Annotated in this window: 57 protein-coding genes and 1 pseudogene (2 of these 58 running past the window's edge); 24 read left to right on the plus strand and 34 right to left on the minus strand. The window is 60.3% G+C overall.

The features are described 5' to 3' along the window. The 10 genes from lpdA to mdh form a co-directional block, all read right to left on the minus strand. On the minus strand, nt 1-42 hold the 5' end (the start) of the coding sequence (gene lpdA / locus ACR3EN_RS07390; RefSeq protein WP_480823549.1) for a dihydrolipoyl dehydrogenase. Its footprint begins 1,347 nt before the window's first position; the window shows 42 of its 1,389 coding nt (coding positions 1-42); the start codon lies at nt 40-42; its stop codon lies beyond the left edge, outside the window. 58 nt (nt 43-100) lie between these two features. Further along, on the minus strand, nt 101-493 hold the full coding sequence (locus ACR3EN_RS07395; protein ID WP_480823551.1) for an MAPEG family protein: 393 nt from the start codon (nt 491-493) through the stop codon (nt 101-103). A 126-nt stretch (nt 494-619) separates the two neighbouring features. After that, a complete protein-coding gene (locus ACR3EN_RS07400; protein ID WP_480823553.1) occupies nt 620-889 on the minus strand; it encodes a hypothetical protein in 270 nt (89 codons plus the stop codon). Between the two features lie 2 nt (nt 890-891). After that, nucleotides 892-2,406, minus strand: coding sequence for a 2-oxoglutarate dehydrogenase complex dihydrolipoyllysine-residue succinyltransferase (gene odhB, locus ACR3EN_RS07405; protein WP_480870789.1), 1,515 nt, complete (start codon nt 2,404-2,406; stop codon nt 892-894). A gap of 3 nt (nt 2,407-2,409) precedes the next feature. Then, entirely contained in the window at nt 2,410-5,367 is a 2,958-nt protein-coding gene (locus ACR3EN_RS07410; protein ID WP_480823557.1) for a 2-oxoglutarate dehydrogenase E1 component, read from the minus strand. Further along, nucleotides 5,364-5,903: a DUF805 domain-containing protein gene (locus ACR3EN_RS07415; protein WP_480823686.1), complete on the minus strand. Its 540-nt coding sequence runs from the start codon at nt 5,901-5,903 to the stop codon at nt 5,364-5,366. The genes ACR3EN_RS07410 and ACR3EN_RS07415 overlap by 4 nt, the downstream gene beginning before the upstream one ends. A gap of 2 nt (nt 5,904-5,905) precedes the next feature. Next, nucleotides 5,906-6,610, minus strand: a complete 705-nt coding sequence (locus tag ACR3EN_RS07420; protein ID WP_480823559.1) for a hypothetical protein — start codon at nt 6,608-6,610, stop codon at nt 5,906-5,908. Beyond that, complete coding sequence (gene sucD / locus ACR3EN_RS07425) at nt 6,603-7,484, minus strand: succinate--CoA ligase subunit alpha (RefSeq protein WP_480823561.1); 882 nt, start codon at nt 7,482-7,484, stop codon at nt 6,603-6,605. Before sucD ends, ACR3EN_RS07420 begins: the two co-directional genes overlap by 8 nt. 82 nt (nt 7,485-7,566) lie before the next feature. Continuing rightward, a complete protein-coding gene (gene sucC / locus ACR3EN_RS07430; protein WP_480823563.1) occupies nt 7,567-8,760 on the minus strand; it encodes an ADP-forming succinate--CoA ligase subunit beta in 1,194 nt (397 codons plus the stop codon). A gap of 562 nt (nt 8,761-9,322) precedes the next feature. After that, nucleotides 9,323-10,285, minus strand: a complete 963-nt coding sequence (gene mdh / locus ACR3EN_RS07435) for a malate dehydrogenase (RefSeq protein ID WP_480823565.1) — start codon at nt 10,283-10,285, stop codon at nt 9,323-9,325. Nucleotides 10,286-10,445: 160 nt separating this feature from the next. Here mdh and ACR3EN_RS07440 point away from each other — a divergent pair, with 160 nt between their 5' ends. Continuing rightward, a complete protein-coding gene (locus ACR3EN_RS07440) occupies nt 10,446-11,201 on the plus strand; it encodes a sulfite exporter TauE/SafE family protein (protein ID WP_480823567.1) in 756 nt (251 codons plus the stop codon). Here the strand turns inward: ACR3EN_RS07440 and ACR3EN_RS07445 are convergent. Continuing rightward, the gene (locus ACR3EN_RS07445) at nt 11,198-11,497 is read right to left on the minus strand and encodes a hypothetical protein (protein WP_480823569.1); all 300 of its coding nucleotides are present in this window, start codon (nt 11,495-11,497) and stop codon (nt 11,198-11,200) included. The two genes, ACR3EN_RS07440 and ACR3EN_RS07445, sit on opposite strands and share 4 nt — an antisense overlap. A 177-nt stretch (nt 11,498-11,674) precedes the next feature. Between ACR3EN_RS07445 and ACR3EN_RS07450 the strand changes: the two genes are divergently transcribed. The 11 genes from ACR3EN_RS07450 (at nt 11,675) to ACR3EN_RS07500 (ending at nt 20,854) form a co-directional block, all read left to right on the plus strand. Beyond that, nucleotides 11,675-12,532 (plus strand): HpcH/HpaI aldolase/citrate lyase family protein, encoded by an 858-nt coding sequence (locus tag ACR3EN_RS07450; protein WP_480823571.1) that lies wholly within the window; start codon nt 11,675-11,677, stop codon nt 12,530-12,532. Between the two features lie 6 nt (nt 12,533-12,538). Then, nucleotides 12,539-13,093, plus strand: coding sequence for an NnrU family protein (locus ACR3EN_RS07455; RefSeq protein ID WP_480823573.1), 555 nt, complete (start codon nt 12,539-12,541; stop codon nt 13,091-13,093). 12 nt (nt 13,094-13,105) lie between these two features. Beyond that, entirely contained in the window at nt 13,106-13,312 is a 207-nt protein-coding gene (locus ACR3EN_RS07460; protein WP_480823575.1) for a DUF1737 domain-containing protein, read from the plus strand. Beyond that, nucleotides 13,312-14,340, plus strand: a complete 1,029-nt coding sequence (locus tag ACR3EN_RS07465; RefSeq protein WP_480823577.1) for a MaoC family dehydratase — start codon at nt 13,312-13,314, stop codon at nt 14,338-14,340. Before ACR3EN_RS07460 ends, ACR3EN_RS07465 begins: the two co-directional genes overlap by 1 nt. A 60-nt stretch (nt 14,341-14,400) precedes the next feature. Further along, nucleotides 14,401-15,069 carry a DUF1194 domain-containing protein gene (locus tag ACR3EN_RS07470; RefSeq protein WP_480823688.1) on the plus strand — a complete coding sequence of 223 codons (669 nt, stop codon included), beginning with the start codon at nt 14,401-14,403 and terminating at the stop codon, nt 15,067-15,069. Nucleotides 15,070-15,273: 204 nt separating this feature from the next. Continuing rightward, nucleotides 15,274-15,660, plus strand: coding sequence for a succinate dehydrogenase, cytochrome b556 subunit (gene sdhC, locus ACR3EN_RS07475; RefSeq protein WP_480823581.1), 387 nt, complete (start codon nt 15,274-15,276; stop codon nt 15,658-15,660). A gap of 12 nt (nt 15,661-15,672) precedes the next feature. Then, the gene (gene sdhD, locus ACR3EN_RS07480) at nt 15,673-16,044 is read left to right on the plus strand and encodes a succinate dehydrogenase, hydrophobic membrane anchor protein (protein ID WP_480823583.1); all 372 of its coding nucleotides are present in this window, start codon (nt 15,673-15,675) and stop codon (nt 16,042-16,044) included. An 18-nt stretch (nt 16,045-16,062) separates the two neighbouring features. Continuing rightward, entirely contained in the window at nt 16,063-17,868 is a 1,806-nt protein-coding gene (gene sdhA / locus ACR3EN_RS07485; RefSeq protein WP_480823585.1) for a succinate dehydrogenase flavoprotein subunit, read from the plus strand. 12 nt (nt 17,869-17,880) lie between these two features. Further along, on the plus strand, nt 17,881-18,660 hold the full coding sequence (locus ACR3EN_RS07490; RefSeq protein ID WP_480470895.1) for a succinate dehydrogenase iron-sulfur subunit: 780 nt from the start codon (nt 17,881-17,883) through the stop codon (nt 18,658-18,660). 488 nt (nt 18,661-19,148) lie between these two features. After that, complete coding sequence (locus ACR3EN_RS07495; protein WP_480823587.1) at nt 19,149-19,289, plus strand: hypothetical protein; 141 nt, start codon at nt 19,149-19,151, stop codon at nt 19,287-19,289. 701 nt (nt 19,290-19,990) lie between these two features. Then, the gene (locus ACR3EN_RS07500; protein WP_480823589.1) at nt 19,991-20,854 is read left to right on the plus strand and encodes an urea carboxylase-associated family protein; all 864 of its coding nucleotides are present in this window, start codon (nt 19,991-19,993) and stop codon (nt 20,852-20,854) included. 12 nt (nt 20,855-20,866) lie between these two features. Here the strand turns inward: ACR3EN_RS07500 and deoD are convergent, their stop codons facing one another. The 3 genes from deoD to ACR3EN_RS07515 form a co-directional block, all read right to left on the minus strand. Continuing rightward, complete coding sequence (gene deoD / locus ACR3EN_RS07505) at nt 20,867-21,577, minus strand: purine-nucleoside phosphorylase (RefSeq protein WP_480823591.1); 711 nt, start codon at nt 21,575-21,577, stop codon at nt 20,867-20,869. 18 nt (nt 21,578-21,595) lie between these two features. Then, nucleotides 21,596-21,913: an H-NS histone family protein gene (locus ACR3EN_RS07510; protein ID WP_480823593.1), complete on the minus strand. Its 318-nt coding sequence runs from the start codon at nt 21,911-21,913 to the stop codon at nt 21,596-21,598. Nucleotides 21,914-22,008: 95 nt separating this feature from the next. Further along, nucleotides 22,009-23,976, minus strand: a complete 1,968-nt coding sequence (locus ACR3EN_RS07515; protein ID WP_480823595.1) for a methylmalonyl-CoA mutase family protein — start codon at nt 23,974-23,976, stop codon at nt 22,009-22,011. A gap of 146 nt (nt 23,977-24,122) precedes the next feature. Here ACR3EN_RS07515 and ACR3EN_RS07520 point away from each other — a divergent pair, with 146 nt between their 5' ends. From ACR3EN_RS07520 to ACR3EN_RS07550, 7 genes are all read left to right on the plus strand, one after another. Then, entirely contained in the window at nt 24,123-25,499 is a 1,377-nt protein-coding gene (locus tag ACR3EN_RS07520) for a 1-acyl-sn-glycerol-3-phosphate acyltransferase (protein WP_480823597.1), read from the plus strand. Nucleotides 25,500-25,611: 112 nt separating this feature from the next. Then, complete coding sequence (ccrA, locus tag ACR3EN_RS07525) at nt 25,612-26,898, plus strand: crotonyl-CoA carboxylase/reductase (RefSeq protein WP_480823599.1); 1,287 nt, start codon at nt 25,612-25,614, stop codon at nt 26,896-26,898. 210 nt (nt 26,899-27,108) lie between these two features. Continuing rightward, on the plus strand, nt 27,109-27,327 hold the full coding sequence (locus ACR3EN_RS07530) for a hypothetical protein (protein WP_480860229.1): 219 nt from the start codon (nt 27,109-27,111) through the stop codon (nt 27,325-27,327). After that, nucleotides 27,266-27,985 (plus strand): helix-turn-helix transcriptional regulator, encoded by a 720-nt coding sequence (locus ACR3EN_RS07535; protein ID WP_480823601.1) that lies wholly within the window; start codon nt 27,266-27,268, stop codon nt 27,983-27,985. Before ACR3EN_RS07530 ends, ACR3EN_RS07535 begins: the two co-directional genes overlap by 62 nt. An 81-nt stretch (nt 27,986-28,066) precedes the next feature. Then, the gene (locus tag ACR3EN_RS07540) at nt 28,067-28,705 is read left to right on the plus strand and encodes an acyl-homoserine-lactone synthase (RefSeq protein WP_480823603.1); all 639 of its coding nucleotides are present in this window, start codon (nt 28,067-28,069) and stop codon (nt 28,703-28,705) included. Between the two features lie 50 nt (nt 28,706-28,755). After that, on the plus strand, nt 28,756-30,288 hold the full coding sequence (locus tag ACR3EN_RS07545) for an ATP-dependent DNA helicase (protein WP_480823605.1): 1,533 nt from the start codon (nt 28,756-28,758) through the stop codon (nt 30,286-30,288). Then, nucleotides 30,285-31,013 (plus strand): SDR family oxidoreductase, encoded by a 729-nt coding sequence (locus ACR3EN_RS07550; RefSeq protein ID WP_480823607.1) that lies wholly within the window; start codon nt 30,285-30,287, stop codon nt 31,011-31,013. The genes ACR3EN_RS07545 and ACR3EN_RS07550 overlap by 4 nt, the downstream gene beginning before the upstream one ends. A 3-nt stretch (nt 31,014-31,016) precedes the next feature. On the opposite strand, the gene ACR3EN_RS07555 is transcribed toward ACR3EN_RS07550, so the two are convergent. The 13 genes from ACR3EN_RS07555 to ACR3EN_RS07615 form a co-directional block, all read right to left on the minus strand. Continuing rightward, nucleotides 31,017-31,781, minus strand: a complete 765-nt coding sequence (locus ACR3EN_RS07555; RefSeq protein WP_480823609.1) for a TIGR02186 family protein — start codon at nt 31,779-31,781, stop codon at nt 31,017-31,019. A 1-nt stretch (nt 31,782) separates the two neighbouring features. Then, nucleotides 31,783-32,703: a sulfite exporter TauE/SafE family protein gene (locus ACR3EN_RS07560; RefSeq protein ID WP_480823611.1), complete on the minus strand. Its 921-nt coding sequence runs from the start codon at nt 32,701-32,703 to the stop codon at nt 31,783-31,785. Between the two features lie 227 nt (nt 32,704-32,930). Then, a complete protein-coding gene (locus tag ACR3EN_RS07565; protein ID WP_480732959.1) occupies nt 32,931-33,941 on the minus strand; it encodes an ABC transporter permease in 1,011 nt (336 codons plus the stop codon). After that, nucleotides 33,941-35,035 carry an ABC transporter permease gene (locus ACR3EN_RS07570; protein ID WP_480732960.1) on the minus strand — a complete coding sequence of 365 codons (1,095 nt, stop codon included), beginning with the start codon at nt 35,033-35,035 and terminating at the stop codon, nt 33,941-33,943. Before ACR3EN_RS07570 ends, ACR3EN_RS07565 begins: the two co-directional genes overlap by 1 nt. Nucleotide 35,036: 1 nt before the next feature. Then, nucleotides 35,037-36,566 (minus strand): ABC transporter ATP-binding protein, encoded by a 1,530-nt coding sequence (locus ACR3EN_RS07575; RefSeq protein ID WP_480531991.1) that lies wholly within the window; start codon nt 36,564-36,566, stop codon nt 35,037-35,039. 81 nt (nt 36,567-36,647) lie between these two features. Then, nucleotides 36,648-37,646: a BMP family lipoprotein gene (locus ACR3EN_RS07580; protein ID WP_480823614.1), complete on the minus strand. Its 999-nt coding sequence runs from the start codon at nt 37,644-37,646 to the stop codon at nt 36,648-36,650. A 148-nt stretch (nt 37,647-37,794) separates the two neighbouring features. Then, a complete protein-coding gene (locus ACR3EN_RS07585; RefSeq protein WP_480823616.1) occupies nt 37,795-38,214 on the minus strand; it encodes a GNAT family N-acetyltransferase in 420 nt (139 codons plus the stop codon). Continuing rightward, a complete protein-coding gene (gene tsaB, locus ACR3EN_RS07590) occupies nt 38,211-38,798 on the minus strand; it encodes a tRNA (adenosine(37)-N6)-threonylcarbamoyltransferase complex dimerization subunit type 1 TsaB (RefSeq protein ID WP_480823618.1) in 588 nt (195 codons plus the stop codon). Before tsaB ends, ACR3EN_RS07585 begins: the two co-directional genes overlap by 4 nt. After that, nucleotides 38,788-39,351 carry a NifU family protein gene (locus ACR3EN_RS07595; protein WP_480531999.1) on the minus strand — a complete coding sequence of 188 codons (564 nt, stop codon included), beginning with the start codon at nt 39,349-39,351 and terminating at the stop codon, nt 38,788-38,790. The genes tsaB and ACR3EN_RS07595 overlap by 11 nt, the downstream gene beginning before the upstream one ends. Before the next feature lie 69 nt (nt 39,352-39,420). Next, entirely contained in the window at nt 39,421-40,014 is a 594-nt protein-coding gene (locus ACR3EN_RS07600) for a DsbA family protein (RefSeq protein ID WP_480823620.1), read from the minus strand. Between the two features lie 9 nt (nt 40,015-40,023). Then, nucleotides 40,024-40,479: a universal stress protein gene (locus tag ACR3EN_RS07605; protein WP_480823622.1), complete on the minus strand. Its 456-nt coding sequence runs from the start codon at nt 40,477-40,479 to the stop codon at nt 40,024-40,026. Nucleotides 40,480-40,532: 53 nt separating this feature from the next. Then, nucleotides 40,533-41,390, minus strand: a complete 858-nt coding sequence (locus ACR3EN_RS07610; protein ID WP_480823624.1) for a branched-chain amino acid aminotransferase — start codon at nt 41,388-41,390, stop codon at nt 40,533-40,535. A gap of 58 nt (nt 41,391-41,448) precedes the next feature. Then, a complete protein-coding gene (locus tag ACR3EN_RS07615) occupies nt 41,449-41,910 on the minus strand; it encodes an Lrp/AsnC family transcriptional regulator (RefSeq protein ID WP_480823626.1) in 462 nt (153 codons plus the stop codon). Between the two features lie 129 nt (nt 41,911-42,039). Between ACR3EN_RS07615 and ACR3EN_RS07620 the strand changes: the two genes are divergently transcribed. Beyond that, nucleotides 42,040-43,089: a Glu/Leu/Phe/Val family dehydrogenase gene (locus ACR3EN_RS07620; protein WP_480823628.1), complete on the plus strand. Its 1,050-nt coding sequence runs from the start codon at nt 42,040-42,042 to the stop codon at nt 43,087-43,089. Between the two features lie 51 nt (nt 43,090-43,140). Here ACR3EN_RS07620 and trpS read toward each other — a convergent pair whose 3' ends face one another. Beyond that, on the minus strand, nt 43,141-44,169 hold the full coding sequence (trpS, locus tag ACR3EN_RS07625; protein ID WP_480823630.1) for a tryptophan--tRNA ligase: 1,029 nt from the start codon (nt 44,167-44,169) through the stop codon (nt 43,141-43,143). Nucleotides 44,170-44,450: 281 nt separating this feature from the next. On the opposite strand from trpS, the pseudogene ACR3EN_RS07630 reads away from it, so the two are divergent. After that, nucleotides 44,451-44,837 (plus strand): annotated as a pseudogene (locus ACR3EN_RS07630) (rhomboid family intramembrane serine protease); the annotation flags it as partial. Here the strand turns inward: ACR3EN_RS07630 and murJ are convergent. From murJ to ACR3EN_RS07645, 3 genes are read right to left on the minus strand one after another with little or no spacing between them, the layout of a single operon-like run. Beyond that, on the minus strand, nt 44,773-46,488 hold the full coding sequence (murJ, locus tag ACR3EN_RS07635; protein WP_480918409.1) for a murein biosynthesis integral membrane protein MurJ: 1,716 nt from the start codon (nt 46,486-46,488) through the stop codon (nt 44,773-44,775). The pseudogene ACR3EN_RS07630 and the gene murJ overlap by 65 nt on opposite strands. After that, complete coding sequence (locus ACR3EN_RS07640) at nt 46,485-49,244, minus strand: [protein-PII] uridylyltransferase (RefSeq protein WP_480823636.1); 2,760 nt, start codon at nt 49,242-49,244, stop codon at nt 46,485-46,487. The genes murJ and ACR3EN_RS07640 overlap by 4 nt, the downstream gene beginning before the upstream one ends. 19 nt (nt 49,245-49,263) lie before the next feature. Continuing rightward, nucleotides 49,264-50,436 carry a penicillin-binding protein activator gene (locus tag ACR3EN_RS07645; RefSeq protein WP_480823638.1) on the minus strand — a complete coding sequence of 391 codons (1,173 nt, stop codon included), beginning with the start codon at nt 50,434-50,436 and terminating at the stop codon, nt 49,264-49,266. Between the two features lie 87 nt (nt 50,437-50,523). Here ACR3EN_RS07645 and rsmI point away from each other — a divergent pair, with 87 nt between their 5' ends. From rsmI to gshB, 3 genes are all read left to right on the plus strand, one after another. Then, the gene (gene rsmI / locus ACR3EN_RS07650) at nt 50,524-51,381 is read left to right on the plus strand and encodes a 16S rRNA (cytidine(1402)-2'-O)-methyltransferase (RefSeq protein ID WP_480823640.1); all 858 of its coding nucleotides are present in this window, start codon (nt 50,524-50,526) and stop codon (nt 51,379-51,381) included. Nucleotide 51,382: 1 nt separating this feature from the next. Then, nucleotides 51,383-51,754 carry a YraN family protein gene (locus ACR3EN_RS07655; RefSeq protein WP_480732976.1) on the plus strand — a complete coding sequence of 124 codons (372 nt, stop codon included), beginning with the start codon at nt 51,383-51,385 and terminating at the stop codon, nt 51,752-51,754. Nucleotides 51,755-51,815: 61 nt separating this feature from the next. Continuing rightward, complete coding sequence (gene gshB / locus ACR3EN_RS07660; RefSeq protein WP_480823643.1) at nt 51,816-52,748, plus strand: glutathione synthase; 933 nt, start codon at nt 51,816-51,818, stop codon at nt 52,746-52,748. Here gshB and ACR3EN_RS07665 read toward each other — a convergent pair. The 3 genes in view from ACR3EN_RS07665 to ACR3EN_RS07675 are tightly spaced (at most 58 nt apart) and all read right to left on the minus strand, a layout consistent with a single transcriptional unit that may run on beyond the window. Next, on the minus strand, nt 52,745-54,259 hold the full coding sequence (locus tag ACR3EN_RS07665; protein WP_480823644.1) for a YifB family Mg chelatase-like AAA ATPase: 1,515 nt from the start codon (nt 54,257-54,259) through the stop codon (nt 52,745-52,747). The two genes, gshB and ACR3EN_RS07665, sit on opposite strands and share 4 nt — an antisense overlap. 48 nt (nt 54,260-54,307) lie before the next feature. Beyond that, a complete protein-coding gene (locus ACR3EN_RS07670) occupies nt 54,308-55,192 on the minus strand; it encodes a glutathione S-transferase N-terminal domain-containing protein (protein ID WP_480823646.1) in 885 nt (294 codons plus the stop codon). A gap of 58 nt (nt 55,193-55,250) precedes the next feature. Next, a protein-coding gene (locus ACR3EN_RS07675) for a histidine phosphatase family protein (RefSeq protein WP_480823648.1) crosses the window boundary here: on the minus strand, nt 55,251-55,444 show its end. Its footprint extends 385 nt past the window's final position; the window shows 194 of its 579 coding nt (coding positions 386-579); the start codon falls outside the window, past its right edge; the stop codon is at nt 55,251-55,253.

Raw genomic sequence — 55,444 nt, forward strand, 5'->3', positions numbered from 1 at the left:
GCCGGGGCCGGCTCCGATTACGATGACGTCATAGCTGGACATTGGGGCACTCCTTGATGTGTCTCGACCGCGCCCGGATCAGGGGCGCGGCAGTCAGGCCTTACAGGGCCATAAGGTATAGATAAACGGTTGCAAGAAATCCTGCCAGCCAGACAAGCGTGCGCAGGAACGGGACCGGGATGGCCAAAGCGTAGACCGGGACAAAGACGAGGCGCGCGATCAGGAAAATCTGCGCCGCCAGCAGCGTCCCGGACGTGAAGCCATCCTTGACGGCAAGGATCAGCACCGCAGGCGCAAACAGCGCCATCGCCACGACCGAGTTCGACAGCGTGCGCTCGACCCGTCCGGCAACCCCGGTCAGCGGCGGCATGTCATCCCGCGCGCCACCCAGCGTCATCAGCCCGACCTGTGACATGGCGGTCAGGACGTTCAGCAGGATGATCACCACGACCAGCAGGCCATAAAGCGCAAGAATGGAAAGTTCCGAAGACATGTTCACATTTCCTTTTTCAATGAGTGTCCGGGTTCGGGACTAACATCTCCAAGGCTGATGGGCAGGCGGGGCTCACGCGTAAGTGCAACGGCGTGTGCAGGAGAGAGCCCCTGCACACGCAGGATGTCAGACCGGTTCTAGCAGCTTAACCTGAATATGGGCCACGCCGCCACGTTCGTGATGCATGGACAGTTCTTCCGAGTCGAAGAACCTGCGCGCCCTTTCAAGGTCCGCCACCTCGAACATCGCAACCGCATGGTCGCGCTGGTCGGGGTCTTTCCAGACATGCAGGTCGCGGATGCCCGCAGCCTTGCGCATGGGCTTGTCCTCGCGGAACACTTTCAGCCAGGCGCTGAAATCGGCCACATCGGCCTGCCAGAGTACATGTGTTGCCATGATCACAGATCCATCAGCAGACGGCGCGGGTCTTCCAGCGCCTCTTTCACGCGCACAAGGAAGGTGACCGCGCCTTTGCCGTCTACGATCCGGTGGTCATAGGACAGGGCCAGATACATCATCGGACGGATCTTGATCTCACCATTGATGACCATCGGGCGGTCCTGGATCTTGTGCATGCCCAGAATACCCGATTGCGGCGGGTTCAGAATGGGCGAAGACATCAGCGAGCCGTATACACCGCCGTTCGAGATGGTGAAGGTGCCGCCCTGCATCTCGGCCATCGACAGCTTGCCGTCGCGGGCGCGCTTGCCCTTTTCGGCGATGGCTTTCTCGATCGCAGCGAAAGACATAGAATCCGCGTCGCGAATGACCGGAACCACCAGACCCTGAGGCGTACCGGCAGCCACGCCCATATGGACGAAGTTCTTGTAGACGATGTCGGTGCCGTCGATCTCAGCATTCACCTCTGGCACTTCTTTCAGCGCGTGACAGCAGGCCTTGGTGAAGAAGGACATGAATCCCAGACGCACGCCGTGCTTCTTCTCAAACTGGTCCTTGTACTGGCTGCGCAGGGCCATCACCTCGGTCATGTCCACCTCGTTATAGGTGGTCAGGATCGCGGCGGTGTTCTGGGCATCCTTCAGGCGCTTGGCGATGGTCTGGCGCAGACGGGTCATGCGCACACGTTCTTCGCGGGCGGCATCATCGGCGGCGACAGGCGCGCGCGGCGCTTGGGCAGCGGGGGCGGGCACAGCCGCCGCAGGCGCTGGGGCCGACGCCGTTGCAACGGCCTTTGCCACGTCCTCTTTCATGATGCGGCCATCGCGGCCCGTTCCGGTGACCTGATCTGCCGACAGACCGGCCTCGGCCATGGCTTTCTCGGCCGATGGAGCATTGGCGACGTCCTTGCCACCAACCGAGTCACCCCCATTCGCCGGGGCAGCCGCCGCCGGAGCCGCAGCAGCACCCGCCGCCGCGCCCGAGATCACCGCCAGCTTGGCGCTTGCATCTACGGTCGCGCCCTCGGGCGCTACGATTTCGGCCAGAACACCTGCAGCCGGGGCCGGAACCTCGACCGATACCTTGTCGGTCTCCAGCTCACACAGCATCTCGTCCTGTGCCACGGCATCGCCGACCTGCTTGAACCATGTCGAGACGGTCGCCTCGGTCACGGATTCACCCAGCGTGGGCACCATCACATCGACGCTGCCACCCGACGCTGCGGGGGCCGCAGCAGCAGAGGCCGGGGCCGCCGCCGGGGCAGGGGCCGCGCCTTCACCCGCCGCAATCGTGGCCAGCAGGGCGTCGACACCAACGGTCTCACCTTCGGCGGCTACGATCTCCCCCATCACACCCGCGGCGGGCGAGGGCACTTCGACCGTGACCTTGTCGGTCTCAAGCTCACACAGCATTTCATCCACGGCCACGGCGTCACCGGGGTTCTTGAACCATGTCGCAACCGTGGCTTCGGTGACAGATTCGCCAAGCGTGGGAACACGAACTTCAATCGTCATCGTTTACTTTCCTTTGAGGCTCAGCGCTTCGTTCACCAGCGCTTCTTGTTGGAATTTGTGTTGGCTGGCCAGACCCGTCGCGGGCGAGGCCGAGGTGGCGCGGCCAGCATAAACCGGACGCGTATGTTTGGCTTTGATCCGGGTGAGCACCCATTCGATATTGGGCTCGATAAAGGTCCAGGCGCCTTGGTTCTTGGGTTCTTCCTGACACCAGACCATCTCGGCCCCTTTAAAGCGCTCAAGCTCGTTGATCAGCGAGTGCGCGGGGAAGGGATAGTATTGCTCGATCCGCATCAGATAGATGTCGTCGATGCCACGCGCATCGCGTTCTTCCAGAAGGTCGAAATACACCTTGCCGGAACACATGACGACGCGCTTGATCTTGTCATCGGACACCAGCTTTGTATCCGAATTTCCTTTCTGCGCATCATCCCACAGTACCCGGTGGAAGCTGGAACCTGTGGTGAAATCATCTGCCGTGCTGACCGCCAGCTTGTGCCGCAGCAGTGACTTTGGCGTCACCAGGATCAGCGGCTTGCGGAAGGTCCGGTGCAGCTGTCTGCGCAGGATGTGGAAATAGTTCGCAGGCGTCGTGCAGTTGGCCACGATCCAGTTGTCCTGACCGCACATCTGCAAGAAGCGTTCAAGCCGGGCGGACGAGTGTTCCGGGCCTTGCCCCTCAAACCCGTGCGGCAGCAGGGTGACCAGACCGGACATACGGAGCCATTTGCTTTCGCCCGAGCTGATGAACTGGTCGAACATGATCTGCGCACCATTGGCGAAATCGCCGAACTGCGCTTCCCAAAGAACCAGCGCGTTGGGTTCGGCCAGCGAATAGCCATACTCGAAACCCAGAACCGCATATTCGGACAGCATCGAGTCGATCACTTCGTATTGTGACTGCCCTTTGCGGATGTTGTTGAGGGGATAATACCGTTCTTCGGTTTCCTGGTGGACAAAGCCTGAATGGCGTTGGCTGAATGTGCCGCGGGTGGCATCCTGACCGGCCAGACGCACGGGGTACCCTTCTGTCAGCAACGAGCCGAAGGCCATCGCCTCACCCGTCGCCCAGTCAAAGCCTTTGCCGGTTTCGAACATCTGTTTCTTGTGGTCCAGCAGACGGCCCACGGTCTTATGCAAAGCAAATCCGTCCGGAGCCTGTGTCAGCGCGCTTCCGATTTCGGCCAGAGTGTCTGGGGTGATCGCCGTATCGCCCCGAACATATTCGTCCTTGTTCTTGTCCAGATGCGACCAGCGTCCATCCAGCCAGTCGGCCTTGTTGGGTTTAAAGTCCTTCCCGGCCTCGAATTCGTTGTTCAGATGCGCCTGGAACGCGGCTTTCATATCCTCGATCTCGCCCTCGGGGATCAGCCCATCCTTGACCAGACGTTCGGTGTACAGCGACAGCGTTGTCTTATGCGTCTTGATCTTCTTGTACATGATCGGGTTGGTGAACATGGGCTCATCGCCCTCGTTGTGCCCGAACCGGCGGTAGCAGAAGATATCCAGAACCACGTCCTTGTGGAACTTCTGGCGGAACTCGGTCGCCACCTTGGCGGCATGCACCACCGCCTCGGGGTCGTCGCCATTGACGTGGAAAATCGGGGCTTCAACCATCAGCGCAATATCCGTTGGATACGGGCTGGAGCGGCTGAAATGCGGCGCTGTAGTAAAGCCGATCTGGTTGTTCACCACGATATGCATCGTACCGCCGGTCTTGTGTCCGCGCAGGCCGGACAGGCCAAAGCCTTCGGCCACCACGCCCTGACCGGCAAAGGCTGCATCGCCATGCAGCAGGATCGCCATGACCTTGGTGCGGTCAGTGTCCTTCAGCTGATCCTGCTTGGCGCGCACCTTGCCCAACACCACTGGGTTCACCGCCTCGAGGTGGCTGGGGTTGGCGGTTAGCGAGAGGTGGACGCTGTTGCCGTCAAACTCGCGGTCGCTGGAGGCACCGAGGTGGTATTTGACGTCGCCCGAACCATCCACGTCCTCGGGCTTGAAGCTACCGCCCTGGAATTCGTTGAAGATGGCGCGATAGGGCTTGCCCATCACGTTGGCCAGAATGTTCAGACGTCCCCGGTGTGGCATCCCGATGACGATATCGCTCAGACCCAGCGCGCCACCGCGCTTGATGATCTGCTCCATCGCCGGGATCAGTGCCTCACCGCCGTCCAGACCGAACCGCTTGGTGCCCATGTATTTGACATGCAGGAACTTCTCAAAGCCCTCGGCCTCGACCATCTTGTTCAGGATCGCCTTGCGGCCTTCCTTGGTGAACTGGATTTCCTTGCCAAAACCCTCGATCCGTTCCTTCAGCCACGCGGCCTCTTCGGGGTTCGAGATATGCATGTATTGCAGCGCAAAAGTGCCACAGTATGTCCGCTTCACGATCTCGACGATCTGCCGCATGCTGGCCATCTGCAGGCCCAGCACGTTGTCGATAAAGATCGGACGATCCATGTCGGCATCGGTGAAGCCATAGGTCTTTGGGTCCAGCTCAGGGTGCGTGCTGGCCGCGCGCATACCCAGCGGGTCCAGATCGGCGGCCAGATGGCCCCGGATGCGATAGGCCCGGATCAGCATCAGGGCCCGCAGGCTGTCCAGCACCGCGCGTTTGATCTGGTCATCGCTGACCGCAACTCCCTTGGCGGCGGCCTTGTCCTTGATCTTCTTACCTGCGGCCTTGGCATCAATCTCGGCCCATTCGCCGGTCAGCGCCCCGGTCAGATCATCACTGGGCATCGGAGGCCAGTCGGTGCGCGCCCAAGACGGCCCTTCGGCCTCGCGCTGCACATCCGGCGTGGCATCACCCATGGCCTTGAAGAACTCGACCCAGGCGGCATCCACCGCGCCGGGGTTCCGGGTATACTGGGCATAGAGCTGCTCTAGATACTCGGCGTTATGCCCCTGCATGAAGCTTGAGGCATGAAACTGGTCGTTGGGCGAATGTTCGGTCATGGGGTTACCTCATATGGGTTGGGACCGTATTGGTTGGTGCCCGGCTGGCTGGGGCGGGACAGCCACCACAGCACCAGGAGGGGTGACACTGTGAGAACGATCAGTGTCGGAATGACTATAAGCAGGGTTGCGCGGGTGAACAGAATGTCCAAAGCCCCGCCATGGAACTGACTGGCAAGGCCAATTCCAAAGAGCAAAACGGCCAGGGCACCCAGGATCAGTAAGATCGGCAGCAGCGCATAAAATCCGCTGCGTCCGGTGTCGTGCATCCTCCGGAACGAAACGGCCAGATGCGGGAAGAGCACGATCAGCGTCACCAGGCTCTGCACCGGTCCCGAGGACATGGCAGTGACAGATCTGGACGTTTCAGTCTCGCTGACCGCAACCTGAGTAAAAAACTGCCAGTCGATGAGGCCGGCGATAGAGCCCCAGATCACGATGAAGAGGAAAAAGAACCAGTATTCAGGCCGCGAGGCACGTCCCGAGAAGTTGAAGAACTTGGTGAAACAGGTGCGGATGGCGTCGGAGAAGGTCATGTTCATTCGTTGACCTCCGGCGCGACCATTTGCTCGGACGTTCGCCTGATTTGGGTCCAGTAGACGGGCGCGTTAGGGCCAAATACCTCAAAGGCATCCGGCAATAGTTCCACGTAAAGTAACCCGTCGGTGCGTCTTGGCTCACCTTCTCTAAATTTGACATTGTATGCTCTAGAAGCGGGCGTCACTTTGGTTCCATAAGCTTCTTCCGCAACTGCCGCCGATATGAACTCTGATGTGATCTGGCTGTTTTTCATCAGATGGTAGCACAAATCAAAATAGAAGCGGTTGGTTTCTGTGCCTTTGATGGCAGTGGTGCCTGCGATTACGATCTCGCCATTGTTCGGGTTCACCAGAATCTCAGGACGGCTCTGGTATGCATCAAAGTACAGCTCTTTAATATCGCCATTGTACGAGTTGAGAACTGCGAGACGGTTCTCCGCCCGTTCCAAGCCGTTCTCCCAGAAATAAGTGTTAAGAACACCTATCCACTGTTCGGACATCATCGCCAATCTTTGCGACGCATCATCTGCGTCGATCCAACCGTTTTGACGCAGCCGGGAAACGACTTCCCGGCTGTCAATTTGAGTTTCGCGGCAAGACGATTCGGGCCAGTTTTTCTCATCTGCGACCAGCACGTTTGCCGACAAGCAAAGCGCAGTAGCAATCAAACTACCCTGTAGCCTGCGAGCGATCATCTTAGCCAATCGCTTCCAGCACAGCCTCACCCAGCTGCGCCGGGCTTTCGGCGACAACGATACCGGCGCTGCGCATGGCTTCGATCTTGTCCTCGGCACCGCCTTTACCACCGGCAACAATCGCGCCCGCGTGGCCCATGCGGCGGCCCGGAGGCGCCGTGCGGCCTGCGATGAAACCAGCGGTGGGTTTCGAGCGGCCCTTCTTGGCCTCATCCGCCAAGAATTGCGCGGCTTCTTCCTCGGCCGAGCCGCCGATCTCACCGATCATGATGATCGAGTGGGTCTCGTCATCGGCCAGGAACCATTCCAGCACGTCGATATGCTCGGTGCCTTTGATCGGGTCGCCGCCGATGCCCACGCAGGTGGACTGGCCCAGACCCACATCGGTGGTCTGCTTGACGGCCTCATAGGTCAGGGTGCCCGAACGGGACACAACGCCGACCGAGCCGCGCTTGTGAATGTGACCCGGCATGATGCCGATCTTACAGGCGTCGGGCGTAATCACACCGGGGCAGTTCGGCCCGATCAGGCGCGACTTGCTGCCTTCCAGCGCACGCTTGACCTTCATCATGTCCAGAACCGGGATGCCTTCGGTGATGCAGACGATCACTTCCATCTCGGCATCAATCGCTTCAAGGATCGAGTCCGCCGCAAAGGGCGGCGGCACATAGATCACGCTGGCATTGGCTTCGGTCACATGCTTGGCTTCGTGGACCGAGTTGAACACGGGCAGGTCAAGATGCGTCATCCCGCCTTTGCCGGGGGTCACGCCGCCGACCATGTTGGTGCCATAGGCGATGGCCTGTTCGCTGTGGAATGTGCCCTGTGAGCCGGTAAAACCCTGACAGATCACTTTGGTGTTTTCGTCGATGAGGACTGCCATCTGGCGTTCTCCTTTGTAGGGCGGGGTTCAGCCCGCCGAAATCTTGGGAAAGGTGGGCCGAAGCCCACCCAACGGGATGGCATCAGCCCTTGACGGCCTTCACGATCTTCTCGGCACCGTCTTTCAGGTTGTCCGCCGCAATCACGTCCAGGCCCGAGGTGTTGATGATCTCTTTGCCTTTCTCGACATTGGTGCCTTCCAGACGCACGACCAGCGGAACCTGTAGTCCGACCTCTTTAACAGCCGCCACAACGCCCTCGGCGATGACGTCACAGCGCATGATGCCGCCGAAGATGTTGACCAGAATGCCTTTGACCTGCGGGTCCGAGGTGATGATCTTGAACGCCTCGGTCACTTTTTCCTTGGTCGCACCGCCGCCCACGTCGAGGAAGTTGGCCGGCTCGGCCCCATAGAGCTTGATGATGTCCATCGTGGCCATCGCCAGACCGGCACCGTTGACCATGCACCCGATCTCACCATCCAGCGCGATGTAGTTCAGGTCGTATTTGGACGCTTCCAGTTCCTTGGGGTCTTCCTCGGTCGTGTCGCGCAGCTCGGCAATATCCGGGTGGCGGTAAACCGCGTTGCCGTCAAAGCCGACCTTGGCGTCCAGCACTTTCAGGTCGCCCTTGTCCGAGACGATCAGCGGGTTGATCTCCAGCATCTCCATGTCCTTCTCGACGAAGGCGTTATAGAGCTGGTTCATCAGTTTGACGCATTGTTTGACCTGCGCGCCTTCCAGACCCAGTGAAAAGGCAATGCGGCGGCCGTGATAAGCCTGATAGCCGGTCGCCGGGTCAACCGAGAAGGACAGGATTTTCTCGGGCGTCGCTGCAGCCACCTCTTCGATATCCATGCCGCCTTCGGTCGAGCAGACAAATGAAATGCGGCTGGTCTGGCGATCCACCAGCAGAGCCAGGTAAAGCTCGCGCTCAATGCCCGAACCGGCCTCGATATAGATGCGATTCACCTGCTTGCCTGCCGGGCCGGTCTGATGCGTGACCAGTGTGCGGCCCAGCATCTTCTTGGCTTCTTCGGCGGCCTCTTCCACCGACTTGGTCAGACGGACACCGCCTTTTTCCCCGGCATCCACCTCTTTGAACGAGCCCTTGCCGCGTCCCCCCGCGTGGATCTGCGCCTTGACGACCCACAGGGGGCCATCCAGTTCACCGGCTGCGGTTTTGGCTTCCTCGGCGCGCAGAACCGCGCGACCGTCGGAGACCGGAGCGCCATAGCTGCGCAAAAGAGCTTTGGCCTGATATTCGTGAATATTCATCGAAATTGTCCCGTCTGACTACGATTACCCCGTTATAGGGGTGTCTAAGGGCCAAGTTTAAAGAGTTTTTTGACGTGTCACGGGAAATTGCAGAAGATTTTCAGTATTTGTGATCACGGTTTTTTGGGGTGTGATCACAAAAAAATACACAGGCGTGTATTGCGCTAGTTTTTCAGAAAGTATCGATTCTGCAAAAAACATAGATAGAATGAAATCCCTCCTGCCAAGAAAAGTGGCGCGGTTCGCATCACGGCTGCGAGCAACGGGTCCATCACGGTTGGATTTCCTCCATCGACTCCGAGCGCGATGAAAAATATCGGGATCAGCCCGACCCCACGCACGATGCATTGAGCCGAGTAGGCCTTAAGAACTGTTGTGATAATGCCCTGAGGTTTGTCATATCAAAAAAGTAAGAGTGCGGACAAAGCCAAGACATAGAAAGTGGGCCTCAGTGTTATCAAGAAGATGGTGGTGAACACTATAACTTCTCTTTCTATGGTCAAGAAAAGAGAAATGCGCGCCCGAAGACGCGCATTCACCCTTTGGTCTGGAATTCCAGACCTTATGCCAGCGAGCTATCGATGCCCTTGCAGGCTTCGATCAGACCTTTCACAGCATTCACTGAGTTGTCGAAGCCGGCCTGCTCTTCTTCGTTGAGCTTGATGTTGACGATGCGCTCGATGCCGCCAGCGCCGATGACGGTGGGAACACCCACATACATGCCTTCAACACCCAGTTCGCCATCGCAATAAGCGGCACAGGGCAGAACGCGTTTCTGGTCTTTCAGATAGGCCTCGGCCATTTCGATCGCCGAGGTGGCAGGCGCGTAGAAGGCCGAGCCGGTTTTCAGCAGGCCAACGATCTCGGCACCGCCATCACGGGTGCGCTGCACGATGGCGTCCAGTTTCTCTTGCGTGGTCCAGCCCATCTCGACCAGATCGGGCAGGGGGATGCCGGCGACGGTGGAATAACGTACTGACGGGACCATCGTGTCGCCGTGGCCGCCCAGAACGAACGCGGTGACATCGCGCATCGAGACGTTGAACTCTTCCGACAGGAAGTGGGCGAAACGGCCTGAATCCAGAACGCCCGCCATGCCACAGACTTTGTTGTGCGGCAGGCCCGAGAATTCGCGCAGGGCCCAGACCATCGCGTCCAGCGGGTTGGTGATGCAGATGACGAACGCGTCGGGCGCGTTGGCGGCGATGCCTTCGCCGACCGATTTCATGACCTTCAGGTTGATGCCCAGCAGGTCGTCACGGCTCATGCCCGGTTTGCGCGGGACACCGGCGGTCACGATGCAGACATCGGCACCTGCGATGTCTTCATAGGACTGCGTGCCTTTCAACTTGGCGTCGAACCCTTCCGAGGGGCCGGATTCTGCGATGTCCAGCGCCTTGCCTTCGGGCGTACCTTCGGCGATGTCGAACAGAACGACATCCCCAAGTTCTTTCATTGCTGCGAGGTGGGCGAGCGTGCCGCCGATCTGACCTGCGCCGATCAGCGCGATCTTGGGTCTGGCCATTTGGATTATCTCCGGTCGGTTTTGAAATCGCGGTTTTGCTAGTCGCAAAAACGACGCTGCGCAAGCCTCCTGCGGCGCGGCATGCCACCGCATACCGTTTGCACAGCCTGTACCGATTGCGCTAAACCGCTGCGAGACACGCCTATTCGCGGATCACCCTATGTTCGAAATGAATCTGATGTTTTTTGCGGTGGCGATCCCGGCGGTGATCTTTGCCGGTATATCGAAGGGCGGTTTCGGCTCGGGCGTGGCCTTCGCGTCATCCTCGATTCTGGCGTTGATCCTGACGCCAGGGCAGGCTTTGGCGCTGATGCTGCCGATCCTGATGGTGATCGATGTTGCCACGCTGAAACCCTATTGGAAACGCTGGAGCTGGCCGGATTCCCGCCTGCTGATCCTGGGCGGGGTGCCGGGGGTTGCGCTGGGCGCTTGGTTTTATCGTGTCACGGATGACGACCTGCTGCGGCTGCTGATCGGAGGAATCTCGGTCGGCTTCGTTGTGTGGCATGTGGGCCAGTCCAGGGGCTGGATCCGTGGCTTTGCAAACCGCCTGCCGCCCCCGGCTGGTTTGTTCGCGGGGCTGGTTGCGGGGTTCACCAGCTTTGTCAGTCACGCGGGCGGGCCGCCCGCCGCCGTCTATCTGTTGTCCCAGCGCCTGTCCAAGACGGAGTTTCAGGCCTCGACCGTGCTGGTCTTCTGGGTGATCAACGCGGTGAAGTTCGTGCCCTTCGCCTATCTGGGCCTGTTCACATGGCACACCGCGCTGGCTGATCTTATGCTGACCCCCTTCGCCATTCTTGGCGCATGGCTGGGCGTCCGGGCGCATTTCATGCTGTCCGAACGCCTGTTCTTTGGTATCGCTTATGTGTTGCTGACATTGACCGGCACGAAACTGATCTGGGACGCCCTGACCTAAGCGTTGGGCGGTAGGGCCTCGGTCAGCGCCTCAAAGGACCGCCCTGAGGCGATCAGGCAGGTCAGCCCATCGGGCAGGGTCACGGTGATCGTCCAGCTTCCGCTCTGGTCCGACGCAAACACCTCCATCACTGCACCTTGACGGGCGATGCCGATGCTGCGGCGGGTCTCGCCATAGGTTTCGATCAATCGCTTTATCACGTCGCTTCGCGGCGCGCAGTTCTGTGCACTGACCTGCTGCGCAGCCAGTACCATGATCCCCAGACCGATTGTCATCTTCAGCAGTATTTTCTGCATCTCACACCCCATTCGTTTTCATCGCAAAAACAGGGTGCAACCGACAAAGCGATATCGCGTTAAGGCAACGCACGTTGCGTCACGGCACTGAAATGCTGCGCTGCGGCGATTTTGCGCTTGAACTTTCCGTCAAAAAATGTCCCATTCCGCGCAACATTATTTCTTTGGGAGAAGCCAATGGACCCGCGCCAGCGTCCTTATCGTTCCGTTCTCTATATCCCCGGCTCACGGGACCGCGCGCTGGACAAAGCCCGCAGCTTGCCGGTGGATGCGATCATCTTTGACCTTGAAGATGCGGTGGCCGCGGACGAAAAAGACAACGCACGCGAAACGCTCAGGGCTGCGCTGGCTGCAGGCGGCTATGGGGCGCGGGTCAAGATCGTGCGCATCAACGGGTTGGACACAGAATGGGGCCGGGCCGATGCCGAAGCCGTGCGCGACATGGACGCCGATGTGGTGCTGCTGCCCAAGGTGAGCGCGGCCGCCGATGTGGATGCGCTGGCGGCGATCACGGGCGATCTTCCGATCTGGGCGATGATGGAAACCCCACGCGGCATGCTGAACGCAGCCGAAATCGCGGCGCATCCACTGATGGCAGGCTTTGTCATGGGTACGAATGATCTGGCGAAAGAACTTCAAACCCGTTTCCGCCCCGACCGCTTGCCGATGATGACCTCGCTGGGCCTGTGCCTGCTGGCGGCCAAGGCCGAAGGGCTGATTATTGTCGATGGTGTTTATAATGCCTTCAAGGACACCGACGGGCTGGCCGCCGAATGCGCACAGGGCCGCGATATGGGCTTTGACGGCAAGACGCTGATCCACCCCGCACAGGTCGATGTCGCCAATGCAGCCTTCGCGCCATCAGAGGTTGAGATCGACCTGGCCCGCCGCCAGATCGCCGCTTTCGAGGAAACCGAAGCGCGTGGGCAAGGCGTGGCTGTTGTCGATGGCAAAATTGTTGAGAACCTTCACGTTGTAACTGCCCGCGAAACTCTGGCAAAAGCAGAGGCGATAACAGCATTGCAAGCGGGGTAAGCCAGCATGGGCTTTGTTCTTCTGATCCTTGGTGTGGCGCTTTGGTGGGCCGCACATCTGTTCAAACGTGTGATGCCCGAACGGCGCGCGGCCATGGGCAACGCGGGCAAGGGCGCGGTTGCGCTGGCGCTGGTCGCGGCGATCTTGCTGATGATCTTCGGCTATCGCATGACCGATTTCGTCTATGTCTGGGCACCGCCGACCTTCCTGATCCACCTCAACAATCTCTTGATTCTGTTCGCCTTCTTCCTCATGAGCCCTGCTGGCCAGAAGGGGCGCGTGCTGCACAAGCTGCGTCACCCGATGCTGGGCGGCTTCAAACTCTGGGCCTTTGCGCATCTGCTGGTGAATGGTGATCTGGCGTCGATCATCCTGTTCGGTGGCTTGCTGGCCTGGGCCGTGGTCGAGGTCATCGTGATCAACAAATCCGAACCTGACTGGACTCCGGGCGAACCCGGCACCTATGGCAAGGATGCGATGTTCTTTGTGGGCTCGATCGTGCTGTTGGGTGTTGTGGGCTATATTCACGGGCTGGTCGGCCCATCCCCGTTTGGCGGGTAAGGGGCGGATAACATGGCGAAACTTTATCGTTTGCTGACCGAGGAAGACACCTCGGCCTTCTGTCACAAGGTCTCGGACGCGCTGGCAAAGGGGTGGGATCTGTACGGTGACCCCTCATACGCCTTTGACGCGGCCAACAACGTCATGCGTTGCGCGCAGGCTGTGACCAAAGAGGTTCAGGCCGACTACACAGCAGACATGAAACTGGGACAACAATAATGGCAAAAACCAATCCGGGTAACTTCTTCGAGGATTATTCCATCGGGCAGGTGCTGCACCACGCAGTCCCGCGCACTGTGACGGATGGCGAGCGCGCTTTGTACCACGCGCTCTATCCCGCCCGACATGCGCTCTATTCCTCGGACGAGTTCGCCCGGAATTGTGGCCTGCCGCAAAGCCCGATCGATGATCTGGCGGCGTTCCATGTGGTCTTTGGCAAAACCGTCCCCGACATCTCGCTGAACGCGGTCGCCAATCTGGGCTATGCCGAGGGGCGCTGGCTGCAGCCGGTCTATCCCGGCGACACCTTGCGGTCGGAATCCGAGGTGATCGGGTTGAAACAGAACTCCAACGGGAAAACCGGCGTGGTCTGGGTGCGCACGCGCGGGCTGAACCAGCGCGATGAGGCGGTCATTGAGTATGTGCGCTGGGTCATGGTGCGCAAATCGAATTTGGATGCACCTGCGCCTGATACGGTTGTACCCGCATTAAAACAGGCGCTGGATGTTGGTGATCTGGTAGTGCCCGCGGGGCTCGATCTTTCGAACTACGATTTTGTGCAATCCGGCGAGGCGCATCGCTGGGGCGACTATGAGGTCGGAGAACAGATCGACCACGTTGATGGCGTCACTGTTGAAGAGGCCGAGCACATGCTGGCCACGCGCCTGTGGCAGAATACGGCCAAAGTGCATTTCGACCTGACGTTCCGCCCCGAGGGTCGGCTGATTTATGGCGGCCACGTGATCTCGATGGCGCGGGCGCTGTCGTTCAACGGGCTGGACAACGCGCAGATGATCGTGGGACTGAATGGCGGCGCGCACGCCAACCCCTGTTTCGCGGGTGACACGATCAAGGCATGGTCCGAGGTCTTGGGCAAGGCAGAAACAGGCGTACCGGGCGTCGGGGCTGTGCGCCTGCGGTTGGTAGCGACCAAAGGCGGAGAACCGTTTGCCCTGCGCAACGAGGATGGCAAATATCTGCCCGGCGTGTTGCTGGATCTGGACTATTGGGCGCTGATGCCGATGTAACCCCGCTGACATTCAATTGATCGCGGTCCGCGAAATCCGTGATACGCTGGTCGCATGATGATGGTGCGCGCGTTTGTGGCCAGTCTCTGTCTGGCCTCGCAGGCTTATGCCTGTGATTTGGCTTTGGCTTTGGCGGTTGACGTTTCCGGCTCGGTCGATTCCGAGGAATATCGTATCCAGATGGATGGCCTGGCCGCCGGCCTGCGCGATCCCATTGTATCCGAGGCGCTGGTACGTGGGCAGGCTCAGCTGATGCTGGTGCAGTGGACCGGCAGTTCGCGCCAGCGGGTCACTATCCCATGGACCCGGATCGACAGCTTCGCAACCTTGGACAGCTTCGCCGAACAGGTGGCTAACGATCCGCGCGTGTGGCGCAATTTCTCGACTGCGATCGGCGAGGCGCTTGAAATGACAATCTCGCATTTTGACAGTGTTGCGGACTGTGCCCGTCACCTGATCGATCTGTCCGGCGACGGGATTTCCAACGAGGGTGTCGAGCCGGTGAAACTGCACCCCAAACTGCGGGATCGCGGAGTGACCGTGAACGCCATTGCCATTGAAGAAAGCGAACCCGACCTGACCGCATATTTCTTTGAGAATGTTATCGTGGGCGAGGGTGCCTTTGTCGTCTCGGCCGCTGGATTCGCCGATTACCCCGAACGTATCCGCAAAAAATTGCTGCGCGAAGTGACGCAGCAGACGGCGGACCTGAATCGCGGTCGTCACTAGATTCGTGATCACATAGCTTTTCCCTTGAAAACGCTAACATTGACGGCGCCGAATGCGATTTGTGATCACGCAAAATGTGGTCGTGATCACAAACAGATTTTATCGCACGATTTGCGCTGGATTTAACGCTTTTTGCACCTGCAGCGCGTGACAGTGTCGCAAAAAACAGTAAAACGTTCGGTAGCCAACCGAAAAGGAGCCGCCATGGCCGATGTAAATCGGGGCAATCGCCCGCTTTCGCCGCACCTGTCGATCTATCGTCCTCAGTTGACGTCGGTCACGTCCATCCTGACCCGTATTACCGGAAATGCGCTCATTGTTGCGGCACTCCTGATCGTCTGGTGGTTTCTGGCCGCAGCGACCTCTCCCGAAGCGTTCGAACGGGCGAACTGGTGGCTCACCTCGGTGCTGGGCGATCTGGTGATGGCGCTGTCGCTTTGGGGGCTGTGGTACCACACACTGGCCGGTGTCCGGCACCTGATCTGGGACAATGCGGTGGGGCTGGATCTGCCGACTGCGATGAAGCTGGGCTGGGCGGTTGTTATCGGCTCGGTCGTTCTAACCCTGCTCACCCTGCTGATTGTCGCGTAAAGGAGTTTACTTATGCGTTATCTGACGGACCGCAAACGCGCGACGGGTCTTGGGTCGGCCAAGGCAGGTACTGCTCATTTCTGGCGGATGAAGGTCAGCTCGGTGGCTTTGCTGATCCTTGTTCCGCTGTTCATCTTCACATTCGGCCCGGTACTGGGTCAGCCGTATGACGTGGTGTTGGACTATTACTCGCGCCCGTTCCCGGCGATTGTTGCCGCGCTGACTCTTGTGGTCAGCATGAAACACTTTGCCGAAGGCGCGCAGGTGATGCTTGAGGATTATGTCCACGGGACCATGGAAAAAGTCTTGATCATCCTGACGACTTGCCTGTCGTACGGCGCGGCCGCGGCTGGCCTCTTCGCCATCGCGCGCATTGCCCTTTAATTCCCGGAGCTGAAAGAAATGGCTGCTTACGAATACGAAACGCATGAATATGACGTGGTCGTTGTCGGTGCCGGTGGGGCCGGGCTGCGCGCCACGCTGGGCATGGCGGAACAAGGGCTGCGTACGGCCTGTGTGACCAAAGTGTTTCCGACCCGCTCGCACACGGTCGCCGCGCAGGGCGGGATCGCCGCGTCGCTGTCGAACATGGGCCCGGATCACTGGCAATGGCATATGTACGACACTGTCAAGGGCTCGGATTGGCTGGGTGACACAGACGCGATGGAGTATCTGGCGCGTGAGGCCCCCAAGGCCGTTTACGAGCTTGAGCACTATGGCGTGCCGTTCAGCCGCACCGAAGAAGGCAAGATCTATCAGCGCCCATTTGGTGGGCACACAACGGAATTTGGCGAAGGTCCCGCTGTGCAGCGCACCTGCGCGGCTGCGGACCGGACAGGCCACGCCATCCTGCACACGCTGTATGGCCAGTCGCTGAAAAACAACGCCGAGTTCTATATCGAATACTTTGCCATCGACCTGATCATGTCCGATGATGGACAGTGTCAGGGCGTCGTTTGCTGGAAACTGGACGACGGCACGATGCATGTCTTCAACGCCAAGATGGTGGTGCTGGCGACTGGCGGTTATGGCCGCGCCTATTTCAGCGCGACCTCGGCCCATACCTGCACCGGTGATGGTGGTGGCATGGTGGCCCGCGCGGGTCTGGCCCTTCAGGACATGGAGTTCGTGCAGTTCCACCCGACCGGCATCTACGGCTCGGGCTGTCTGATCACCGAAGGGGCCCGGGGCGAGGGCGGTTACCTGACAAACTCGGAAGGTGAGCGGTTCATGGAGCGTTATGCGCCCCAGTACAAAGACCTCGCACCGCGCGATTATGTCAGTCGTTCGATGACCATGGAAATCCGCGAGGGCCGCGGGCTCGGGGAGGACGGTGATCACATTCACCTGAACCTGAGCCACCTGCCCGCCGAGGCACTGGCCGAGCGTCTGCCGGGTATTTCGGAATCTGCACGGGTCTTCGCTGGGGTCGACGTGACCAAGCAGCCGATCCCGGTTCTGCCGACAGTTCACTACAACATGGGTGGTATCCCAACGAACTATTGGGGTGAGGTTCTCAACCCGACCGAGGACAATCCCACCGCTGTGGTCCCCGGCCTGATGGCCGTCGGTGAGGCCGGGTGCGCGTCGGTCCACGGGGCGAACCGGCTTGGGTCGAACTCGCTGATCGACCTTGTGGTCTTTGGCCGTGCGGCGGCGATTCGGGCCGGCAAGGTCGTGGATGCGGATGCACCCAATCCGGTGCTGAATCAGACATCGGTCGACAAGGCGTTCGACCGGTTTGACGCGGTGCGCAACGCAAGCGGTACGGTTCCGACGGCCGATCTGCGGCTTGAGATGCAAAAGACCATGCAGTCGGATGCGGCTGTGTTCCGGACGTCGAAAACCATGGCTGAGGGCGTCGAGAAGATGACTGCCATCGCTGCCAAGATGGACGACCTGAAAGTCTCGGACCGCAGCCTTGTCTGGAACAGCGACCTTATGGAGTCGCTGGAACTGACCAACCTGATGCCAAGTGCGCTGGCCACTATTGTCGGTGCAGAGGCCCGCAAAGAATCCCGCGGCGCACACGCGCATGAGGATTTCACCGAGCGTGACGACGAAAACTGGCGAGTGCATACCGTCAGCCGGGTCGAGGGCAACAAGGTTGACCTCAGCTATCGCCCTGTCATCGTTGATCCGCTGACCACCGAAGATGAAGGTGGCATCAGCCTTAAAAGAATCGCGCCCAAGGCGCGCACGTTCTAAGGAGAGGAACTTATGGTACAACTGACCCTCCCCAAGAATTCCCGGATTACGACCGGAAAAACCTGGCCCAAACCCGAAGGTGCGACCAACGTGCGCAAGTTCCAGATTTATCGCTGGAACCCGGATGATGGGCAAAATCCGCGTGTCGACACCTATTTCGTCGACATGGACACCTGCGGCCCGATGGTTTTGGACGCGCTGATCAAGATCAAGAATGAGATCGACCCAACCCTGACCTTCCGTCGGTCGTGCCGTGAAGGGATCTGTGGGTCCTGCGCGATGAACATCGACGGGATCAACACGCTGGCCTGTATCTATGGGATGGACGAGATCAAGGGCGACGTGAAGATTTACCCGCTGCCGCACATGCCCGTGGTCAAGGACCTGATCCCCGACCTGACGCATTTCTATGCGCAGCACGCCAGCATCATGCCGTGGCTGGAAACCAAGACCAACCGCCCGGCGAAGGAGTGGAAGCAGTCCATCGAAGATCGTAAGAAGCTGGACGGTCTGTATGAATGCGTCATGTGCGCAAGTTGCTCAACCTCGTGCCCCAGCTATTGGTGGAATGGCGACCGCTATCTTGGCCCCGCCGCACTGCTGCACGCCTACCGCTGGATTATCGACAGCCGTGATGAGGCCACAGGTGAGCGACTGGATGAGCTTGAGGATCCCTTCAAGCTGTATCGCTGCCACACCATCATGAATTGCGCCAAAACCTGCCCCAAGGGTCTGAACCCGGCCAAAGCGATTGCTGAGATCAAAAAGATGATGGTCGAGCGGGCTGTGTAACCACAGTTCAGATCGAAGAAGAAATCCGGGGCTGAAGCGCCCCGGATTTATTCGTGTTCTGCGGGTATTGAATGGCTGGAGAACAGCAATGCCCCAAACACCAATCAAGGTTCTGACTGTCGCATCGATCAGTGCTCTTTCCGCATGTAGTGGATCGAACAGCAGTCGAGCTGAGTTCGCCTTTAAGCAAGTGGATTGCGCCAGCCAAGCCGGGATTGAGGGGTCTTTTACCACCCAGTACGTCCTTCAGAATGGGAAGCAAACCGAAGTCTTTGTTCCCGGAAATGGTGTGACTGACGCGCAAGCCGCGAAGGCAAATGCCTGCATGGCTGCATAACCCTTGCAAAGCATCGGGCTGGCAGAGGTATCTGCTGGCCTTGTATGTATTTTGAGCATACCCCGCCTGCAAAAAGATCTGATGTGTCCGGCGTCCGGTCCGAATATCTTTGCGTTGGGGAGGAGTGATGACACATTACGGGATCACTTCGATGAGCGCAGACAAAAAGAAAACCGATGCGGCCAAAGCCCTTGAGCTCCTGGAACAGGCGTGGGCTTATTACACACCCGAACCTAAGGTCCCAGCTTTCGAGGACGCGCCGGAGTTGTTCGAATACGCGCGTGCCGCCTAAAACCTCTGTCCGGTCTTGAAAAACGGCTGCCAATCGGCAAAGCAGAAGGATGCCAGTCCTTCTGCTTTTGCTTGCTGCCGGTGTTATTGCCTACTTCTATTGGCGCTCCCGAACCTCGTCGCTGACGCGCGAATGCCGGTGGCGACAGCACCGCGATGCGCATCAATGGCGCTGCAGTTTCTGTGGTGCCGTTTCACAATCAGATGAAGAACCCACGCGGTGCCTCAAGGGGCAGGGCTGATATCCAACGAACCTTTGCGCTGATTGACTTTGAGCGAGCTCCGGGTGCCGGTGGGTACCTTGCAAACCTGCTCACCCAGATAAACTGATATTGTGTGACGCTCCGCTCTTGCCACTACGACGACCGCGAAACAGGACCTGACAAAGGATGTGGAAGATAACTTGGCGCACTTAGCCTGCGCATCCGAATGGATGCAGCGTGGTGAGGTACCCCGTATGTCCTAAAACTATGACCTGTTATGTAAAAGAAGAAGCGTTATCCAAAGCGCCAGCAGTCAGCTTTGACGCGCATCTGATGCGAGCGGGACCCTTGTCTAGGGGGAGCATTCCAAGCACTCTTGAGTTTTTTCCGATTTGAGTGGCTTTAAATCGCCACATGGTGCACGCGTTGTGATCGGTTAAGTCTGTTTCTGTATGGCTTTGGGCTTTTACGTCATCACGAACTAGGCCAATCTCGAGCCATGACAGATTCTCAGAACACCCCTCAACCGCCGAATGACGCGGACGCCCGCCGTGCGGTCGCGCCTGTTATTTGCTACCCCACCGATGGGTTGCCCAAGCCCCCTCTGGCGCTGTACCAGGCGGCTCGGGAAACGGCGCAAAAAACAGACGAAGTGTTGGTTCCAGCGCGTGACGCGCGCTGTTTCCAAGTGCCTGCGGGGCATTTCTTTCGCATCACCTCGGTCGAGGGGCCGCAGGTTGGCGACCTCAATCTCTGGAATCTGAATGACCTGTCCGAAAGATTCTATTCTGGCAAGACACGTGCGCTGCATGGCACGCATCTGACAACGGGCGAGCAGATGTGGTCGAGCTTTCCGCATATGCGCCCGATGGCGACCATCGTTGCGGATACGCTGGGCTGGTATGGCATCGATGCGTTCGGCGGTTCGGTCCATGATGTGATTGGTACCCGCTGCGATCCATATACAGGCAATTTGCTTGCCGGGACCCAGTACCATCATTGCTGCCATTCAAACCTCACCCGTGCTTTTGCAGATCATCTGGCCATCCCGCTGGACGAGGCGGAACCGGCCGTACATGATGTTCTGAACGTGTTCATGTGTACCGGGTTCACCCGTGATACCGGTCAGTACTTTATGAAGGCCTCGCCTGTTCGGCCTGGTGACTATCTGGAATTCTTCGCCGAGATTGATCTGCTGGGGAATCTCAGTGCCTGCCCGGGTGGTGACTGCTCATCCGAGCATTCCTCGGATACCGCGCCGTGCCACCCTTTGCTGGTCGAGGTTTTCGCGCCTGCCGATGGCGCATTGGCGGGCTGGAGCAGCCCTGCGCGCAATGCTTATGATCGCACGCATGGGCGTTAGTGTTTGGGCGTGTCACGTGGTTGGGAAAGCCGCCTCAAGCGCGATCTCGACCATGTCGCCAAAGCTGCGTTCTCGATCAGATGACGGCAGCGCTTCGCCAGTCAGGAGGTGGTCCGAGACCGTTAGGACCGCCAACGCTCGGCATTTATGGCGCGCCGCAAGGATATAAAGCTCGGCCGCTTCCATCTCGACACCCAGAACACCGTGGCGCACCATTTGCTCGTTCAGGTCCGGGCGTTCGTCATAAAAGACATCCGAGGAATAGATACCGCCGACATGGGTACGCGTGCCTTTGGTTTCTGCCGCCCGTGCCGCGGCCTGCAGCAGGCCCCAATCCGCGCAGGGGGCAAAGTTCAGCTCTTTCAGGATGCCGCGCGATGGGGTGCTTAGCGTGGTCGACGTCATCGCGAGGATGACATCCCGCACATTGACGCTGTCCTGCATACCTCCGCAGGACCCGATGCGAATAAGCGTTTTCGCCCCGTAATCCCGGATCAATTCGTTAACATAGATTGAGAGCGAGGGCATACCCATGCCGCTGCCCTGAATGGTTACCGCATTGCCATTCCAGGTGCCGGTAAATCCCAGCATGCCACGTACGTTATTGACCTGTCTTACGTTTTGCAAAAATGTCTCGGCTGCCCATTTTGCCCTATAGGGATCGCCCGGCAAAAGAACGGTTTCGGCAATTTCACCTTTTTCGGCGCCAATATGTATTGTCATTTCCGCAAATGCCCCGGTTCAGATTTCAAGGTCTGCAAGATCGGTGCCGGCATCCAGCGCATCATGCACCCAGCGCGGTTTGCGACCCCGACCTGTCCAGGTTTGTTCGGCATTGTCGGGGTTACGATATTTCGGCTTGGCTTTTGGTGTCTTCCCGGACTTCGGGCCGTCTGACGACAATTCAGACAGTGAAAACCCGAATTCAGCAGCCGCTTTTTCCGCAGCTTTTAATGCTTCTTTACGTTCGCGTGCCTCGGCGCGCTTCATTGCCTTTTCGATGTCATTACGCAAATCGATGAGTTCTTTGCGCGACATTTTTTCAAGATCAATTGCCATTCTTTTTCCCGTCCGATTTAATCCCAAGGCGCTGGCTTTGGTAAATCGAAATTGGGAAATGGTCTATTGCTTTTTTCGGCTTGGTCTGGGTGCCCTTACTCTGCAGCCATATTTTTTGGGTCGGCCAGCGTAACGATATCGTCCATGATGGCGTTTAGCTCGAAATTCTTGGGCGTATAGATTTTGGCGACGCCCATGGCGCGCAGCGCATCGGCATCTTCATCGGGGATGATCCCGCCGACGACCACGGGGATGTCGCTCAGGCCTTCTTCGCGCAGGCGGTTCATCACGTCCTGTACCAGAGGCAAATGGCTGCCTGACAGGATAGACAGACCGATGACATGCGCGTTGTCTGCGCGTGCGGCGGCGACAATCTCTTCGGGTGTCAGGCGAATACCCTCATAACTGATATCCATGCCGCAATCGCGGGCGCGGAAGGCGATCTGTTCGGCCCCGTTGGAATGCCCGTCCAGCCCCGGCTTTCCGACCAGAAACTTCAAGCGACGCCCCAGCTTGTCACTGACGGCGTCAACCGCGGCGCGCAGATCGTCCAACCCTTCGGTCTTGTTCGAGACAGATCCTGAAACGCCGGTCGGGCCTCGGTAAGTTCCGTAGGCCTTGCGCATTTCCTCGGCCCATTCGCCAGTGGTGACGCCCGCCTTGGCCGCAGCGATGGATGGGGCCATCACATTCGCCCCGGTCGCCGCTGCTGCGCGCAGGTCCTGCAGAGCTGCGGCAACGGCGGCTTGGTCGCGCCCCGCGCGCCAGTCATTCAGGCGCCCGATCTGGTCCTGCTCGACGGCGGGGTCGACCACCATGATGCCGCCATCTTCGGTCTGCAGGGGCGAGGGCTCACCCTCGGTCCATTTGTTTACTCCGACCACTATCGTCTCATTGCGTTCGATCCGGTTCAGACGCTCGGCGTTCGAATCCACCAGCCGCGACTTCATGTATTCGATCGAGGCGACGGCGCCGCCCATCGACTCCAGATTTGCCAGCTCTGCCCGAGCGCCTTCCTTGAGTTCCTCGACTTTGGCATCAACCGCCGGATTTCCATCGAACAGGTCGCCATATTCCAACAGGTCGGTTTCATAGGCCAGAATCTGTTGCATCCGCATCGACCATTGCTGATCCCACGGGCGCGGCAGGCCAAGCGCCTCGTTCCATGCGGGCAATTGCACGGCGCGGGCGCGGGCTTTCTTGGACAGAGTCACGGCCAGCATCTCGATCAGGATGCGATAGACGTTGTTTTCGGGCTGCTGCTCGGTCAGACCCAGAGAATTCACCTGGACGCCATAGCGGAATCGGCGGAACTTAGGGTCCTCGACGCCATAGCGCTGTTGCAGGATTTCATCCCAAAGGTCAACAAAAGCGCGCATTTTGCACATTTCGGTAACAAACCGGATGCCCGCGTTCACAAAGAATGAAATCCGCCCGCACAGCGCCGGGAAATCCTCGGCAGGGACACGGGGGCGCAGTTCGTCCAGAACGGCGATGGCCGTAGCCAGCGCATAGGCCAGTTCCTGTTCGGGCGTCGCGCCGGCCTCTTGCAGGTGATAGGAACACACATTCATCGGGTTCCATTTCGGCACGTTGGAATAGCAATATTCGGCCACATCCGCGATCATCTTCAACGACGGTTTCGGCGGGCAGACATAGGTGCCGCGGCTCAGGTATTCCTTGATCAGATCGTTCTGAACCGTTCCCTGCAGCTTGGACACATCCGCGCCCTGTTCCTCGGCAACGGCGATATAAAGCGCCAGCAACCATGGCGCTGTCGCGTTGATCGTCATCGAGGTGTTCATCTGCTCCAGCGGGATTTGGTCGAACAGCATCCGCATGTCGCCCAGATGACAGACGGGGACACCCACCTTTCCGACCTCACCGCGCGCCAGCGTGTGGTCGCTGTCATACCCGGTCTGGGTCGGCAGGTCGAAAGCCACCGAAAGCCCGGTTTGCCCTTTCGCCAGATTGGCACGATAGAGCGCGTTCGACGCTTGGGCGGTCGAATGCCCGGCATAGGTTCGGATCAGCCAGGGGCGGTCTTTCTGCGTCTGCGTCATCGGGTGGGCCTCGTGGGTCAGTGAGCAACAAAATTACGTCAATAGGTGATAAATAGCAATTTTCAGCATATGTCAATTCGCTGCGTCGCGGCATAACAGGGTTTCTTCAGATTGTGAGCGATCCAGATTGATGGCACTGTGCGCAGATGACTCAGACCGTGGAACTACCGCTTTGGCTGTTTGTGCTGATCGTGCTGTTTGCCGCGGTCACTTTCGCTTCGCATTTCTTGTTCCCATCGGTGCGGTGGTTTTTTCGCCGCAGGCTCGAACGCGCTGTGGCGCGTCTGAACAAGCGGCTGCAGCGTCCGATCCAGCCGTTCAAGCTGGCTGGTCGGCACGATATGATCCAGCGGCTGATCTATGACCCGCAGGTCAGCAAAGCGGTGCAGCAGCATGCCAAGCAGGAAGGTGTGCCTGATGCGGTGGCATCGGAACTGGCGCGGCGCTACGCCCGCGAGATCGCTCCGTCATTCTCGACTGTGGCCTATTTCAGCGTGGCGATCCGATTTGCCCGGATCCTCAGCAATGCGTTTTACAATGTCCGGCTCAGCTACGAGGACAAAGCGGCGGTGGACAACATCGACCCGGATGCTGCGGTTATCTATGTCATGAATCATCGCAGCAACATGGACTATGTGTTGATCACCTATCTGGCGGCGGATCATTCCACCCTGTCTTATGCGGTTGGTGAATGGGCGCGGGTCTGGCCACTCAGTCGGCTTATACGTGCGATGGGCGCATATTTCATCCGGCGCAAATCGGGCAGTGATCTTTATCGTCAGGTGTTGGCCAGCTACGTGCGCCACGCTACCGAAGCGGGTGTGACGCAGGCGATATTCCCAGAAGGCGGGCTGAGCCTGAGCGGCAAGCTGGGGCGTCCCAAGTTGGGGTTGCTGAAATACATGGTCGATGCGGCGGACCCACAGGGCCACGATGTGGTGTTTGTGCCGGTCGCGCTGAACTATGACCGCGTGCTGGAGGACACGGTTCTCACTGCCGCTGCCAAGGACACCGAACGGCGTTTTCGCGCCCGTATCGGTGTTATCACGCTCTGGACCCTGAAACAGATCTGGCGGCGGATCACCGGGCGATACAAACGCTTCGGCATGGCCTCTGTGCGGTATGCAAAACCGATCTCGCTGCAGGAATTTCGCGCAGCGCATGGCCGCGATCTGACCACCGATCTCGCGCGCGAATTGATGCGCCGGATCGGCGCTGCGACGCCCTTTGTTCCATTGCCAGCGGCCTGTCGCCTGATCCAGCAGGAAGGCGAGATGACAGAAGAGACGCTTCGGGCGCGTTTGCAGGAACAGGGTGGGCCTGAGACGGTCGGGGATGAGGCCGTGGATGATGCGATCAATCAATTGGTCGAACGCAGGATTCTTCTGCGCGAGAACGGTACGTTACGTCCGACCGGGCAGCGGCCCGAGTTGTTGGCTTATTATGCAGCAGCCTCTGAACCGGCCCCGCCGTCGCGCGATGATGCAGGCGCAGCAAGCATTTCTGCGACTGCTGGGTCATAAAATTACAAAAAACATATCAAAAACTGTTGCATTATTTCGTGACGGCCAATATTCCATCTTGTGACAGCCGCGATTCTGCGGCGCGGCAATGGATGAGTTATAGGAGGCCAGCATGGCTTTGGACGTCGACAGTGGCATCGCGTCGTACGATGCGCCCGAAAAAGACCTCTATGAGATGGGAGAGATCCCTCCGATGGGATATGTCCCCAAGCAGATGTATGCGTGGGCGATCCGCCGCGAGCGTCATGGTGAACCTGACACCGCAATGCAGCTTGAGGTGGTCGACGTTCCCAAGCTGGACAGCCATGAGGTGCTGGTTCTGGTGATGGCCGCCGGCGTTAACTATAACGGCGTCTGGGCTTCGCTGGGCAAGCCGATCAGCCCGTTTGATGGTCACGGTCAACCTTTCCATATCGCGGGTTCGGATGCCTCGGGCATTGTCTGGGCCGTGGGTGAGAAGGTCACGCGCTGGAAAGTTGGCGATGAGGTCGTGATCCACTGCAATCAGGACGATGGCGACGACGAACACTGCAACGGTGGTGATCCGATGTATTCGGACAGCCAGCGCATCTGGGGTTATGAGACGCCGGACGGGTCTTTTGCGCAGTTCACCAATGTGCAGGCCCAGCAGTTGATGCCGCGCCCGAAACATCTGACATGGGAAGAAAGCGCTTGTTACACGCTGACGCTGGCCACCGCGTACCGGATGCTGTTCGGGCATGAACCGCATGATCTGAAACCCGGTCAGAACGTTCTGGTCTGGGGCGCATCGGGTGGTCTGGGGTCGTATGCGATCCAGTTGATCAACACGGCGGGCGCAAACGCGATCGGTGTGATCTCGGACGAAAGCAAGCGTGATTTTGTCATGGGGCTGGGGGCCAAGGGCGTCCTGAACCGTAAGGATTTCGACTGCTGGGGTCAGCTGCCCACGGTGAACACCCCGGAATATGCTGAATGGTTCAAAGAGGCCCGCAAATTCGGCAAGGCGATCTGGGACATCACCGGCAAGGGTGTGAATGTCGACATGGTATTCGAACACCCCGGCGAAAGCACCTTCCCCGTCTCGACCTTCGTGGTGAAAAAGGGCGGCATGGTCGTGATCTGCGCTGGTACTACCGGCTATAACCTGACCTTCGACGTGCGGTATATGTGGATGCACCAGAAGCGCCTGCAGGGATCGCACTTTGCCCATCTCAAGCAGGCGGCTGCGGCGAACCAGCTGATGGTCGAGCGGCGTCTGGACCCCTGCATGTCCGAGGTGTTCAGCTGGAAGGAGCTGCCCGAGGCGCATATGAAAATGATGCGGAACGAACATAAGCCCGGCAATATGTCCGTGCTTGTGCAGGCGCCGCACACTGGCATGCGGACTCTGGATGAGGTTCTGGCGGCGCGCGATTAACCCGCGCGACTTAAACTCTGCAATCTTGCGCCCGCGCGACCTGCCTTAGTCGCGCGGGTGTTTTGCGTTTATGGCGTCGGTAGTCTTATCAAGGGCTTAGTATCCCATGACCCACTATTTTTGGGGAGTAGAAAGCAGTGAGTAGGCTGAAATAGTCTCCGCATGATATGGTTATGTTAACCCTTCGTTAACTATTTCGGGGACACCCTGATGGCGCAAAATGAGTGGATACTGGACGTATTGTCGGACCTCAACGCCTTTGCGGTGGCGAATGGTTTAACTGCGCTTGCCGAACAGCTTGATGACACCAGGTTGATCGCTGCGGCCGAGATTGCGTCCTTGAAAGACGAGGCACGCGCGCGCGCGAATGGCAACACAATTCGACTTGAGCCGGATCCTCGAGGATTTGGAAAGCACCAGCACGCTTGAAGAGCTGACCAGCGTTTCGGTCCAGCTAAGGGACCGGCTGAATATTGATCATGTCACATATCACTGGGTGGATGGGGCCGGTGATCAATATGGTTTCACCACCTATTCAGATGCATGGGATGCGCGATACCGCGACAGAAACTACCATCGTATTGATCCGGTAATACTGGGGTGTTTTCAACGCTTTCACGCCGTGGACTGGAAGCAGCTGAACTGGTCAGGGAAAGCAGTGCGCGCCTTTCTGGAGGATGCACTTGCACACGGTGTCGGCAACCAAGGTTATTCGATCCCGCTCCGCGGCCCGAGCGGACAGTTTGCCCTGTTCACTGTAAACCATACTTGCGATGATACGGCTTGGCAGGCTTTCATCACAGCCTATGGTCGCGATCTGATTCTGGTCGCGCATTTCCTGAATCGCAAAGCGCTGGAATTCGCCAAAAATCGGCAGCCTGAAACCGTGCGCGGGCTTTCGCCACGCGAGATTGATGCGATGACGCTTTTGGCGCTGGGCTATAGCCGCGCGCAGGTGGCGCATTCACTTTCGATTTCCGAGCATACTCTGCGCGCTTACATCGAAAGTGCGCGATCAAAACTTGGCGCGCAGAATACGACCCACGCCATCGCCACCGCGCTCAGCCGGGGCTTAATAGTCGTTTAATCACCGTACGTTGCTCTCATCGTAAATTAACCACGTGTTCGTACCCCCTTTGTTCCAAATGGACGACAAGGGGAACACGTCATGTTGCGTTATTTGTATGCGGACGAGCTGCATAAATTTCCAGTTTTGGCCAAGGGGATGTTTCGGGACCGGGCCGATCAGTTCAAAACTCGCCTGGGCTGGGACGTTAAGGTGAATGAAAAGGGCGAGGAGCGGGATCAGTATGATGATCTGAATCCGCTCTATGTGATCTGGGAAGAGGCGGATGGCAGCCATGGCGGCTCGATGCGAATCCTGCCGACCACTGGCCCGGTGATGGTGAATGAGGTGTTCGGCCATCTGACCGGCGGCAGCCCGATCAGCAGCCCGATGATCTGGGAGGTGACGCGCTTTTGCCTCTCGCGCACCGCCAGCGCCCATACGGCTGGGGCGATCATGCTCAGCGGTGGCGAGGTGATGGAGGGGTTTGGCCTGACCCATATCGCTGGTGTCTTTGATGCGCGCATGATCCGGATCTACCGCATGATCGGCTCATCGCCGGTGGTGCTGGGTTCGGAAGGGTCCGGCCGGGATCAGATTTCGGTGGGTCTGTGGCCTTATTCGGCGGACGATTGCAACCGCGTCGCGGCCCGCGCGGGCATCCCGCGCGAGCTGTCTCGCCTGTGGTTCAAGACCGCCTTTGGCAGCGGCGCGCAGCATCGGTTTGCAATGTCGGCCTAAATCGCATTCGGTGTCTGGTGGCGGGCGGCGCGTCCCTGTAGGGTCGCGCCATGTCCTTGCCCCAAGTCACCTTTTCCGAAGATCAGGCAGCCGCTTTCGACAACATCGCCGAGATGCTGCGCAGCGCTGGTGTCGACCTCCACGACGATGCCTTGCTAAAGCTGCCGGGCGGGGGGCAATCGGGCGTCATGGCGGTGATCGGCAAGGCGGGGTCGGGCAAAACCCTGCTGCTGGCCGAGCTTTACAAGGCGCTGGCCGAGTCCGGGGTCAACCTGATCTCGGGTGATTTCGAAAGCCGCAAATCGCGCGACAAACGCAGCCTCGCGATCCTTGCGCCGACCAACAAGGCCGCCAGCGTGTTGCGCCTGCGCGGGGTGCCTGCGACGACCATTCACCGCATTCTCTATACCCCGGTTTACGATCCGGAATATGAGCGCATTGCCGAGTGGCTGGCGGGCAATGATGAACGCCCCGAGATCGAAGGCCTGACCGACGAGGCGCTGGATCGGGCGGCTGCCTTCTATGCCAACAACAAATCCATCCCCGGCGCGCTGGCCGCTGCCGGATTACGCGGGTCTGATTTCATCACCGGTTGGAAACGGCGCGAGGAGCCTCTGGATATTGGCTTTGTCGATGAGGCCTCGATGCTGGATGACCGGCAGTTCGACGATTTGAAAGAGATTTTCCCGACGCTGCTGCTGTTCGGCGACCCGGCGCAGCTGGCGCCTGTGAACCAATCCGGGTCGATGGTGTTCGATACCCTGCCCGAGCCGCGCAAGCAGATCTTGCATCGGGTCCATCGGCAGACGGCGGACAACCCGATTCTGGACCTTGCCCATGCGCTGTCTGATCCGGCGATGGGGTTCGAGGATTTCGAACGTCTGATCGAGGACACCGCCCGCAAGGATGACCGCGTGGTCTGGGGCCAGCGGGTCGAGGTTGATCTGATGGCCCGCAGCCCGGTTCTGGTCTGGCGCAACGCCACCCGGATTCGCCTGATTCAGGCCTTCCGCAATGTCCATGGCGCGCCCGAGACCGAGTTGCTGGAGGGCGAGCCGCTGATTTGCGACGGCATCGAACTGCCTTTGAAACATCGCAAGAAACGGCTGGATCTAGAGGCGCGTGGCCTGATCAAGGGCGCGCAGGTCATCTATCTGGGCCCCGGTCGCAAGCCGGGGTTTTCGCGCCTGCACGTGATGGGGGCCGAAGACCCGCAGGTCAGCGCGGCCTCGATCGTGCAGATTGAAAAACCGGACGAAGAGGAGCCCTTCATTCCCTACGCCGCCCGCATGGGGGCGACGTTCCTGCATGGCGCAGCAGTGACGATCCACAAGGCGCAGGGATCGCAATGGGACACAGTTCAGGTGTTTGCCCCGGATATCTACGCCGCCGCCCGCATGGGCCGGACCGAGGCGGGGCAGCCGCTGTGGAAACGTCTGGCCTATGTCGCCATAACCCGTGCGCAAGAGCGGCTGGTCTGGGTGGTGCGCAATCGGTTGTCGAAGCCGACGCACCCGCTGCGCGTTGATGACCTGCGGGCCGTGGCCGCGCCATCGCTGACATTGGAGGCGGAAGAGACATGAAAACGATCATCGTCACCGGGGCCAGCTCGGGCATAGGTCGCGCGACGGCCGAGTTGTTTCTGGCCGAAGGCTGGTGCGTCGGCCTGCTGGCGCGCAGCGCAGACAAGCTGCACGTGATGGCCAAAGGGTGGGACAATGCGATCCCGCTGGTCGCGGATGTGACCGACCCGGATGCGGTGAACCGCGCCTTCCAGACGTTCACCACGAAAGCCGGTCGGCTGGATGTCCTGTTCAACAATGCGGGTATCTTCGCGCCCGGTGGCACCATTGACGAGATCGCGCTGGAGGACTGGTTCAGCTCGGTCAATGTGAACCTGAACGGGATGTTCCTGTGTGCTCGTGCGGCCTTTGGCGCTATGCGGGCACAGCAGCCGCAGGGTGGGCGGATCATCAACAACGGCTCGATTGCCGCCCATGTGCCGCGCCCCAACTCGGTGCATTATTCGGCAACCAAACACGCCATCACGGGGCTGACGCGCAGCCTGTCGCTGGATGGGCGCGCGTTTGGTATCGCTTGTGGTCAGATCGACATTGGCAATGCTCGCACGCCGATGGTGCAGGCCCTGGTCGACAGCACCATCGCAGCGGGGCGCACACCTGACCCGACCATGGATGTTGCTGACGCGGCGCGGTCGGTGTTGCACATGGCGCAGTTGCCGCCCGAGGCGAATGTGCAGTTCATGACGGTGATGGCCACGACCATGCCCTATATCGGTCGCGGATAGCGCCTAGTTTTCCCGCAACAGCCGGAATGCCGTCGACGCCCCCCAGCCGGCGGCTATGGCGATGGCCAGCGACATCAGCCCGTACCAGATCGGCTGCTCGCGGGACATATTATACAGGAACCGCTCCAGCCCGACCTTGCGGACGTCGATTGCGGTCTCAAGGCTCGACACTACGTTGCCGCCGCGGGTCAGGAAGATACGAGCGGTATAGTCGCCCTCGGTCAGGTCCGAAGGCATATCGATCGAGGTGCGGAACAGGGTTTGTTCGTCCACCGCCACGGTGTTTTCGCGGATCGAATACAGCCCTTCATGTTCGCGGATGCGAATGACCGCAGCCGAGAAATCCTGTGCGCTCTCAATGCTCATGTCTGCGCCGACTGATCGGATGGCGCGTTCGACGGACACTTTGTACCGCAGGTCCTCGGTATTGGTCAGCACCTCATCAAACGGTGCGCTGGTGGCGACCGCGTAGAAGCTGGGGGCCAGATCGACGACAAGACTGTCGGTGTTCACCCAGATGCCGAACTTCTTTTCCTTGCGGCGCACCGTGACAGGTTCGGATGGGCCCACGACCGAGACGATCACCTCAAGCGGCGGGCCTTCGGGGATCGGGGCTTCGCGTTTGACGGCGCCGAAGACCAGAATCTCTGAGCCGTCAAAATTGGCGGTGATCGAAACCCGGTCCTGAGACAGCCCCAGAACAACCTGTTCCTCGGCGGCGTAAACCGGCAGGCAGATCAGACAGAGGGCGGCGATCAGGCGCAACATCTCAGTGCCCCCCCGCATCGCCCAGCGAATACAGTTCCGCCGGTTGCAGGAGCAGGTCCAGCGCCAGTTTGCCGCAGACCACCAGCACCAGCGCGGCCAGCAGCACCCGCAGCTGTTCCGCTGGCATCCGCGCGCCAATCACCGTTCCGATCTGCGCGCCCACAACGCCGCCGACCAGCAGCAGAACAGCCAGCACCACGTCGACCGTATAGTTTGTTGTGGCGTGCAGCATGGTGGTAAACGCCGTCACAAAGATGATCTGAAACAGCGAGGTTCCGACCACGACCTTGGTGGGCATTCCCAGCAGATAGATCATCGCAGGCACCATGATAAATCCGCCGCCGACGCCCATGATCGCCGACAGGATGCCGACGAACAGCCCCACCATGACCGGCGGAATGACCGAGATATAAAGCCCCGAAGTCCGGAACCGCATCTTGAACGGCATTGCGTGAATCCATCCGCGCTGACGACGCTTTGGCGGGGTACCGCCACCCTTGCGGGACTTGCGCAGCGCATTCAGGCTTTCGACAAACATCAGGCTGCCGATGACGCCCAGAAAGACCACATAGCAAAGCTTGACCAGCAGATCGACCTGTCCAAGGCTTTTGAGATAGTTGAACAGGACCACACCCAGCGCCGCCCCGATCAGCCCTCCGATCAGCAGCACCGTTCCCATCTTCAGATCGACCGTTCGCCGCCTGAAATGGGCCAGAACGCCCGAGAAGGACGAGGCGACGATCTGGTTGGCTTCGGTCGCAACGGCAACTGCTGGCGGAATGCCGATGAAGAACAAAAGCGGCGTCATCAGGAAGCCGCCGCCGACCCCGAACATGCCCGATAGGATCCCCACCATGCCGCCCAGCCCAAACAGCAGAAACGCGTTCACGGAGACTTCGGCAATCGGGAGGTATATCTGCATGACTTCTTCTAAACGGGACAGGCCGCGCCGCGCAACGGAGCAGAACCGGTGATAACGTAAAACTCAACAGGCGTAGCACGCGCAACAACTTGGGCCTTGGATGCCGGGGCTGCAAAGCTGTGGCGGGGCATGTCCATACCCCCTTAGAGCGGTTGCGGCATACAAAATCAACTCTGTATGCCGCTTTGCAGCAAACAGGACTGCAGGGCAGTCCTGAACTGGCCTTATCAGCGCTCTTTCACGTAAGGTTCACCCCCGGCGCGCGGCGGTACGGCCTTGCCCACGAACCCGGCCAGAATCACCACGGTCAGGATATAGGGCAGGGCGTCCATCACCTGCACCGGGATCACGACGCCGCCCAGATCGATGTTCTGGAAACGCAGGGCAACGGCTTGCAGCAGACCGAACAGCAGGCAGGCCCACATGGCGTGCCATGGCCGCCATTTCGCAAAGATCAGCGCGGCCAGCGCGATGAAGCCGCGCCCGGCGGTCATCTCTTTCACGAAGCCAGCTTGCAGGGCGGTGGCCAGATAGGCCCCGGCGATGCCGCACAGGATACCGCAGATCGCCACAGCCGCATAACGCAGACCCACGACCGAGACACCGGCAGTGTCGACGGCTGCCGGGTTCTCACCCACCGCGCGCAGGCGCAGGCCAAAACGGGTGCGGAACAGAATCCACCACGTCAGCGGCACCATCAGGAAGGCCACATAGACCAGAACAGAATGACCTGAGAGCAACTCGGAATAGACCATATGCAGGGTGTTGGCCTCGGACATCAGCTGGGACACCGGTTGCCCTGTCAGCTCGGCGTCCTCGGGGCCGATGGCATAGGGGAACTCGGCCGACTCAAACCGCCCGCCGCCAAACAGGGATGGCGTGCGCCCACCTTGCTGGAACCAGCTTTGGGCGACCAGTACTGTCATCCCTGAGGCGAGGAAGTTGATCGCAACGCCCGAGATCAGCTGATTGCCCCGGAATGTAATCGAGGCAAACCCGTGCAACGCCGACAGGACCAGCGAGGCCGCAATCCCCGCCAACAGGCCCAGCCAGACCGAGCCGGTAACAGCTGCCACAGCCGCCGAGAAGAAGGCCGACATCAACATCTTGCCTTCGAGCCCGATATCGAAGATGCCCGCACGTTCGGAATATAGCCCGGCCAGACAGGCCAGCAACAAGGGCGTGGCCAGACGGATCGTGGAATCCAGAACCTGGATGAGTGTCAGGAAGATATCCATCAGGCCGACCCCTTTCGCAGAGCCAGGAACAGCTTTTCAAGCGGCATCCGCACCATGTTGTCCAGCGCTCCGGTAAACAGGATCACCAGCGCCTGAATGACCACGATCAACTCGCGTGGGATCGAGGTCCAGAGCGCCAGCTCGGCGCCGCCCTGATACAGAAACCCGAACAAGATCGCGGCCAGAAACACGCCGAACGGATGCGATCGACCCATGAGTGCGACCGCGATGCCGATAAAGCCCGCGCCTTCGGTCGAGTTCAGGACCAGCCGTTCCGCCTCACCCATCACGTTGTTGATCGCCATCAGACCGGCCAGCGCGCCCGAGATCAGCATGGCGATGATGGTGATCCGGACCGGCGAGATACCGGCATAGACCGCCCCGGTCTCTGAATGACCATAGGCGCGGATCTCATAGCCCAATCGGGTGCGCCAGATCAGCGCCCAGACCACGACACAGGCAAGGATCGCCACGAAGAACGAGATATTCGCAGGCGCGCCGCGGAACATCACGTTCTCGGCGGTTGAAAACATCGACTGGAAGGTCGGCAGATGCACCGCTTCGGGGAAGCGCGCGGTGGCCGGGTCTTGCGAACCTTGCGGGCGCATGACGTTGACCAGCATGTAGTTGAGGAAGGCGGCTGCAATAAAGTTAAACATGATCGTGGTGATCACGATATGGCTGCCCCGTTTGGCCTGCAGATAGGCCGGGATGGCGGCCCATGCCGCACCAAAGATCATCGACGCGGCGCATGCAGCCAGCAGGGCGATGGTCCAGTGCGGCCAAGGGACGGACAGGCAGACGATAGCAACGCCCAACCCCCCCAGCATGGCCTGCCCTTCGCCACCGATGTTGAACAGGCGCGCATGAAAGGCCACCGCCACGGCCAACCCGGTGAAGATGAAATTGGTCGCGTAGTAGAGCGTATATCCCCAACCATAGGTCGAGCCCAACGCGCCTGTGACCATCAGGTTGACCGCCTCGATCGGGTCTTCTCCGATCGCGAGGATGACGAGTGCCGACAGGATTGTGGCCAGCAGCAGGCTGATCAGCGGGATCAGCACCACATCGGCCCATTTGGGCATTTTTTCCATCTTACGCGGCCTCTCCCGCAACACCGGCCATCAGCAGGCCCAGTTCTTTTTCATCCGTCTCAGCGGGCAGACGCTCGCCCATGATATGTCCGTCGAACATCACCGCGATCCGGTCGGACAGCGAGAAGATTTCCTCCAGCTCGACCGAGACCAGCAGGATCGCCTTGCCCTGATCGCGCAGGGCGACGATTTGTTTGTGAATGAATTCGATGGCTCCGATATCCACGCCGCGCGTGGGTTGGCCCACCAACAGTAGATCGGGATTGCGCTCGATCTCACGCGCGACAACGATCTTTTGCTGGTTGCCGCCCGAGAAGCTTTTGGCGGTAAGCCAGCCATTCGGGGGGCGCACGTCGAACTTTTCGATCTTGGCCTCGGTGTCGGCACGCAGGGCGGCGTTGTCCATGAAGATGCCGCGCTGATAGGCCGGGTCGCGGTGATAGCCGAAGGCCACATTCTCCCACGCGTGGAAATCCATGATCAGACCTTCGCGCTGGCGGTCCTCAGGAACATGAGCAATGCCCTGCGCCCGCCGCGCCTGACCGTCAGATCCTGCGCCATGCAGGGCCAGCGGCGCACCGTTCAGCCGGATCGTCCCATGCCCCGGGCGCATCCCGCCCAGAACCTCAAGCAGTTCGGATTGTCCGTTCCCAGCGACCCCGGCGATGCCCACAATCTCGCCCGCGCGGACGGTCAGGTTGATACCTTTGACGCGCTCGACCCCGGCGGAATCGGTGACGCTGAGGTTTTCGATCTCCAGCACCGGTTTGCCCGGCTGTGCGGGCACCTTGTCCACCTGCAGCAGCACTTTGCGGCCGACCATCAGCTCGGCCAGTTCCTGCGGGTTGGTGTCGGCTGTTTTGACAGTCGCGGTCATCTCGCCACGCCGCATCACCGAAACCGTATCGGTGTTTTCCATGATCTCGCGCAGCTTGTGGGTGATCACGATGATGGTCTTGCCCTCGGACCGCAGCCGGTCGAGGATGCGGAACAGCTGATCCGCCTCGGCAGGGGTCAGCACTCCGGTTGGTTCGTCGAGGATCAGAATCTCGGCCTTGCGATACAGCGCCTTCAGGATCTCGACCCGCTGCTGCATGCCGACGCCAATCTCATCGATGCGCTTGTCGGGGTCGACGAACAGCTCGTATTCTTCTTCCAGCGCTTTCAGTTCCTTGCGCGCCTTGGCCAGCGAGGGGGCCAGCAGCCCGCCATCTTCGGCACCTAGAACGATGTTTTCCAGAACGGTGAAATTCTCGACCAGTTTGAAATGCTGAAATACCATCCCGATGCCCGAGGCGATGGCCGCCTGACTGTCCGGGATGTCGGTCTTTGATCCGTTGATCCAGATCTCACCTTTGTCGGCCTTGTAGAAGCCGTAGAGGATGCTCATCAGCGTGGATTTGCCCGCACCGTTTTCACCGATGATCCCGTGGATCGTTCCGGGGGCGACGCTGATGGAGATGTCTTTGTTGGCCTGAACCGGCCCAAAGGCTTTGGAAATCCCTTTGAGCTCAATGGCGGGGACGGTCATGTCTTGTCCTTGGGTTGCCGAAAGGGCCGCATGCGGCAGAGTGGAGGCGAGGCGGAGGTCAGCCCCCCGCCCCGCGTGATATCAGAACTGCAGCGCCGGGCAGCTGTCATTCTCGTAATAGCTGACAACCGAGACGTTGCCGTCGATGATGTCCTGACGGGCCTTGTCGACTGCTGCTTTCATGTCGTCCGACACTAGCGACGCGTTGTTGTCATCCATGGCAAAGCCTACGCCATCCTCGGCCAGACCCATGACGAACACGCCGGTTTCGACGTTTTCACCGGCCTTCATCGCTTCGTAAACGGCGACGTCCACACGTTTTAGCATCGAGGTCAGAACCTTACCCGGGTGCAGGTGGTTCTGGTTGCTGTCCACACCGATCGACAGGATGCCTTCGTCAGCGGCGGTTTGCAGCACGCCAACACCGGTGCCGCCGGCAGCAGCATAAACAACGTCAGCACCCTGGCTGATCTGCGCCTTGGTCAGTTCCGAACCCTTCACCGGGTCGTTCCAGGCGGCGGGGGTGGTGCCGGTCATGTTGGCCACCACGTTAATGTCGGGGTTCACCGCCTTGGCTCCCTGTGCATAGCCGCAGCCAAAGTGACGGATCAGCGGAACGTCCATGCCGCCGATAAAGCCGACGGTGCCGGATTCCGAAGCCATGGCTGCCATCATGCCGACAAGATATGAACCTTCATGCTCGGCAAAGCCCACCTGACGCACATTGGGTGCATCCAGCCATGTCACGTCGACCACAACAAAAGTGGTGTCAGGATAGTCGGGCGCCACGGCGGCCAGCGGATCGGCCATGCCGAAACCCATGGTAATGATCGGGTTCGAACCCGCTTCGGCAAAGCGGCGCAGGGCCTGTTCGCGCTGCGCTTCGGATTGCATTTCGATCTCGCGGTAGGTTCCGCCTGTTTCCTCGGCCCAGCGTGACGCGCCGTTATGTGCAGCTTCGTTGAACGACTTGTCGAATTTGCCGCCAAGATCAAAGATCAGGGCCGGTTCGGCCAGAGCGGCGCCAGCTGTCAGCGCAACCGCCGCCGCGGCGCCCATCAAGGATTTCATAAGGGTCATCTGTTACTCCCGTTGGCTATTATCGGTCCGGGGCTTGACCGCCCCATCACCCACTCAGAGCGAGCATACCTGTTGTGATGGCGGGAATTAAGGACGTTTGCAACAGCTTCGGTCAATTGATTTTTGATCATTTGGTCAAAAAGATCGATTATTTCCCGATTAGCAGGCACTCCAGGACAATCGCGTCCACATTTGGGCCAGTTTTGCGCGCATAATAGGCACGTCGCCGCCCGCAAGGTTCGTACCCGCAGCCTGAGTACAGCGCGATAGCTGCCTCATTGTCGGCGGCCACCTCAAGAAAAGCGCGTGTGGCCCCAAGGTGCTGCGCCTGAGCGTGCCACGTTGCCATGGTCTGACGGGCAAGGCCCTGCCTTTGATGATCGGGATGGGTTGCGATGGTCAGCAGCTCTGCCTCATCCGCGATGACTTGAAACAGCGCAAAACACCGGTCGTCGCCAACAAGATGGGTGAAGCGCCCCGCCAGCAGGTCGGTGAATTCCGCCGCGGTCCACGGGCGGGACTGCGTGAACGCTGCCGTGTGGATCTGGGCAAGGGTTTCGGGTGTCATTCGTCCAGCAGAACTGGTGGCACATCGCGCGACGGCGCGGCATCAGCGGGTCGGACATAAAGCGGGGCGGGCGCCGTTTGCGTTGCCTGCCAGCGGCGCTCGGTCAGTCGGGCGATAGCGTAGGCCTGCTGGTCGGGGGCGGCACACAGGAACAGTGGGCCCAGCCCTTCGGCCTCATCACGCGCGATCAGGCGTGGAGTGTCGTCTGGCTGAACATAGACCTGGTCTCGGGGCGCGGGGATGGCGGGGATCTGGCCCGGAGCGGCTAATTCACCCAGCGCATCAAACCCCGAGACGCCAACCGCCGGAATCCCAAGCCCCAGCGCCAGCCCGCGCGCGGCGGAGACCGATATTCGGATACCGGTGAAATTGCCCGGGCCGATGCCCACGCCAATCGCATCGAGGTCGTGCCAGCTGAGCCCGTTCCGGTTCAACAGCTCTTCGAGCAGGGGCATGAGCCTTTCGGCCTGCCCGCGGGACATCCGTTCGGCGACCGAATCCACGATCCGGTCGCCACACAACAAAGCGGCCGCGCAATGCGCGGCCGATGTGTCAAATGCCAGAATCGTCGGGTCAGACCGCAACGGGGCGTACCTCGGTCACTTCGGGGATGTAGTGGCGCAGCAGGTTTTCGATGCCCATTTTCAGCGTGAGTGTCGAGGACGGGCATCCCGCGCAGGCACCTTGCATATGCAGGTAGACCACGCCGCGATCAAAGCCGTGGAAGGTGATGTCGCCACCGTCCTGCGCCACCGCAGGGCGGACCCGGCTGTCCAGCAGGTCTTTGATCTGGTTGACGATTTCGGCGTCTTCGCCAGTATGTTCGGCATGGCCCGAGGCGGTCTGCGCATCGGCCGCCATGACCGGCTGACCCGACTGGTAGTGCTCCATCACTGCACCGAGGATAGCAGGTTTGATGTGATCCCACTGAACGTCATCCGACTTCGTAACGGTGACGAAATCATTGCCAAAGAACACGCCGGTCACACCGTTTACCCCGAAAATCCGCTGGGCCAAGGGCGACTTCTCTGCGGTCTCGGCGCTTGGGAAGTCAGCGGTGCCCGCTTCCAGAACCGTCTGACCGGGCAGGAATTTCAGCGTGGCCGGGTTGGGCGTGGATTCGGTTTGGATGAACATGGCGCGGCTCCGTTTGAGGTGACCTTGATATGCGCGCCCGCGCGGGCGAAGTCAAGATTTGGAACCGTTCTAAATTGCTGCGGCGTGAGAAATCGCGGCATCCAGGCGGTCGTCGCCCCAGAACAGCTCGTCCCCGGCGACAAAGCTGGGCGCGCCGAAAATGGCCAGCGCCCGGGCGCGGTCGACCTGTTCGAACAGGGCCGCCTTGATCTGCGCCTCGCCCATCCGGTCCATCAGCGCAGGTTCGGCACCGGCGGTCGCAAGACACGCTGTCAGAACCTGCGGGTCCGAGATGTCCCGGCCCGCGCCGAATTGCGCCGCATAAACCGCGCGGGCAAAGGCCGCACGCTGGTCAGGCGCATCCATGGTCAACGCCAGACGCGCCGCCTTCAGGCTGTTTTGCGGGAAGCTATCGGGGCGGCGCAGGGGCAGGCCGCGCGCGGCGCAAAGGCGCTCCATATCCCGCCACATATAGCGTCCCTTTGCGGGGTAGATGTTGAACGGGGAGTTGTCCCACCCCTGTTCGGCAAAGATCGGTCCCAGCAGAAACGGTTGCCACGCGACCTCGACACCCTGATCCGAGGCCATGGCCTCGATCCGCATCGCGCTGAGATAGGAATAGGTCGAGGCGAAATCGAACCAGAATTGCAGTTGCGCACCCATCTGCGGCCCTCAGGTAATGGCTTCCAGCTTTTCCTTGCTCAGATCACCGGGCACGATGGTAATCGGGATCGGCAGGCTGCCCGAGTTACGCGTCAGCTGCGTCACCAGCGGCCCGGGACCTTTCTTGTCAGTTCCGGCACCCAGCACCAGAACGCCTATTTCCGGGTCCGACTGGACATGGGCGATGATCTCGGGCACCGGGTCGCCCTCGCGAATGGCGAGTTCGGGTTCGACCCCTTGCTTGTCCCGCATCCATTTGGCGAACACTTCGAAATGGGCGTGGATACGTTCACGCGCCTCTTCGCGCATCACTTCGGCGACGCCGATCCAGTGGTTGAACTCGTCTGGAGGAATGACCGACAGGATCGTGACCCCTCCGCCCGTATGCGCCGCACGCATAGCCGCAAAGCGCATCGCGTTCAGGCATTCGCGGCTGTCATCCAGAACCACAAGGAATTTGCGCATATCTGTCCCCGGTTTGTTTCCGCGATCATGCCCCAGCGCGGGGGCACTGGCAACTAGCTGGCCGCCCAGTCCCAATACATCTCGCGCACGCGGCGGGCGACGGGACCGACCTGATACTGCGTGTCGTCCAGCGCGGTGACGGGGGTGACCTTGCTCATGTTGCCGGACATGAAGACCTCATCCGCGTTGTGGAAGTCGTCAAAGCTCAGGACGGTTTCGTGCACGGTTACACCGTCTGCGCGCAGGTTCTTGATGTGGCGGGCACGGGTGATGCCCGCAAGGAAGGTGCCATTGGGGATGGGGGTAAAGACCTCGCCATCGCGCACCATGAAGATGTTGGCGGTTGCAGTTTCGGCAACGTTGCCCATCGCATCGGCGACCAGAGCGTTCGAGAACCCTTTCGACCGCGCCTCGGCCAGCATCCTTGCGTTGTTGGGGTAGAGGCATCCGGCCTTGGCGTTGACGACAGCGGATTCCAGTACCGGGCGGCGGAACCGCGTGGTTGTCAGCGTGGCCGAGGCCGTCTCGGGCGCCATAGGGATCGCTTCGAGGCAGATCGCAAAGCCGATGCTGTCTTCCTGTGGGATAATCGCAGTGGGATCCCCGTCGATCCCCCAATACATCGGCCGGATGTAGACGGCTGTGCCGGGGGCGTAGGCCTCTAGCCCCTCGTGCACCAGCTCGACCATCTGTTCTGTGGTGACGTTTGGTGCCAGCATCAGCGCTTCGGCGGACCGGTTCACCCGCGCGCAATGGGCGTCGAGATCGGGGGTCAGCCCTTCAAAGAACCGCGCGCCGTCGAAGACAGACGACCCCAGCCAAGCGCCATGGTCTGCCGCGCGCATGATCGGAGCGTCTCCGTCATGCCATTGACCATCGAAATAGGTGCGGATGTTTGTGCCGACTGCCATTGTGCCCTCCCTCGGTTCGAGGGAAACCTAGGTTGGGGCCGAGGCAAGGTCCAGCAGATTATCCGTGATGCAGCGGCAGCGTTCCGCGTTTGACCATCGTACGCAGGGCAAAGTTTGATCTGAGGTTGCGGATCCCGGGAATCTGCATCAGCCGATGTTCCAGAAAAGCGTCAAAGGCAGTGAGGTCCTTTGCCACTACCCGCAGCAGAATATCCCGCGACCCGGTCATCAAGTAGCACTCCATCACCTCGTCACAGCGGCGGATCGCCTTTTCGAACGCATCAATGGCCTTGCGATCCTGCTTTTCCAGCTCGACCGAGACGAAGATAGTGACGCCAAAGCCCAATTGTTCTGGATCCACCTGCGCGGCATAGCCGGTGATGATGCCATCGCGCTGCAGACGTTCCAATCGCCGCGCGCAGGGGGTCGGGGACAGGCCAACATGGTCCGCCAGATCAATGACCGTCATGCGCCCATCCTTTTGCAGGGCGCGGATGATTTTGGTGTCTATGGTATCCATGGGGAAAGTATCTACGATTATGCAATATAATAGAGAATATCACTAATATCTGACAATAACCAGCCAGATAATGGCGAGAACCCCTCAGGCAAAGGTGGCAAACTCTTCTGGAGATTCCGGAGGAGACGCATGGACATCACCATCGTAGACGCGCCCGAGCACGAGCGCGTGGTTGAATTCAAAGACAGCAAGCTTGGCCTTTTGGGCTATGTCGCCATCCACTCGACCCAACGCGGTCCGGCTGCGGGTGGTGTGCGGATGCGGCCCTATGGCCATCCCGCCGAGGCGCTGCAGGATGCGCTGCGGCTGGCGCGGGGCATGACGTTCAAGAACGCTGCCGCTGACCTGCCGTTGGGCGGAGGCAAGGCGGTGATCATTGGTGATCCGAGCGCCGACAAGACGCCCGAGCTGCTGAAAGCCTTCGGGCGCGTGGTCCAAAGCCTCGACGGGCTTTACTGGACCGCCGAGGATATGGGCATGACCCCGGCCGACATGGCGCATATCGGGTCTGAGGCCGATTTCGTCGCCGGGCTGGCGGATGGGGCCTTTGCCAGCGGCGATCCCTCTCCGATCACGGCGCGCGGGATTTTCAACGCGATCCGGGTGACGGCGCAGCACCGGTTCGGGCTGGCCGATCTGGGCGGGTTGACCGTTTCGGTTCAGGGCCTGGGCCATGTGGGCGAGCATCTGTGCCAGTTCCTGCATGACGCGGGCGCGCGCCTGATCGTCACCGATATCAACACCGAGCAAACCGCGCGCGTGGCCGAACGGTTCGGCGCGCAGGCCGTCGCACCGGATGCGATCTATGGCGTTGAGGCCGATATTTTCGCCCCCTGCGCCATCGGTGGTATTCTGAATGAAACCAGCATCCCGCTGCTGAAAGTGGGTGCCGTGGCCGGTGGTGCGAACAACCAGCTGGCCAAGGACCGCGACGCGCTGCTGCTGCACGACCGGGGTATCCTCTATGCGCCGGATTTCGTCGCCAATGGTGGTGGGATCATCAATGTCGCCACCGAGATTCTGCGCGTGGCCGATCGTGAGGATTGGGTAAACCACCGGCTGCAAGCGCTGGAACAGACCATGGATCGCATCCTGACCCGCGCCAGGGCCGAGGCGATCAGCCCCCATGACATTGCAGAATCCATCGTGCACGAAACCCTGCGTGCACAGGCGGCCTGAGCCAAAAGAAAACGCCGCCCTGATCGGGGCGGCGTTCTGTTTGCCAAAGGGTCAGGGCTTGCCTGCGCCCACCATCCCGACAATCTCATAGGTCTGCTGCAGTATCGGAGCCGCAATCGCACGGGCACGTTCTGCGCCGCGGGCGAGGATTTGATCGATCTCGGCCTCTTCGCCCATCAGACGCGCCATCTCGGACGAGATCGGGGCCAGTTTCGAGACCGCAAGCTCTGCCAGCATCGGCTTGAACTCACCAAATTGCTTGCCGCCGACCTCGGCCAGAATCTGCTCCGCCGTCTGATCGCTGAGCGCGGCATAGATGCTCACCAGATTGCGCGCCTCGGGGCGGTCTGACAGACCTTCGATTTCCGAGGGCAGGGCATCCGGGTCGGTCTTCGCCTTGCGGATTTTCTTGGCGATGGTGTCGGCATCATCTGTCATGTTGATCCGCGTCATATCCGACGGGTCCGAAGACGACATCTTGCGCGACCCGTCCCGCAGGTTCATCACCCGCGGCGCGGGGCCACCGATGACGGGTTCGGTCACCGGGAAGAATTCGACGCCATAGTCGTGGTTGAACTTGATCGCGATGTCGCGAGTCAGTTCCAGATGCTGTTTCTGATCCTCTCCCACGGGCACATGCGTCGCGTGATAGACCAGAATATCCGCCGCCATCAGCGCTGGATAGGCAAACAGGCCCAGCGAGGCGTTTTGCGAATTCTTCCCCGCCTTGTCCTTGAACTGCGTCATCCGCTGCATCCAACCCATCCGGGCGATGCAGTTGAAAATCCAGGCCAGTTGCGTGTGTTCAGGCACCTGGCTCTGGTTGAACAGGATCGACTTTTCGGGGTCCAGACCGGCGGCGATGAAGCCTGCGCAGACCTCGCGCGTCTTTTCACGCAGGCGGGCCGGGTCTTGCCAGACGGTGATCGCGTGCAGGTCGACCATGCAGTAGATGGTCTGAAAATCCGCACCCTGCATGTCCACAAAACGCTTGAGCGCACCCAGATAGTTACCAAGGTGCAGGTTTCCCGAAGGCTGGATGCCGGAGAACACGCGCGGCGTGAATTGGGTCTCGGTCATCGAAGGGAACTCCCGTCTGGAAAAATCAGTCCCCGTCGCTTACCCATGAGGCTAAGGGACGTCAACAGCCGCAAAGGTAAAGCCCAATGAGCAGTGAGCATTATACCCCGCCCGTGAACCCTCTACCGCCTGTGGTGGTGGCGTTGACGTTGTTCATCATCGGGATCGAGGTAGTCCTGCAACTGGGCGCACGTGGGATCGTTGGCGGGCCGTCGGCGGTGGGTTGGCGGCTGGACGCGCTGCAGCAATACACATTCTCGCCCGATATCTTCGATTGGATGATGGAAAACGGGCGCTGGCCGTTCGAGCATGTGATCCGCTTTGTCACCTATCCCTTTGTCTCGGCCAATTTCACGCAGGCGATCTTTGTCTGCGTCTTCGTGCTGGCGATGGGCAAGATGGTGGCCGAGGTGTTCGGAAGCGTCGCCATGCTGATCATATTCGTTCTGTCGGGCATGGGCGGAGCATTAGCCTATGCGGTGCTGCTGGACCCGGCCTATCCGCTGGTCGGAGGGTTCCCGCCCGTTTACGGGTTGATCGGTGCGTTCACATGGCTGCTCTGGCGAAATCTGTCTTTGGTTGGTGCAAATCAATCCCGTGCGTTCAGCCTGATTGCCGTGCTGATGGGTATCCAACTCCTGTTTGGCCTGCTTTTCGGGGGCACCTCGGACTGGGTCGCCGATCTGGCCGGGTTTGGCACCGGGTTTGGCCTGTCGTTCTTTCTGGCACCGGGCGGCTGGGCGCGGATTCTGGGCAGGATACGCCGCGACTAGGCGGGTCACCCCGGCGCAGCGCGGTGCGGAATTCCGACAGTTTGAAAGCCCCGAACACGTGACCGAGGGCGAAGTAGGCCGCACCCGCCGCTGCGATCAGCAGGAGTAAGGCTAGGTAGCGCAGGCCGGACAGCTCAAACGCCCAGCCGAACAGGTGGATCGCAGCAAACAGCACGACGCCCATCCCGGCCGAGGCCGCAACGATCCGCCATGCCCGGTGTTTGAACCGCGCATCAAAACGGGCCTCGTCCCCGAACCGCCGCGCGCCGATGGCCAGCAGCAAGACCATAGCCCAACCGGCGGTCGAGGCCGCGATGGCGGGCGCGATCCAGCCGACCACGGGATAAAGGCCAAAGGCGAGAGCGGCATTCACAACCATCGCAACAACGGCGTATCGGAACGGGGATTTCGTGTCTTCGCGGGCAAAGAACAGCGGCTGCAGCAGCTTTTGCAGCATGAAAGCTGGCAGGCCGATGCCGTAGATAGCGACGGCCAGTGCGGTGGCTGCGGTATCCTCGGCGGTGAACTGGCCGCGCTGGAACAGGACCGAGACCAGTTGGACGGGGATGATCACGAAGGCGACGGTCGAGGGGATGGTCAACAGAAGGGTGAATTCTCCGGCCCGGGAAAACGCATTGCGCGCGCCGTCTTTGTCGTCGGCGCGGAGGCGACGGGACAGATCAGGCAGCAGGACGATGCCCACGGCGATACCGACCACACCCAAGGGCAGTTGATACAGGCGATCTGCCGCAAACAGCCAGCTCACAGCTTTCTCGGTTTTCGAGGCCACCAACTGCCCCACCACCAGATTGACCTGCGTCACCCCCATGGCCAAAGCGGCAGGCACCGCAATGCTCACCATACGCCGCATCTCGGGGCTGAGCTTCGGCAGGCCGGGGCGGATGCGGATGCCTGCGCGCTCGGTTGCGATCCAGACAAGGGCCAGCTGAGCGACGCCAGCGGCAGGGATGACGGCGATCAGCCAGCGGATCACCTCACCACCTGATAGCGCCCCGAAGATCAGGGCGGAGCAGGCGAAGATATTCAGCAGAACCGGCGCGGCGGCGGCGGCGGCGAACCGGCCCGTGGCGTTCAACACGCCGGAAAACAACGCCGCCAGCGACATGAACAAGATGTAGGGAAAGACGACATAGCCATAGTCCACGGCCAGATCGAAGCGTTCGTCGCCATAGAACCCCTCGGCCGTGATCCAGACCAGTGCGGGCATGAACACCATCGCCAGACCGACCAGCGCCAATACGGCAACGGCCAGCAGGTTGAAGGCGTCTTGTGCGAAGCCTTCGGCGTTCTCGTCACCCTCCAGCCGCTTGGAGAACATCGGCACAAAGGCTGCGTTGAACGCACCCTCGGCAAAGAAACGGCGGAACATATTGGGCAGGCGGAAGGCGGCGACAAAGGCGTCCATCACCGGGCCCGGCCCGATATAGGCGGTCAGCAGGATTTCCCGCAGAAACCCAAGGATACGGCTGGCCAGCGTCCAGAACCCTACCGTGAAAAACCCCGAGAACAGACGGATCTGCTTCATGAGGCGGCGCGCTCGGCGCCCTCGGTAATAGCGGTGCGCAGCTTGGCCTCAAGGCCGCGTTGCTTGCTGTCCGAGTGGTATTTCAGGCCGAACATATCCTTGACGTAGAAGGTATCGACCACCTGCTCGCCATAGGTCGCGATGACGGCGTTGGCGACATAGACATTGGCCGCAGCCAGCGTACGCGCCAGATCATAGAGCAGACCGGGGCGGTCGCGGGTGTCGACCTCGATGATTGTGTAAATCTCGGACCCGTCATTGTCGAAGGTGATATGGGTTGGGACGTTAAAGGCGCGCTCGCGTTTCTTGATCTTGTCGCGCGATTTTAAGGCGTCACGGGCCACCACCTCGCCTTTCAGCGTCTTGTGGATCATCTGCGTCAGACGCGGCAGGCGGCTGGATTCGAAGGGGCGGCCCTCGGCGTCCTGAATCCAGAACGCGTCGGTCACGTAGCCATCCTTGGTCGTATAGCTGCGCGCGTCGACCACATTGGCGCCGACCAGCGCCAGGGCCCCTGCGATGCGGGCAAAGATACCCGGGTGGTCACCCATGGCGAAACAGGCGCGCGTCGCGTCGCGGTCTTCGTCGGGATGCAGGCGAATCTCCATCTCACCGGGATCGCCGCTGTCTTCCAGCGCTTTCAGCATCTCGGCGAACTCGACATGGGTCGAAAGGTTCAAGCCTTGCCAATAGGGATCGTAATGCCGCCCGGTTTCGGTTTTCAGATCAGACTTGGACCAGTCCGCCAACTCGGCCCGCAACAGCTTTTTCGCGCCCGCGCCGCGATTGGCACGGTTGAGGTCCTCCATCCCGGTTTCAAGTGCGCGTTTGGTTTCGGCATGTAGCGCGCGCAGCAGGGTGGCTTTCCAGTTGTTCCACGTATTGGGGCCAACGCCGCGGATATCGCAGACGGTCAAAACTGTCAGCAGGTCCAGCCGTTTGACCGTTTCGACCGCTTTGGCAAAGTCCCGGATGGTGCGCGGGTCCGAGATGTCGCGCTTCTGCGCCATGTCCGACATCAGCAGGTGATAGCGCACCAGCCATTCCACTGTCTCGCAATCCGATTTGTTCAACCCCAGACGTGGGGCCACCTTGCGCGCGATCTGCGCGCCAAGGATCGAGTGATCCTCGGGCCGTCCCTTGGCGATGTCATGCAGCAGCAGCGCCACATACAGCACCTTGCGGTTGACGCCTTCCTTGAGGATCGATGAGGCCAGCGGCAGTGACTCGATCAACTCACCGCGTTCAATCTGGGCGAGGTTGACGATGCACTGGATCGTGTGCTCGTCCACCGTATAGCTGTGATACATATTGAACTGCATCATCGCCACGATGGGCTCGAACTCGGGCAGGAAGGCTGACAGAACGCCCAGTTCATTCATCCGTCGCAGGGCGCGCTCGGGGTTGCCGTGTTTCAGCATCAGGTCAAGGAAGATGCGCCGCGCTTCCTTGTTGTTGCGCATGTCTTCATCAATCAGATGCAGATTGGCAGCCACCAACCGCATGGCGTCGGGGTGGATCAGCATACCTGTGCGCAGCCCCTCTTCGAACAGCCGCAACAGGTTCAGCTTATCGGTCAGAAAAGTGTCCGGTTCGGCGACATCCAGGCGGCCATGTACAACCTGATATCCGGCCTTCACGCGCGGGCGGCGGCGAAAGAGACGCTCCAGCAACGGAGCGCTTTTGACATGGGCCGCTTCCAGCTTTGTCAGGAAAATGCGTGTCAACTCGCCCACGCGCGTGGCTTCGCGGAAATAGCGCTGCATGAACACCTCGACCGCGCGTCGCCCGGCTCGGTCCTTGTATCCCATTCGCTCGGCCACCTCGACCTGAAGGTCAAAGGTCAGTTGCTCCGTTGCCCGCCCGGTAACCAGATGCAGATGAGACCGCACGGCCCACAAGAAATCTTCGGCCTGAACAAAGCCTTCGAATTCTTCCGGCGTGAACAAGCCCAGCGGCACCAGTTCGGCCACATCCTGAACACCATAGATATACTTGGCGATCCAATAGAGCGATTGCAGATCGCGCAGCCCGCCTTTACCCTCTTTGACGTTTGGCTCGACCATATAGCGCTGACCTTGCTTCAGGTGCCGCTCTTCCCTCTCTTTCAGCTTGGCTTCGATGAAATCGCGCTCAGAGCCTTTGAACAGATCCGCCTTCAACCGGGTCTCAAGTTCGGCAGCAAGCGCGGCGTCGCCAGCCAGATAGCGCTGTTCCAGCATCGCGGTGCGGATGGTGAAATCATCCCCACCCAGCCGCAGGCAGTCCTTGATCGTGCGTGATGAATGCCCAACCTTCAGTCGCAGATCCCACAGGATATAGAGCATGGATTCGATCACGCTCTCGGCCCAGGCGGTGATCTTGTAAGGCGTCAGGAACAACAGATCGACGTCAGACGACGGTGCCATTTCACCCCGACCATATCCGCCGACGGCTAGAACGGCGATCTTTTCGCCCTGTGTCGGCGTAGCCAGCGGGTGCAGCGTTTCACTTGCGACGCGCATGGCTGTACAGACCAATTGGTCTGTCAGGTAGGTATAGGACCGGGTCAAAGGGCGCGCATCAAATGGCGCTTGGGCGAACGCGTCTGCAATGGCCTCGCGTCCTGCCTTTTGGGCCTCTCGCAGAATGCGAACGGTCTCCGCACGTAGGGCAGAGTTGTCCGTGCCGCTTTCAACGATGGCCGAAAGCTCGGCATTGACTTTGACGCTGTCAAATATCCGGTCAGCGGGGCAGATTAGCTTGTTGTCAGGCATGGTCGCCTGCGCCGGTGGCTCAGAATCCGGCGCCAGAGAAGCTTTGTGGAGCAGGGTCAATCACAACCACCTGTTTGTTCTGGATCGTGGCAACCGCCAGACCGCGTTCGTTTGTCCCGTTCGACCGCAGGCGGAAGATTCCGCCAACGCCCTGAAAACCGGCATTCTGTGTCAGTGCGGCACCGGTCAGCGCGTTGGATTTGCCTTGGCTGACCAACGCGCCGATGGCGGCGATCCCATCATAGGCCAGACCGCTGATCGGGTGCGGTGCCTCGCCATAGGTGTTGTTGTAACGCTGGCGATACGCCTGAGCTTTGGCCGGATCAGGCAGGGCAAACCAGCCCCCCTGTACTCCGGGCAGGTCCAGCGTTTGCGATGGAATATCCCACCGCGTCAAACCGATATACTGAACATTCGCCGGTGAGACGCCCGCCTCGGGCAGCAACTGGCTGAACAGAGGCAACGCGCCCGCCGTGGTCGCGGTCATGAAAATCGAATCGGCGGCGTTGGCATCGACTGTCGCTTTGATTGTCGGCACCGAGTTGATGACGCCTTGCTGAGACCGGTCATACCCCACAGTGCCAGCATTCTTGACCCGGCTGCTCCCAAGCGCTGTTGCGATCGCGGACTGGCCAAGCTGACCGGCAGGGTCGTTGCTGTGCACGATTACTGTTCCGGTTTTGCCCTGACGACCGGCGAAATTGACCAATCTGTTGGCCGTGTTCTGGAATGTAGGTCCCAGAACGTAAACGTTGCCACCGGCGATGCCGGTATTGTTCGAAAATGACAGCACGTTGACATTGTTGTTCAGCACAGCAAGACCGGCAGCGTTTGCCGCCTGCGCGTATACCGGGCCGAGGATGATCTTGGCCCCATCGGCGACAGCTTGTTGGGCCACCGTTGACGCGGTGCCGGCGTTTCCGGCGGTATCGTAAACCCGAAGGTCAATCTTTACGTTCTGCAAATCTGCCATTGCCAGACGCGCCGCGTTTTCAAGGCTTCGTGCCAGCGCCGCATCACCTGCCTGTGGCGATCCGCTTGGCACCAGCAGGGCCACCGGCACAGGATCAGAGGTATCGATCGACGGGCCTCCGCTAATGCCGCCCACTTCACAGGCGGCCAGAAATGCGGCCGTGGCCAGAGCAATGGCGGATTTCGCCAGTTTGCGGGTGGGCTTGCAAACGGTAAACATCTAAATGAAAACTCCCTGATCCGGCGTCTGAGGGCACCTTGGTCTAACGATCCGCGATAATAAACGTCACGCTCTGAGGGTCCAGCTTTGAATTTCCAAAAGATCAGATTGGCCGCGGGCCTGTATTTTGTTGCCACTCCCATCGGGACCGCGCGCGACATTACGCTCAGGGCGCTGGATGTGCTGGCCTCGGCGGACATGATCGCCGCCGAAGATACCCGCAGCCTGCGCCGGTTGATGGAAATCCACGGCGTGCCGCTCGAGGGTCGCCGGATTCTGGCCTATCATGACCACAGCGGCGCGGGCGCGCGCAGCAAGATTCTTCAGGCGCTTGAGGCGGGGCAGTCGGTTGCCTACGCGTCCGAGGCCGGGATGCCCCTGATCGCCGATCCGGGTTATGATCTGGGCCGGCAGGCGGCTGAGGCAGGCTTTGCCGTCACCTGCGCCCCGGGCCCCTCGGCGGCCCTGGCGGCGCTGACATTGGCGGGGCTGCCCACGGATGCGTTCTTTTTCGCGGGCTTTCTGCCCAATGCCTCAGGCGCACGGCGGTCGCGCATCGAGGCGCTGCGCGACATTCCCGGAACGCTGGTGTTCTACGAATCCCCCAAGCGGCTGGCCGCAAGCCTTGAGGATTTGGCAGATGTTCTGGGCGCCGAGCGGCAGGCCGCGATGTGCCGTGAGCTGACGAAGAAATTCGAAGAGGTGCGGCGCGGAACGCTTGCTGATCTGGCGGCAGAGTATCAGGGCGCGACGGTGAAGGGCGAAATCGTCCTGCTTGTGGATCGCGCGCATTCGCAAACTGTTAACGAGTCTGACGTAGAAGAGGCTTTGAAACGGGCGCTGGAAACCCATTCGGTGCGCGACGCGGCAGATCTGGTGTCAGAGATGTTCAACCTGCCGCGCAGGCCGATCTATCAAAAGGCCCTGAAGCTGGGAAAGGGATGACATGACACGGCGATCCGTCCGGGGCTCGGTTTCTTATCACGCAGGAGAAGCAGCAGAGCTGAGCGTCGCCAACGACTATGAGCGGCGCGGGTTTTCGATTGCCCATCGCCGGTGGCGCGGGGCTGGAGGTGAAATCGACCTGATCGTGCGGAATGCGGACGGGATCGTCTTCGTCGAAGTTAAGAAAAGCACAAGCTTCGCGACCGCAGCGGCGCGGATCAGCCCCCGGCAAATCGACCGAATCTACGCGTCCGCCGCGCAGTTTCTCGAGCATGAACCAGGTGGGCAACTGACAAATGTGCGCTTTGACGCGGCGCTAGTCGATGGTTCTGGTGCGGTTGAAATTATCGAAAACGCCTTTGGTCACGGCTGATCGCCATTGAACCCGTCAGGTCTGTGCGCCATGTATCGGGCGTAGAACTGAGGGATACGCCATGAAGATCGCCTTTCAGATGGACCCGATCGGGGCCGTGGATATCAATGCCGACAGCTCGTTCCGTCTGGCCGAAGAAGCGCAGGCCCGTGGGCATGAGCTGTTTTTCTACGGGCCCGACCAGTTGGCCTATCAGGAGGGGCGGATTACAGCGCGCGGTCACGACATGACGGTGCAGCGTGTGCCGGGCGACCCAGCGGTGCTTGGCCCCGAGCGTGAGGTTGATCTGGCCGACTTTGATGTGGTCTGGCTGCGGCAGGATCCACCGTTTGACATGCATTACATCACATCGACCCATCTGTTGGATCGCCTGAAAGGGCAGGCGCTGGTGGTGAATGACCCGTTCTGGGTCAGGAACTATCCCGAGAAACTGCTGGTTTTGGACTTTCCTGATCTCACCCCACCCACGTCGATTGCGCGCGATCTGCAGACCATCAAGGCGTTCAAGGAGAAGCACGGGGATATCATCCTCAAGCCGCTCTATGGCAACGGCGGCGCCGGCGTGTTTCGGCTGGGGCCGGATGATCGCAATCTGACCTCCCTGCACGAGTTGTTCACCGGATTTTCCCGCGAGCCGCTGATCGTCCAGAAATTCCTGCCCGACGTGCGCAATGGCGACAAACGGGTGATTCTAGTTGATGGCGAGGCCGTGGGTGCCATCAACCGGGTCCCAGCCGAGGGTGAGACGCGCTCGAACATGCATGTGGGCGGGCGGCCCGAGAAGATTGGTCTGACCGACCGCGACATGGAGATATGCGCCGCCATTGGGCCACTACTGAAAGAGAAGGGCCAGATTTTCGTCGGCATCGACGTCATCGGCGACTACCTGACCGAGATCAACGTGACGTCCCCCACCGGCATTCAGGAGCTGGAACGGTTCAACGGCGAGAACATCGCCGAAAAAATCTGGCAAGCGATTGAGTCGAAGCTTTAACCGCCGACCTTGGCGCTGATGCGATAACTCAGGGCCTCGGCGACATGGGGGCGGCGGATGTCTGGTGCGCCTTCCAGATCAGCGATGGATCGTGCGACCCGCAGGATGCGGTGGAAAGCGCGGGCCGACAGGCCGAACCGTTCTGAGGCCTTCAAAAGCAGGTCTTTTCCTTCGGCGTCCGGGGCGGCGCAATCTTCCAGATACGTGCCTTCAAGGTCGGCGTTCTGCCGCGTGCCTGGCATGTCCCGGAACCTGTCGGCCTGCAGGGCGCGGGCGGCCTCGACCCGCGCGGCCACCGTGGCCGAGCTGTCGCCCGAGGGCGGCAGATCAAGGTCGGTGAAGCTGACCGGCGGCACTTCGATTCGCAGGTCGAACCGATCCATCAACGGCCCCGAGATCCGGCCCAGATAATCCTCGCCACAAACTGGCGCGCGGGAACAGGCGCGCGCAGGGTCGGTCAGGTAGCCGCATTTGCAGGGATTGGCCGCCGCCACCAGCATGAACCGGCAGGGATATTTGACGTGGGCGTTGGCGCGGGCGACCATGACCTCTCCGGTCTCGATGGGCTGGCGCAGGGTTTCCAGCACGGTGCGCGGGAATTCGGGGAATTCGTCCATGAACAGAACGCCGTTATGGGCCAGCGAAATCTCTCCGGGCTTTGCGCCCTTGCCGCCACCGACGATGGCGGCCATGGATGCGGTGTGGTGCGGTTCACGGAAGGGGCGGGCGCGGCTGATGCCGCCTTCGTCCAGCAAACCGCAGAGAGACTGGATCATCGAGGTCTCCAAGGCCTCGACCGGTGTCAGTGGCGGAAGGATGCCGGGCAGCCGGGCCGCCAGCATGGATTTGCCTGAACCGGGTGTGCCGATCATGATCAGGTGATGGCGGCCAGCGGCGGCGATTTCCAGCGCGCGTTTGGCGCGTTCCTGCCCTTTGACGTCGCGCAGGTCGCGCGCGGAGGCTGACAGGCTGACTTCGCCCGGTGTCGCGGCGGGCAGCGCGGATTGGCCGGTAAAGTGGCGGACCACGTCCCCCAGTGAGCCCGCGCCGATCACCTGTGTTGCGTCAACCCACGCGGCCTCGGCGCTGGAGGCAGCGGGGCAGAGCAACGCGCGGTCCTCTGCGGCGGCGGTCATGGCAGCTGGCAGGGCGCCGACGACCGGCACCAGCGATCCGTCCAGCGATAGCTCTCCCAACGCCACGGCCCCTTCGGCGGCGTCGGTTGGTATGATGTCCAGCGCGGACAGCAGGGCCACAGCGATGGGAAGGTCGAAATGGCTGCCCTCTTTCGGCAGGTCGGCGGGGGACAGGTTGATGGTGATCCGTTTCGACGGCAGGGCAATGGCCATCGAACTGAGCGCGCTGCGCACCCGGTCGCGCGCCTCGGACACGGCCTTGTCGGGCAGGCCGACGATCGAGAACGCCGGAAGGCCCGGTGAAACGGCGCATTGCACCTCGACCGGGCGGGCGTCTACGCCTTGAAAGGCTACGGTATGGGCGCGGGCGACCATGGCAATCCTGTTTCGTGGTTAACAGGACGTTGCTGCCATGGTTGCGGTTTAGGAATGGTTAACGTCTGCCACCATGGCGGTGAATTTTGGCCATGCCCCCGGGTCGGCCACGGTTTTGTCGCGGCAGAACGGGTTGCAGAAGCCCCAGATTTGGCCGTCGAGTTCGAGGTAGTCGGTGACGGGTTTGCCGGAATAGGGGCAGGTTGAGTTGACTGATGGACCCGAGGCGAGGGCCTTGGGCCGAGAGGTTCCGCCAACCGGCCAGTCCTGCACGGGCCCATTCTGCGGATAGGGAAACGGATCATACGAAACGGTCAGACCCATCGCGCGCCATTGCCGGACCGACAGGTCGGAGAGCAGCTCAAGACAATAGGCGCGGTTGGTGTCGGTCACCGGCAGGCCATAACCGATGATCCGCGCGGCGACCGGGGTGTAGAACACATCCGCCAGGGAATAGGCCCCGAATAGCGGGCCGGTTTCAGCGCCTGAGAGGGTTCGGGCGTGCGCCCAAAGGGTCTCGATTCGCTGCAGGTCAGACAGGGTTTCTGGAGAGGGCTGAAATCCTTGCCAGCATTGGCGCAGTTGCATCGGGCATTCGCCCCGCAGGGCTGAGAATCCCGCAACCATCTCGGCGCACAGCCAGCGGGCGGTCGCGCGGGCGGCGGGATCTGTGGGCCACAGCCCGGCTTCGGGGTGGCGCTCGGCGAGTGTTTCGGCCATGGCAAGGCTTTCGCCAACCACGGTTCCCTCTGGCAGCCGCAGCGCCGGGACGAGGCGGGCAGGGGCCAGCGGTTCCATATCCGCCGCCATCGTGCCGGAATAGAGGCCGATCATATGGGTGCGGTAGGGCAGGCCGAACTTCTCAAGCATAAGCCATCCGCGCATGGACCAACTGGAGAACAGGCGGTCGCCGATGAAAAGGTCATAGGTCATCCGCGAACGATGTCGGATGGCGCGGCCTTGGTAAATCAGAGATTTGTGCGCGGCCCCATCACGGTCGGTGATTGATCCGACCCACGGACCAGCGATCACCGTGATGGGTGATCTCGGTGACCGAGAGGTTGTCGATCCGGTGGCCAAACGCCTCTTGCGCGTCGACATTCAGAGCGCGCTGCACTTGCGTCAGGATCACGCCGAAGTGGGCCACGATGATCAGATCGTGGCCGGTATGGGCGGCAATCAGCG

The sequence above is a fragment of the Ruegeria sp. G7 genome (assembly GCF_056535465.1).

Excerpts from the sequence above, each read along its gene's own strand:
- ACR3EN_RS07580 (WP_480823614.1), bottom strand. The coding sequence starts at position 37,646 with ATGACCCTTATGAAATCCTTGATGGGCGCCGCGGCGGCGGTTGCGCTG.
- sucD (WP_480823561.1), bottom strand. The coding sequence starts at position 7,484 with ATGGCAGTCCTCATCGACGAAAACACCAAAGTGATCTGTCAGGGTTTT.
- ccrA (WP_480823599.1), top strand. The coding sequence starts at position 25,612 with ATGGCTTTGGACGTCGACAGTGGCATCGCGTCGTACGATGCGCCCGAA.
- ACR3EN_RS07535 (WP_480823601.1), top strand. The coding sequence starts at position 27,266 with ATGGCAACACAATTCGACTTGAGCCGGATCCTCGAGGATTTGGAAAGC.
- sdhC (WP_480823581.1), top strand. The coding sequence starts at position 15,274 with ATGGCCGATGTAAATCGGGGCAATCGCCCGCTTTCGCCGCACCTGTCG.
- ACR3EN_RS07530 (WP_480860229.1), top strand. The coding sequence starts at position 27,109 with ATGGCGCAAAATGAGTGGATACTGGACGTATTGTCGGACCTCAACGCC.
- ACR3EN_RS07585 (WP_480823616.1), bottom strand. The coding sequence starts at position 38,214 with ATGACACCCGAAACCCTTGCCCAGATCCACACGGCAGCGTTCACGCAG.
- ACR3EN_RS07670 (WP_480823646.1), bottom strand. The coding sequence starts at position 55,192 with ATGACCTATGACCTTTTCATCGGCGACCGCCTGTTCTCCAGTTGGTCC.
- ACR3EN_RS07570 (WP_480732960.1), bottom strand. The coding sequence starts at position 35,035 with ATGGAAAAAATGCCCAAATGGGCCGATGTGGTGCTGATCCCGCTGATC.
- ACR3EN_RS07410 (WP_480823557.1), bottom strand. The coding sequence starts at position 5,367 with ATGACCGAACATTCGCCCAACGACCAGTTTCATGCCTCAAGCTTCATG.
- ACR3EN_RS07455 (WP_480823573.1), top strand. The coding sequence starts at position 12,539 with ATGGGCTTTGTTCTTCTGATCCTTGGTGTGGCGCTTTGGTGGGCCGCA.
- ACR3EN_RS07665 (WP_480823644.1), bottom strand. The coding sequence starts at position 54,259 with ATGGTCGCCCGCGCCCATACCGTAGCCTTTCAAGGCGTAGACGCCCGC.
- odhB (WP_480870789.1), bottom strand. The coding sequence starts at position 2,406 with ATGACGATTGAAGTTCGTGTTCCCACGCTTGGCGAATCTGTCACCGAA.
- deoD (WP_480823591.1), bottom strand. The coding sequence starts at position 21,577 with ATGACAATACATATTGGCGCCGAAAAAGGTGAAATTGCCGAAACCGTT.
- ACR3EN_RS07560 (WP_480823611.1), bottom strand. The coding sequence starts at position 32,703 with ATGCAGATATACCTCCCGATTGCCGAAGTCTCCGTGAACGCGTTTCTG.
- ACR3EN_RS07490 (WP_480470895.1), top strand. The coding sequence starts at position 17,881 with ATGGTACAACTGACCCTCCCCAAGAATTCCCGGATTACGACCGGAAAA.
- ACR3EN_RS07395 (WP_480823551.1), bottom strand. The coding sequence starts at position 493 with ATGTCTTCGGAACTTTCCATTCTTGCGCTTTATGGCCTGCTGGTCGTG.
- mdh (WP_480823565.1), bottom strand. The coding sequence starts at position 10,285 with ATGGCCAGACCCAAGATCGCGCTGATCGGCGCAGGTCAGATCGGCGGC.
- ACR3EN_RS07450 (WP_480823571.1), top strand. The coding sequence starts at position 11,675 with ATGGACCCGCGCCAGCGTCCTTATCGTTCCGTTCTCTATATCCCCGGC.
- ACR3EN_RS07520 (WP_480823597.1), top strand. The coding sequence starts at position 24,123 with ATGACTCAGACCGTGGAACTACCGCTTTGGCTGTTTGTGCTGATCGTG.
- ACR3EN_RS07655 (WP_480732976.1), top strand. The coding sequence starts at position 51,383 with ATGACACGGCGATCCGTCCGGGGCTCGGTTTCTTATCACGCAGGAGAA.
- murJ (WP_480918409.1), bottom strand. The coding sequence starts at position 46,488 with ATGAAGCAGATCCGTCTGTTCTCGGGGTTTTTCACGGTAGGGTTCTGG.
- ACR3EN_RS07600 (WP_480823620.1), bottom strand. The coding sequence starts at position 40,014 with ATGGGTGCGCAACTGCAATTCTGGTTCGATTTCGCCTCGACCTATTCC.
- ACR3EN_RS07400 (WP_480823553.1), bottom strand. The coding sequence starts at position 889 with ATGGCAACACATGTACTCTGGCAGGCCGATGTGGCCGATTTCAGCGCC.
- sdhA (WP_480823585.1), top strand. The coding sequence starts at position 16,063 with ATGGCTGCTTACGAATACGAAACGCATGAATATGACGTGGTCGTTGTC.
- gshB (WP_480823643.1), top strand. The coding sequence starts at position 51,816 with ATGAAGATCGCCTTTCAGATGGACCCGATCGGGGCCGTGGATATCAAT.
- sdhD (WP_480823583.1), top strand. The coding sequence starts at position 15,673 with ATGCGTTATCTGACGGACCGCAAACGCGCGACGGGTCTTGGGTCGGCC.
- ACR3EN_RS07440 (WP_480823567.1), top strand. The coding sequence starts at position 10,446 with ATGTTCGAAATGAATCTGATGTTTTTTGCGGTGGCGATCCCGGCGGTG.
- ACR3EN_RS07575 (WP_480531991.1), bottom strand. The coding sequence starts at position 36,566 with ATGACCGTCCCCGCCATTGAGCTCAAAGGGATTTCCAAAGCCTTTGGG.
- ACR3EN_RS07470 (WP_480823688.1), top strand. The coding sequence starts at position 14,401 with ATGGTGCGCGCGTTTGTGGCCAGTCTCTGTCTGGCCTCGCAGGCTTAT.
- ACR3EN_RS07500 (WP_480823589.1), top strand. The coding sequence starts at position 19,991 with ATGACAGATTCTCAGAACACCCCTCAACCGCCGAATGACGCGGACGCC.
- ACR3EN_RS07565 (WP_480732959.1), bottom strand. The coding sequence starts at position 33,941 with ATGGATATCTTCCTGACACTCATCCAGGTTCTGGATTCCACGATCCGT.
- ACR3EN_RS07640 (WP_480823636.1), bottom strand. The coding sequence starts at position 49,244 with ATGCCTGACAACAAGCTAATCTGCCCCGCTGACCGGATATTTGACAGC.
- ACR3EN_RS07415 (WP_480823686.1), bottom strand. The coding sequence starts at position 5,903 with ATGACCTTCTCCGACGCCATCCGCACCTGTTTCACCAAGTTCTTCAAC.
- ACR3EN_RS07610 (WP_480823624.1), bottom strand. The coding sequence starts at position 41,390 with ATGGCAGTCGGCACAAACATCCGCACCTATTTCGATGGTCAATGGCAT.
- ACR3EN_RS07550 (WP_480823607.1), top strand. The coding sequence starts at position 30,285 with ATGAAAACGATCATCGTCACCGGGGCCAGCTCGGGCATAGGTCGCGCG.
- ACR3EN_RS07620 (WP_480823628.1), top strand. The coding sequence starts at position 42,040 with ATGGACATCACCATCGTAGACGCGCCCGAGCACGAGCGCGTGGTTGAA.
- ACR3EN_RS07510 (WP_480823593.1), bottom strand. The coding sequence starts at position 21,913 with ATGGCAATTGATCTTGAAAAAATGTCGCGCAAAGAACTCATCGATTTG.
- ACR3EN_RS07605 (WP_480823622.1), bottom strand. The coding sequence starts at position 40,479 with ATGCGCAAATTCCTTGTGGTTCTGGATGACAGCCGCGAATGCCTGAAC.
- sucC (WP_480823563.1), bottom strand. The coding sequence starts at position 8,760 with ATGAATATTCACGAATATCAGGCCAAAGCTCTTTTGCGCAGCTATGGC.
- ACR3EN_RS07595 (WP_480531999.1), bottom strand. The coding sequence starts at position 39,351 with ATGTTCATCCAAACCGAATCCACGCCCAACCCGGCCACGCTGAAATTC.
- ACR3EN_RS07645 (WP_480823638.1), bottom strand. The coding sequence starts at position 50,436 with ATGTTTACCGTTTGCAAGCCCACCCGCAAACTGGCGAAATCCGCCATT.
- ACR3EN_RS07555 (WP_480823609.1), bottom strand. The coding sequence starts at position 31,781 with ATGTTGCGCCTGATCGCCGCCCTCTGTCTGATCTGCCTGCCGGTTTAC.
- ACR3EN_RS07460 (WP_480823575.1), top strand. The coding sequence starts at position 13,106 with ATGGCGAAACTTTATCGTTTGCTGACCGAGGAAGACACCTCGGCCTTC.
- ACR3EN_RS07445 (WP_480823569.1), bottom strand. The coding sequence starts at position 11,497 with ATGCAGAAAATACTGCTGAAGATGACAATCGGTCTGGGGATCATGGTA.
- ACR3EN_RS07465 (WP_480823577.1), top strand. The coding sequence starts at position 13,312 with ATGGCAAAAACCAATCCGGGTAACTTCTTCGAGGATTATTCCATCGGG.
- trpS (WP_480823630.1), bottom strand. The coding sequence starts at position 44,169 with ATGACCGAGACCCAATTCACGCCGCGCGTGTTCTCCGGCATCCAGCCT.
- ACR3EN_RS07540 (WP_480823603.1), top strand. The coding sequence starts at position 28,067 with ATGTTGCGTTATTTGTATGCGGACGAGCTGCATAAATTTCCAGTTTTG.
- ACR3EN_RS07545 (WP_480823605.1), top strand. The coding sequence starts at position 28,756 with ATGTCCTTGCCCCAAGTCACCTTTTCCGAAGATCAGGCAGCCGCTTTC.
- ACR3EN_RS07495 (WP_480823587.1), top strand. The coding sequence starts at position 19,149 with ATGAGCGCAGACAAAAAGAAAACCGATGCGGCCAAAGCCCTTGAGCTC.
- ACR3EN_RS07515 (WP_480823595.1), bottom strand. The coding sequence starts at position 23,976 with ATGACGCAGACGCAGAAAGACCGCCCCTGGCTGATCCGAACCTATGCC.
- ACR3EN_RS07615 (WP_480823626.1), bottom strand. The coding sequence starts at position 41,910 with ATGGATACCATAGACACCAAAATCATCCGCGCCCTGCAAAAGGATGGG.